Source organism: Niabella terrae, assembly GCF_054783135.1.
Genome location: NZ_BAAGRD010000011.1, coordinates 1 through 43174, shown reverse-complemented (window position 1 = coordinate 43174; position 43174 = coordinate 1). Strand labels below are relative to the sequence as shown.

42 protein-coding genes and 1 pseudogene are annotated in these 43174 nt (G+C 43.4%); 26 read left to right on the top strand and 17 right to left on the bottom strand.

Going from position 1 to position 43174, the window contains the following annotated elements:
• Positions 1 to 356 precede the first annotated feature (356 nt).
• Positions 357 to 2036, bottom strand: a complete 1680-nt coding sequence (locus ACYVI9_RS13095; RefSeq protein ID WP_460765079.1) for an alpha/beta hydrolase-fold protein — start codon at positions 2034 to 2036, stop codon at positions 357 to 359.
• A gap of 100 nt (positions 2037 to 2136) precedes the next feature.
• Positions 2137 to 2346 (bottom strand): annotated as a pseudogene (locus ACYVI9_RS13090) (tyrosine-type recombinase/integrase); the annotation flags it as partial.
• Positions 2347 to 2488: 142 nt separating this feature from the next.
• Between ACYVI9_RS13090 and ACYVI9_RS13085 the strand changes: the two are divergent.
• Together ACYVI9_RS13085 and ACYVI9_RS13080 are read left to right on the top strand one after the other, a co-directional pair.
• Positions 2489 to 2857, top strand: a complete 369-nt coding sequence (locus ACYVI9_RS13085; protein ID WP_460765077.1) for a BlaI/MecI/CopY family transcriptional regulator — start codon at positions 2489 to 2491, stop codon at positions 2855 to 2857.
• An 18-nt stretch (positions 2858 to 2875) separates the two neighbouring features.
• Entirely contained in the window at positions 2876 to 4693 is a 1818-nt protein-coding gene (locus tag ACYVI9_RS13080) for an energy transducer TonB (RefSeq protein WP_460765075.1), read from the top strand.
• A 178-nt stretch (positions 4694 to 4871) separates the two neighbouring features.
• Here ACYVI9_RS13080 and ACYVI9_RS13075 read toward each other — a convergent pair whose 3' ends face one another.
• On the bottom strand, positions 4872 to 5222 hold the full coding sequence (locus tag ACYVI9_RS13075) for a winged helix-turn-helix transcriptional regulator (RefSeq protein ID WP_460765073.1): 351 nt from the start codon (positions 5220 to 5222) through the stop codon (positions 4872 to 4874).
• 93 nt (positions 5223 to 5315) lie between these two features.
• Here ACYVI9_RS13075 and ACYVI9_RS13070 point away from each other — a divergent pair, with 93 nt between their 5' ends.
• The 4 genes from ACYVI9_RS13070 to ACYVI9_RS13055 all read left to right on the top strand — a co-directional run bounded on the left by ACYVI9_RS13070 (position 5316) and on the right by ACYVI9_RS13055 (position 9304).
• Positions 5316 to 5687 carry a DoxX family protein gene (locus ACYVI9_RS13070; protein WP_460765071.1) on the top strand — a complete coding sequence of 124 codons (372 nt, stop codon included), beginning with the start codon at positions 5316 to 5318 and terminating at the stop codon, positions 5685 to 5687.
• A gap of 680 nt (positions 5688 to 6367) precedes the next feature.
• Positions 6368 to 7678 carry a KamA family radical SAM protein gene (locus ACYVI9_RS13065; RefSeq protein ID WP_460765069.1) on the top strand — a complete coding sequence of 437 codons (1311 nt, stop codon included), beginning with the start codon at positions 6368 to 6370 and terminating at the stop codon, positions 7676 to 7678.
• A 605-nt stretch (positions 7679 to 8283) separates the two neighbouring features.
• Positions 8284 to 8757, top strand: coding sequence for an RNA polymerase sigma factor (locus ACYVI9_RS13060; protein ID WP_460765067.1), 474 nt, complete (start codon positions 8284 to 8286; stop codon positions 8755 to 8757).
• Positions 8758 to 8761: 4 nt separating this feature from the next.
• A complete protein-coding gene (locus ACYVI9_RS13055; protein WP_460765065.1) occupies positions 8762 to 9304 on the top strand; it encodes a hypothetical protein in 543 nt (180 codons plus the stop codon).
• Positions 9305 to 9418: 114 nt separating this feature from the next.
• Here ACYVI9_RS13055 and ACYVI9_RS13050 read toward each other — a convergent pair whose 3' ends face one another.
• The 4 genes from ACYVI9_RS13050 to ACYVI9_RS13035 all read right to left on the bottom strand — a co-directional run bounded on the left by ACYVI9_RS13050 (position 9419) and on the right by ACYVI9_RS13035 (position 12997).
• Positions 9419 to 9952 carry a hypothetical protein gene (locus tag ACYVI9_RS13050; RefSeq protein ID WP_460765063.1) on the bottom strand — a complete coding sequence of 178 codons (534 nt, stop codon included), beginning with the start codon at positions 9950 to 9952 and terminating at the stop codon, positions 9419 to 9421.
• Positions 9953 to 10060: 108 nt separating this feature from the next.
• Complete coding sequence (locus ACYVI9_RS13045; protein WP_460765061.1) at positions 10061 to 10756, bottom strand: hypothetical protein; 696 nt, start codon at positions 10754 to 10756, stop codon at positions 10061 to 10063.
• Positions 10757 to 10929: 173 nt separating this feature from the next.
• Positions 10930 to 12570, bottom strand: a complete 1641-nt coding sequence (locus ACYVI9_RS13040; protein ID WP_460765059.1) for a WG repeat-containing protein — start codon at positions 12568 to 12570, stop codon at positions 10930 to 10932.
• A gap of 100 nt (positions 12571 to 12670) precedes the next feature.
• A complete protein-coding gene (locus ACYVI9_RS13035) occupies positions 12671 to 12997 on the bottom strand; it encodes a DUF4870 domain-containing protein (protein ID WP_460765057.1) in 327 nt (108 codons plus the stop codon).
• 175 nt (positions 12998 to 13172) lie between these two features.
• Between ACYVI9_RS13035 and ACYVI9_RS13030 the strand changes: the two genes are divergently transcribed.
• The 10 genes from ACYVI9_RS13030 (at position 13173) to ACYVI9_RS12985 (ending at position 24346) form a co-directional block, all read left to right on the top strand.
• Positions 13173 to 15059: a hypothetical protein gene (locus ACYVI9_RS13030; protein ID WP_460765055.1), complete on the top strand. Its 1887-nt coding sequence runs from the start codon at positions 13173 to 13175 to the stop codon at positions 15057 to 15059.
• A gap of 499 nt (positions 15060 to 15558) precedes the next feature.
• Positions 15559 to 16137, top strand: a complete 579-nt coding sequence (locus tag ACYVI9_RS13025; protein WP_460765053.1) for an Hcp family type VI secretion system effector — start codon at positions 15559 to 15561, stop codon at positions 16135 to 16137.
• Positions 16134 to 16970 carry a hypothetical protein gene (locus ACYVI9_RS13020; RefSeq protein WP_460765051.1) on the top strand — a complete coding sequence of 279 codons (837 nt, stop codon included), beginning with the start codon at positions 16134 to 16136 and terminating at the stop codon, positions 16968 to 16970. The genes ACYVI9_RS13025 and ACYVI9_RS13020 overlap by 4 nt, the downstream gene beginning before the upstream one ends.
• 19 nt (positions 16971 to 16989) lie before the next feature.
• A complete protein-coding gene (locus ACYVI9_RS13015; protein WP_460765049.1) occupies positions 16990 to 17478 on the top strand; it encodes a hypothetical protein in 489 nt (162 codons plus the stop codon).
• A gap of 56 nt (positions 17479 to 17534) precedes the next feature.
• Complete coding sequence (locus ACYVI9_RS13010) at positions 17535 to 18311, top strand: hypothetical protein (RefSeq protein ID WP_460765047.1); 777 nt, start codon at positions 17535 to 17537, stop codon at positions 18309 to 18311.
• A 51-nt stretch (positions 18312 to 18362) separates the two neighbouring features.
• Complete coding sequence (locus ACYVI9_RS13005; RefSeq protein WP_460765045.1) at positions 18363 to 18878, top strand: hypothetical protein; 516 nt, start codon at positions 18363 to 18365, stop codon at positions 18876 to 18878.
• Positions 18879 to 18890: 12 nt separating this feature from the next.
• Positions 18891 to 19286 carry a hypothetical protein gene (locus ACYVI9_RS13000; RefSeq protein WP_460765043.1) on the top strand — a complete coding sequence of 132 codons (396 nt, stop codon included), beginning with the start codon at positions 18891 to 18893 and terminating at the stop codon, positions 19284 to 19286.
• Positions 19287 to 19452: 166 nt separating this feature from the next.
• Positions 19453 to 23007, top strand: coding sequence for a sensor histidine kinase (locus ACYVI9_RS12995; protein ID WP_460765041.1), 3555 nt, complete (start codon positions 19453 to 19455; stop codon positions 23005 to 23007).
• A 4-nt stretch (positions 23008 to 23011) separates the two neighbouring features.
• Positions 23012 to 23755: a LytR/AlgR family response regulator transcription factor gene (locus ACYVI9_RS12990; RefSeq protein ID WP_460765039.1), complete on the top strand. Its 744-nt coding sequence runs from the start codon at positions 23012 to 23014 to the stop codon at positions 23753 to 23755.
• Positions 23756 to 23992: 237 nt separating this feature from the next.
• Complete coding sequence (locus ACYVI9_RS12985; protein WP_460765037.1) at positions 23993 to 24346, top strand: PD-(D/E)XK nuclease family transposase; 354 nt, start codon at positions 23993 to 23995, stop codon at positions 24344 to 24346.
• Between the two features lie 14 nt (positions 24347 to 24360).
• Here the strand turns inward: ACYVI9_RS12985 and ACYVI9_RS12980 are convergent, their stop codons facing one another.
• Positions 24361 to 24558 carry a transposase gene (locus ACYVI9_RS12980; RefSeq protein WP_460765081.1) on the bottom strand — a complete coding sequence of 66 codons (198 nt, stop codon included), beginning with the start codon at positions 24556 to 24558 and terminating at the stop codon, positions 24361 to 24363.
• 307 nt (positions 24559 to 24865) lie between these two features.
• On the opposite strand from ACYVI9_RS12980, the gene tnpB reads away from it, so the two are divergent.
• From tnpB to ACYVI9_RS12965, 3 genes are all read left to right on the top strand, one after another.
• Complete coding sequence (tnpB, locus tag ACYVI9_RS12975) at positions 24866 to 26059, top strand: IS200/IS605 family element RNA-guided endonuclease TnpB (protein ID WP_460765035.1); 1194 nt, start codon at positions 24866 to 24868, stop codon at positions 26057 to 26059.
• Positions 26038 to 26703: a PD-(D/E)XK nuclease family transposase gene (locus tag ACYVI9_RS12970; protein ID WP_460765033.1), complete on the top strand. Its 666-nt coding sequence runs from the start codon at positions 26038 to 26040 to the stop codon at positions 26701 to 26703. Before tnpB ends, ACYVI9_RS12970 begins: the two co-directional genes overlap by 22 nt.
• Before the next feature lie 158 nt (positions 26704 to 26861).
• Entirely contained in the window at positions 26862 to 27113 is a 252-nt protein-coding gene (locus ACYVI9_RS12965) for a hypothetical protein (protein WP_460765031.1), read from the top strand.
• A gap of 139 nt (positions 27114 to 27252) precedes the next feature.
• Here ACYVI9_RS12965 and ACYVI9_RS12960 read toward each other — a convergent pair whose 3' ends face one another.
• The 6 genes from ACYVI9_RS12960 to sppA form a co-directional block, all read right to left on the bottom strand.
• Complete coding sequence (locus tag ACYVI9_RS12960; protein ID WP_460765029.1) at positions 27253 to 27456, bottom strand: hypothetical protein; 204 nt, start codon at positions 27454 to 27456, stop codon at positions 27253 to 27255.
• A gap of 102 nt (positions 27457 to 27558) precedes the next feature.
• Positions 27559 to 28050 carry a pantetheine-phosphate adenylyltransferase gene (gene coaD, locus ACYVI9_RS12955; RefSeq protein ID WP_460765027.1) on the bottom strand — a complete coding sequence of 164 codons (492 nt, stop codon included), beginning with the start codon at positions 28048 to 28050 and terminating at the stop codon, positions 27559 to 27561.
• A 53-nt stretch (positions 28051 to 28103) separates the two neighbouring features.
• A complete protein-coding gene (locus ACYVI9_RS12950; RefSeq protein ID WP_460765025.1) occupies positions 28104 to 29039 on the bottom strand; it encodes an aspartate carbamoyltransferase catalytic subunit in 936 nt (311 codons plus the stop codon).
• 245 nt (positions 29040 to 29284) lie between these two features.
• Positions 29285 to 29779: an SRPBCC family protein gene (locus ACYVI9_RS12945; protein ID WP_460765023.1), complete on the bottom strand. Its 495-nt coding sequence runs from the start codon at positions 29777 to 29779 to the stop codon at positions 29285 to 29287.
• A 56-nt stretch (positions 29780 to 29835) separates the two neighbouring features.
• The gene (locus ACYVI9_RS12940) at positions 29836 to 30969 is read right to left on the bottom strand and encodes an ABC transporter permease (RefSeq protein WP_460765021.1); all 1134 of its coding nucleotides are present in this window, start codon (positions 30967 to 30969) and stop codon (positions 29836 to 29838) included.
• Between the two features lie 160 nt (positions 30970 to 31129).
• On the bottom strand, positions 31130 to 32887 hold the full coding sequence (gene sppA, locus ACYVI9_RS12935) for a signal peptide peptidase SppA (protein ID WP_460765019.1): 1758 nt from the start codon (positions 32885 to 32887) through the stop codon (positions 31130 to 31132).
• Between the two features lie 175 nt (positions 32888 to 33062).
• Between sppA and folK the strand changes: the two genes are divergently transcribed.
• The 3 genes from folK (at position 33063) to ACYVI9_RS12920 (ending at position 36343) form a co-directional block, all read left to right on the top strand.
• Positions 33063 to 33578, top strand: coding sequence for a 2-amino-4-hydroxy-6-hydroxymethyldihydropteridine diphosphokinase (gene folK / locus ACYVI9_RS12930; protein ID WP_460765017.1), 516 nt, complete (start codon positions 33063 to 33065; stop codon positions 33576 to 33578).
• 36 nt (positions 33579 to 33614) lie between these two features.
• Positions 33615 to 35813 carry a DUF4954 family protein gene (locus ACYVI9_RS12925; RefSeq protein WP_460765016.1) on the top strand — a complete coding sequence of 733 codons (2199 nt, stop codon included), beginning with the start codon at positions 33615 to 33617 and terminating at the stop codon, positions 35811 to 35813.
• Positions 35814 to 35947: 134 nt separating this feature from the next.
• Complete coding sequence (locus ACYVI9_RS12920) at positions 35948 to 36343, top strand: hypothetical protein (RefSeq protein WP_460765014.1); 396 nt, start codon at positions 35948 to 35950, stop codon at positions 36341 to 36343.
• 333 nt (positions 36344 to 36676) lie between these two features.
• On the opposite strand, the gene ACYVI9_RS12915 is transcribed toward ACYVI9_RS12920, so the two are convergent.
• From ACYVI9_RS12915 to era, 3 genes are all read right to left on the bottom strand, one after another.
• The gene (locus ACYVI9_RS12915; RefSeq protein WP_460765012.1) at positions 36677 to 37054 is read right to left on the bottom strand and encodes a hypothetical protein; all 378 of its coding nucleotides are present in this window, start codon (positions 37052 to 37054) and stop codon (positions 36677 to 36679) included.
• 166 nt (positions 37055 to 37220) lie between these two features.
• Entirely contained in the window at positions 37221 to 38528 is a 1308-nt protein-coding gene (gene der / locus ACYVI9_RS12910) for a ribosome biogenesis GTPase Der (RefSeq protein WP_460765010.1), read from the bottom strand.
• Positions 38529 to 38612: 84 nt separating this feature from the next.
• The gene (gene era / locus ACYVI9_RS12905; protein ID WP_460765008.1) at positions 38613 to 39485 is read right to left on the bottom strand and encodes a GTPase Era; all 873 of its coding nucleotides are present in this window, start codon (positions 39483 to 39485) and stop codon (positions 38613 to 38615) included.
• A 196-nt stretch (positions 39486 to 39681) separates the two neighbouring features.
• On the opposite strand from era, the gene ACYVI9_RS12900 reads away from it, so the two are divergent.
• From ACYVI9_RS12900 to ACYVI9_RS12885, 4 genes are all read left to right on the top strand, one after another.
• Positions 39682 to 40383, top strand: coding sequence for an SMUG2 DNA glycosylase family protein (locus tag ACYVI9_RS12900; protein WP_460765006.1), 702 nt, complete (start codon positions 39682 to 39684; stop codon positions 40381 to 40383).
• 390 nt (positions 40384 to 40773) lie between these two features.
• Entirely contained in the window at positions 40774 to 41928 is a 1155-nt protein-coding gene (locus ACYVI9_RS12895) for a polysaccharide deacetylase family protein (protein ID WP_460765004.1), read from the top strand.
• Positions 41929 to 42036: 108 nt separating this feature from the next.
• Positions 42037 to 42411 carry a hypothetical protein gene (locus ACYVI9_RS12890; RefSeq protein WP_460765002.1) on the top strand — a complete coding sequence of 125 codons (375 nt, stop codon included), beginning with the start codon at positions 42037 to 42039 and terminating at the stop codon, positions 42409 to 42411.
• Positions 42412 to 42417: 6 nt separating this feature from the next.
• Positions 42418 to 42951, top strand: a complete 534-nt coding sequence (locus ACYVI9_RS12885; RefSeq protein WP_460765000.1) for a hypothetical protein — start codon at positions 42418 to 42420, stop codon at positions 42949 to 42951.
• Positions 42952 to 43174 lie beyond the last annotated feature (223 nt).

Here is a 43174-nt window from a genome sequence, read left to right as displayed (position 1 = left end):
CAGAACTGCGGCGAACGATTGCAGGACTTGATGTTTGCTCATTCATTGATATCCTTTTTTGAAAATGAATATCAAATCTAAAAGCATCAAATCAGAAAACAGTGGCCGTCCTCGTTAGAGGTTTACCATATTTTAAGTTCTTTGGGGTTGCTGTTGTAGATGGAATCAATATCCAATGACACATCGGGATAAAACAATCTCACCATACGGATTTTGATGTCGCTGTCTTGTAGAGCCGAGTTTGACCGTCAAAGCTGAAAGCTGGCGAAAAGAGAAAAAACCGACACAAGCATAAGGACTGCCCCCGTAATGATATACGACAAAATGAGAAACATCTTGTAATAAACTTCAGGTGATTATTTATATATAAATGGAATGGCATCCTCAAATGATGGAACAGCTGTACCTAAATGGTCTGTATTTCGGTATACTTTGGTTTTTAGAAGAAAAGGTTCCTGTTCTTTCAAAGTATTCGTCAGCATTCTGAAGAGGTGGTTCGTGTCAGTATCCAATTCACGCTCTCCCATAGTAATATAGAGTTTCTTTGTCTTAAATGCCGTTGGCGGAAAATGCTTTAATTTTTTCTCCAACTCTTCGACGATATAGTTTTTATGGTAACTTATTGAAGGGCTTGCGGATATATAATAATCGAATCCATGGCGCTCATTTCCATTTGAATTGCAATCACGTAAAAGCGAATACAAGGCGAAATAACCACCAAACGAATGCCCCATAATTGCCCGCAAAGTGGTATCTGTACGATAACAGCTATCTATATGTGGGATTAGTTCTTCCGTGATGAAAGAATAAAAAAGGTCTGCTCCGCCACTTGTGGCGAAACTGTCAATAGCCGGCGCCTTAGGGTAAGTATAATCACGGACACGAAGAGAATCCATGAGGTAAGCGTTTTCGTAGCCGACACCCACTACAATAGGGGTTGTCAGTTGGCTGTGCTTATCGCCGTATATGGTGACAGCATCTTTCACATGGTCAAAATAGGCATTCCCATCCAAAAGGAAAAGCACGGGATATCTTTTACTTGTATCATGGTCATAACCCTTTGGCAAATCCACAAATATGTGGAAACGGTCACCGACAGTCTCCGATGAATGCACAAATGCCGGTAATGATTCAACGTCCTCGTCAGGAAGCTCAGGCGCTTCATGATTGACTAATGCAGTCACATGCAGGCAATAATGATGGGGTGGTGTATTCCAGTCTCCTAAACTATTGCGTCTGTAGAAGCTTTTGGAAGAACCTCCCAACTTGACTTCATAGCTGATAGGTTTCTGACTATCCGTAGGTTCAGGTAGAAACTCAAGTGAGGCAATCACATCTCCCGACAGGTGGATACCCTCATTTGCCAAATCGAACCTAAGCCATCCTTTATTAATAGCCTGTCGCTGTATGATGCTTCTTTCCAATAAACGTTCCGTAGGTTCGCCGTCACTGTATCGATAGAAATTTATCCGAAACGTCGCACTGTCATCTCGGGAGGATTCCAGCACGTATAGATTCAAAGCTGTTAGCTTTACAGGGATGTCGCCGAGTTTGATTAATTGGCCGATTTCAAAACTATCATCTGGATTAAACATGCCGTCGGAAAAATGGAGCAAAAGCCCCCTACGTTTGATTCCGAACCAATGTTCTTTGGGGCGTTTTCCCAAAACGACTACTTCTTCCAAAGCCGTACTTTTTTGTTCAAGTTTAATGTTCAACGGGGTGTTTATTTTCAAGTCCTCGAGCGCAAGGTTATATTCAGAGTAGCCCACTAAAGAAAAAGTCAACGTATCCCTGCTATACGATTTCGGAATATCGAGTTCAAAAACACCAGACGGAGAAGTTACTGTTCCTACATTTTTCTTTTTAATCCCGATATTAACATAACTCAAAGGTGTTTTTTCTTCGGAATCCACGACTTGACCTGTAATGCGGAATTGCCCCAAAGCCATATCTGGGAAACTGAGAACAAAAATCGACAGGAGAATAAAGAAATTTTTCACGCTGTAAAAGTGTTCATTTATAACGAAAAACATTTGTTATTTAACAGCTTTTAACCATTGATTTAAAGAAAACAAAAAAAGCAGATGTACTGCTATAACAAATTATCTGAGGCTTTCAGGAAACGGCGGTCTTTCAGCTTCCCGATGCCATACGCTCCCGTAGGTTCTGCATATCCTCGCTCAATTTGTGTTCGACCACTTTGGCGTAAATCTGTGTGGTTCGGATGCTCGTTTGTCCGAGCATCTTGCTCACCGATTCGATAGGTACTCCGTTGCTCAATGTGACCGTCGTGGCAAACGTGTGCCGTGCGATATGGAACGTTAGGTCTGTGCTTATTTCGCATAGCTCTGCAGCACTAGCCTACCCCACCCAAGCAATTCGTTACCCACTGCCAGCATCCTTTAACGGTAAATTCTCTTATAACTAAAAAAATAGTTGTTAAACTAAATAATTAGTTATACCTTGCTTTTTAAATCAGCCATTCATGAAACAATTAACGAAAGCAGAGGAACAGATTATGCTGGTACTATGGGACTACGGGCCCCTGTTCTTAAGGGAAATCGTTGAAGCCATTGCGGAACCCCGACCTCACCAGAACACCGTTGCCACTATTCTCAAGATCCTGGTGGAAAAGCAATTTGTGGAGATCCGGGTATTCGGCCGTCAGCATCAGTATCACCCGGCCATAACCAAGGAAGCCTACTCGGGAAAAACCATCCGGCAGATGGTCAAGGGTTATTTTGAAGGCTCTTTCTCCAATGTGGTCTCTTTTATGGTCAAAGAAAACAACCTGAGCATTGCAGAGCTGGAGGAGTTGCTGGAAAAAGCCAGGAAGCAACAATCCAAAAGATAACACTTAAAATCAAACGCTATGCTTGAATATATGCTTCAAATGACCGCCTGTTCGGCCATACTGTACGGCTACTATCATTTTTTTCTGCGGAACGAAAAATTCCATGCCTACAACCGCTTTTATCTGCTGTCGGCTATGATTATTAGTATCTGCCTGCCCCTGGTAAAAATTCCGGTGCAATGGATCAGCCCGGTGGCGGAATATCCAATGGCCGTTTTCATGAGTACTGCAGAAGCGGTTACCGTAACAGCGGGCAACCAGCAGAGCAGCTACGGAGCCTGGTTACTTTTTGTCTACGGGCTGGTACTGATCCCGCTGCTGATCCGGATTCTATGGGCACTGGCCAGAATCTTCCGCCTGAAGAAAGACGCCCCTGTTGAGCACCTGGAGAATATTCGCCTGATTCAAACCACGGATCCTGATGCGCCTTTCTCCTTTTTCCGCTGGCTGTTCTGGAACCAACGCACAAGGACCGATTCCGCAGAAGGCAGACATATGCTGCGTCATGAATTGTATCATATCCGGCACCGACATAGCGCCGATCTGTTATTCACCGAGGTCCTGTTGGCTGTGTTCTGGTTCAACCCCCTTTTCTATCTCTACCGCCGGGAACTCAAAACCATCCAGGAATTTCTGGCAGACAAACACGCCACCGAAGACGGTGATATTGCCAGCTATGCCGAACTGCTGGTCCTGCAAACCCTGTCAGGTCCCGCCAATCGATTGATCAACCCCTTTTTTCATAACCAGTTAAAAAGAAGAATTACCATGCTATTATCATCAAAAAAATCCAGCTACCAGTGGGTAAGAAAGCTATTGGTACTTCCGGTGGCCGTCACCGTGCTGGCACTGTTCGGATTCCGGTATCAGCAGCAGATCCATCAAATCATTCCGGAAATTAAATCGGCCGTTACCAGTATCTATTCACCCAAAAACGAACCAACCGACAAACCCAATACACCGTCCTTATTAGAAAACCAGCAAAATCAGGACCTTAAAGATACCGTTCCCGGCAAACAGGCTTCCACGCCGGATAAAAATCTACAGGGACATACCTATAAACGACTGAAAGAGGTCACCGTGATCGGATTTGATGAGAGTGGCGCTACAGCATCTGCGTCTTCCCCCAAAATAGATGTGGAAGCTCAGTATCCCGGAGACTGGAGAAAATTTCTGGAAAGAAACCTCGATGGCCAGATAGCAGTAAAAAAAGGAGCTCCGAACGGCTCATACAAGGCAGAAATCCGGTTTATTGTAAACGAAGACGGCAGTCTCTCCGATTTTCAGCCCACCACCCATCAGGGCTATGGTATGGAAGCGGAAGTGATCCGGGTGCTGAAATTATCCGGGCGCTGGAAACGGGGTCTCAGCAATAAAAGCGGGAAAACCGTTGCGGTTAAATCCTATCGGGTTCAACCGGTAACTTTCCATGTAGGGACCAAGACAGCTGTTGCCCATAAAGCCACCCATAGTAATGAGCCGGAAATTTTTACCAAAACAGAATTCGATGCCCGTTATCCGGGCAACTGGAGAAGTTTTCTGGAAAAAAACCTGAATGGTCAGATCTCAGTTGATAACGGTGCCCCTCCCGGTAATTATACCGTTATCATCCAATTTATTGTTGATCTTGAAGGCAATCTTTCCGACATCAAAGCCCTAACCAATGTCGGATACGGTATGGAAGAAGAAGCCGTTCGGGTAATAAAAAAATCAGGTAAATGGAAGCCGGCTATTCAGAATGGCAGAGAAGTAAAGGCTTACCGCAAACAACCAATCACTTATCAGGTAACAGTGGACACTAAATCTGATAAGAAAGCTGGGGATCAGGCAAGTTGATGGATGCGAATCAGCCATCCGCAACTTATAAAATAATATTTTTATTCGGGGTGGCTGGTTCCTTTTTCAACCAATACATATACCCAGGGTTAATGAAGCAGAACCGCTAAAATAGCGTTAGCATCAATGCTGTAAAAACCAAAAATACCAAAAATTAGTAAGCTAAACTATAACTCGTTTAACTATGCTGTTCCCCCCATTCGTCCATTAACTCGAGGATTCTTTTTAACGATTTTCCCAGATCAGTCAATTTATATTCAACTTTTGGTGGGACCTGTTGATAGACGGTTCTGCTAATTAACTGATCCCCTTCCAACTCTTTTAGTTTAGAAATCAACATTCTTTCTGAAATCCCAACCAGCCGCTTTTTGAGTTCATTGTATCTCAGTTTTTGCTCATTCATAAGATAGGACAAAATATTAATCTTCCACCTTCCGCCGATTATAGACATTGTGTTTGCTATTCCACAATGTTCTTTCCAATAGTTTTCATTTATTGTGTTCGTGGAATTTTGCTTTCTTCTTTCCATACTTACTTTTTTGTTAGTACCATACAATAATGTATGTTCTGTCATGATAGCAAGTTATAAAATATATTTACAATAAATATAAATTCATAACAAATGACTACATTAAAAATCGCTATTCATTGGGCAGCGCTTCTTTATTACATTTATGTATTTGGATATGCCTCCTTATTTAAAGTATTTCAAAAGCAATCAATGATGCATAGTATGCTATCATTAGGATTTAACAAAACATGGACGATTATCATTGGTATAGGGGAACTGATAGGAATAATTTTGGTTGTAATAGGTATTTTCAAACCTCCGTGCAAAAATATAGGCATTTTACTGTTATTCCCATTTGCAGTTGGCGCTTTTACAGCACATATGGCTCATAATGAGTATCATCATTATTATAATGCACTTTTGATGTGCCTGCTTACAATCATTCTACTTGCAACAGACAAACAGTTCAAAATAGCAGTTTGAAAACAATCGAACAGAAATATCACCCACTATAAGGCGTTGCGAAAAGCATGACGAAACACTTAATATACCCCCTTTGTACATCCGGACTGCGTTGTTGCTGCTGGCAGCGGTTTCCCGTCTGACTGCATTAGTTGAATCTATTAGCGGAATACAAAGAACCTTTGTGATTCAATGTATGTGATCTGGCCAACATGATATCTTCATATACTTTTACTTTATAGCAGAGAACCAATCTTAACCATTCTTAATGGCCATTGCCAAAATTTAAAAAATTTCATACGCTGTTCAACTGTAAGATAGGTCCATTATAGCTTTTCAGCTTTGACAAATTCAGTGCCGGCAAATTGCAGCAACTATTCAGAAAATAATTATCGTGCTGATCAAAAAATGGATGGATCCGGGAATCGCTTTAAGCCCTGACTTACCCGTACATGAGTGTTAACAAGTACCTGATGGTTAGCTCAGAGGAAATTATCAGCCAGCAATAGAATATACGGGCAAAATGCTGTATTTTTACAATCTCACTTATCGGAGGCAAAATCAGGTAGTTGGCGCTAAACAAAACCTCCAGTTAATAATTTTAATCTCCTTGTTTACATAGACTGGGGTCCTTTTAAGTTCCGATCTGCACACCATCCTATCAGGTCATCAGGGAATGAAAATATTATTAAATACAATATATGATTGAAGTAGCCAGAAATAAAACGCAGCATACATATAAAGCCTATTCCCTGCATAATTTCAGACAGATCCCGCAATTAAGCGGTTTACCCGAAGCGCTATTGCAGGACATTGAAATCGTTGGGCATGTCCTGCCATTCAAAACAAATAATTATGTAGTAAATGAATTGATCAATTGGGAAAATGTGCCCAATGACCCCATTTTTATTCTCACATTTCCGCAAAAAGACATGCTTCTGGAACAGCATTACAAAAAAATGAAGTCCGTGCTTCAAAGTGGTGCAACAAAAGAAGACATAAAGAAAACGGCCAATGAGATCAGGGCGGTTTTAAATCCGCATCCTGCGGGACAATTGGAACATAATGTGCCGCTTTTGGATGGACAAAAACTCACCGGAATCCAACATAAATACAGGGAAACTGTGTTGTTCTTCCCCGGACAGGGACAAACCTGCCATGCTTATTGCAGCTTCTGTTTTCGGTGGCCACAGTTTGTGGGGATCGATGAATGGAAATTTGCCATGAAGGAAACGGAACTACTGATCCAGTACCTGAAAGAACATCCGGAAGTCACTGATCTGTTGTTTACCGGTGGAGATCCAATGATCATGAAAAACAAAATCTTCGCCACCTATATTGATGCCGTTTTGGAAGCCGACATTCCTAACTTAAAAACCATTCGTATTGGCACAAAAGCATTGGGCTACTGGCCATATAAGTTTCTAACTGATGATGACGCAACGGATACCCTGAAAACATTTGAACGTATTGTACAAAAGGGAATCAACCTCTCGATAATGGCGCATTTTAATCATTACCGGGAAATGGAAACAGAAGCTGTCAAAGCTGCCATTAAACGGGCTTTGAGTACAGGCGCACAAATACGCACCCAATCCCCGATCATGCGTCACATCAACGACAATGTAAATGTATGGAGTAAAATGTGGCGTAAGCAGGTAGACATGGGATGTATACCCTATTATATGTTCGTAGCTAGAGATACAGGAGCTCAGCATTATTTTTCGATTTCACTGGTTAAGGCATGGGAAATATTCCGAAAAGCTTATAGCCGTGTCAGCGGGGTCTGCAGAACCGTCCGCGGCCCCAGTATGAGTGCAGGACCGGGAAAGATACAAATGCTGGGTGTGTCTGATGCCGGCAATGAAAAAATAATGACCTTCCGGTTTCTACAGGGAAGAGACCCTGATTGGGCCGCCCGCCCCTTTTTTGCAAAATACAATCCTGATGCCGTTTGGTTGGACGAACTGGAACCCGCTTTCGAAACTGACAAATTTTTCTTTGAAAAGTAGCCGATCAACCGGTTTGTTGCTTGCATTTTGCAAAAACTCATTTTGTCATTATTTATTTAGTTGAGAATTTGGCTTGCGCTGGCAGCTCTACTGCTGCCGTCTCCCCCATTTAAATGTTGCAACGGCTACCGATTCGCTTTTCAGAACTATCGGAAGCCCTGAATCTCCTCAATCAGCAAAGCCTACCCGTTTGCACCCAACACATAATCCGGAAATTATTAATGCACTATCTACTGGCTAATGCAATATAAAAATCAGGGGATTATTTAATCTAAATATTTTAAAAATAATATAGCTAGGCTGTAAGTTTTTTCAGATTTCGACTACCTATAATAAAATAGTAGGAATATGAAAAAATACATAACAAAGATTTTCATGGATCTGTTGGTCCGCTCTCAACATAGCTCCGCTCAAATCTTTGATGATGAATTTGTATGCAAAACTTGAAAAAGTCCAGTACTCGAAATTTATAGTGCATCCTATTTTGAGTTTTCTGGTAAGAAAGTAAGTATAAAAATCAGTTTTCAAAAGAACTCCAATGGCCAAATAACTGGGCTCGTAGCTCAATGGAGAGGTCAAGTCCTTATATTTAATAAAAAATAAAAATGGATGAATCTCAATTTTTAAGTCTTATTAAAGAGCATCAAGGCATAATTTACAAAATATGTCAATTATACCGTGATCGGAAGGAGGATCGTGAAGATCTCTTTCAAGAGATTACATTCCAACTTTGGAAATCCCGCCAAAGTTTTAAGAACGACTCAAAAATAAGTACCTGGTTATATCGCATCGCGTTGAATACGGCAATTGCTGCTTTTCGAAAAAAGCGGCATCCTGTAGAATATAAATCCCAATTGCCGGATTTACCAGAAGAAACACCGAACGAAGATTTAGCTCTGCGACAAGAGCGTCTGTTTGAGGCATTAAAAAAACTTAGTGATAGTGATAAGGCCATTGTAACAATGTACCTTGAAGATTTAAGCTATCAGCAAATAGCTGAAATAGTGGGGATCAGTGAAAACTATGTAGGCGTTAAATTAAACAGAATAAAAACAAAAATTCAGAAAAAAATAATTTGACAAAATGGAATTAAACGAATTAAAATCAATCTGGGCGACTGTAAATACGCCAACGATATCAGCTTTCGAAATTCAAAATATGCTTTCAGAAAATAAACATCCCGTCCTGAAATCATTAAAAAAGCAATTTATAATTGAAATCCTTGGTTGGCTGATTTTTATCGCCTTCTATTATTCTATGCTTGACGGCGACAAAAAGCCATTCTGGGTCAATATCCTGCTTGTTTGCTCCATCCTATTGCCCTTGGTTCATAACCTATTAGGTTATCGCTTGTCAAAAAACCTGGTGTATGGTAGCAGCATCTATGAATCGCTCAAAAATTACCAGGCTAAATTTAAAACTTATGCCTTCGTCTCCATCATTTCAAGACAAGTCTATTTAATAGGACTTCTCTTATTCCTAACAAGCGGTATCCATTGGGAGTACGGAAAATTCCTGTCTGTGATTTTCATTGTCTCGTTTTTCCTACTTCAGTTATTTGTGATGCTTATGATTTGGAGAAAACGACTTAAAAGTCTTGAGAGAACGATAGCAACATTCCATTAATTTTAATGGCAGCAAGATCTGAAATTTACACATACATAGGGTTTACTGCAAATACCGATTTATATATGATAAGGAAACAAAATGAGATTGCCTTAATATTTAAATTTCATGTGTCTAGTGTTTGATGTGAATTTTATGTTTTTCAGCGTAAGGTAGTACGTAACTGTCCAATTTATCCAAGCGTATCTGCAATGCCGTATCATGTTTTTCAAATAAGGTAGCAACGGCCATTTCGATGGTATCAGCAGGTTGATTTTCGTCAATCATAGCTGCAACAGCGAGATAATCTTTTTCAACAACTGTCCTGGCATATCGATAGGCTTCCAGGGAAGCATCTATTATCGGCTTAGTTTCCGTATCAAAGGGGAGTTTTTCCACCTTCTTCAAAGACTCATTAAGTGGATCCAGCACCATTTGAGTGACGTACTCTACCGCCGTTCCCTTTGTTGGTGCTTCGTTCCTGATAATGGTAATATTTTCTTTTAACTTCACTGCCATCAGATTTTCGAAAAAACTGGGCGAGTAATGTGCTGTTATATTGTTGATATTTAACCAGGTTTGCGCAACCACTTTCCGGGGTGTGGGGCCGGAACAGGAACCAATGCCTATCACCAGAAGAACAAGAAAAATAAAATTGGTCACTTTCATATGCTAATATTTTAGTTATCAAACTGGCGCCCATCTTGGAGAAACCAGGGTTTGCCTCCGCACTTAATTTTTAAATTAATCCCGGCAGATTTACATTCTATTATTAATTTATTGCTTTTTTTCCTGAAAGGAAATCTCTGTCAACCCGTCTTCAGAAGTGAATGTTTTATTATAAGCACTCAGCTCTTTCGCCTGCACTTTGACGGTCTCTGGTTCAAAATCAGTACTGTTCATCTGTTCCAGGGGTTTGGCAGTTTTGCTCATTTCTGAACTTTTGGCTATCTGATAAGTATCTCCGTCAATTTTTACGACCTTAAAACAGCCAAAAGCTCCTTCCATTCCGATTGGATTTTGCCTTTCTTTGTATACTTCAATGCGCCCCAGATAAATATCACCGACTTTTACCATCGCCGCATCAGCCTGCCTTTGCTCAAACTGCTTTTTTCGCTGAGGTCCGCTAACCGTCCCGTCATAGACCAGGTACCCCAATAATGCGCATGCGCCCAAAAAGAAAATCCATCCAAAGACGGTGAGTTTAAAAACCCTTTTTTGCGGGGGAATTTGTGCCAGCTCACTTTGAGCGAAACCTTTCATCTCTTCCGTCCATTTGCGTTTAGGAACTACCTTTCGGTTATTCGCATCTAAAAATTGAGGAATCACCCTTTTATGCTTACTTACCCAAAATGCTGTTCTTCCTTCCACTTGAAAGAGATTCAGCACCATCGGCTTGTCCGGATTACTCGGGTTGATCAGATGGCGGGCATCCAATTGCTTAATACTGAGATTGGTTATTCTAATCCACATGGTTGATTACTTTTGAATTTTAAATTTGAGTGATTTGTCTGTTCTTGAACGGTACTTTTTCTCCTGTTATAAATCTACCGGGCCACGCGCTTCGTCAATTAATTTCCATTTTAGTGCCTCCTCCCCTGCGTTTTCATAAGTTGCTACGGCCTTGATCATCAGCACCCCCGTATTTATTCTATAACGTTTTTTCTGAACATCAACATGCCGGTTTGCGGATTAAAATACCGGTGGTAGACTTTGCTTGCTGTGAACTTATGTATTACCGAGTAGGCTTTCGCTTCTACTTTTATCAAAACAAATTCCCTGTTTTCAGCTCTTTTATTTTCGAAATCTTCCTTGTCTGGAGGCAGGTCATAGTACTCCGCCAGGTACAGGTTGGGGCTGTTTTCCAGGGCTTTGATATCTACAAACAATCCTTCAGGGATAATCGGCGCACCGGAGAAGTCGTAAAGGCCGAAGTATATTGCTGTTTTTTTGTTGTTTCCATTTTCCCTTTTTGTAATAATGTTATCATTGTCCCCGACCCGTATGGTTTGATACAGCGGCGGAAGAATTTCTTTACCCTGCCAATTGTCGAATCCATACTTATACCAGGTACGGTCCAAAACGGTATCCTGGTGGATCGTTCGAAATACAAGGCCTGAACGGACAACTTTCTCGGGCCATTTACGGGTAAGATCAATGAATTTTTCGCCTTTCATGGTGTACAATACCCCTGATTGTTCATTACCCGCCATTATACCAAAGAATAAAAAAACGGATCTGCTTTCATCCTTATATACAGCGGCAAAGTTTTCTTTCAAATATGACGGCATCCCTTCAGGGGGCCCGTCAATGGCGGCACCGAACCAACGAAGAATATCAAACTGAGGCTCCAAAATAATTTTGTCGCCTTTTTTTACGCCTAATTTTCCGTCCTGCCCTTGAATTTTTTCGTATCCCCTTTTGGTCAAAAATTGATTTAATTTGGCTTCGGAACGGATTAGATTGTCGGATCTTAGTTCAGATCCTGACACAACAGGCTGCTCCATTGCGGAATCGAGTATCTGCTGTATAATCCTTTTTTTGGTCTTAAGCGGTGCGTCCTGGTGAGATTCGAGCCAATGGTCGATAGTGTCCAGCTCATTACTGTTAAAAGCATCCTGAAACGAACTGGCGTATTTTGACCCGACGATATTAAATTGCCCATCGTAAATATCCTGACGGCCTTTTTCAGGCGAAAACCGGCTGGCATCTGCCGTAAACTGTTGGTAAAAACTACCCTGGGTACTGTCAATTTCACGATAAGTCGTGTAAAATGGGATGTTTTTGTAAAGTTGGGGGCTGCCCAAAATTAAAAATCCATCAAGCCGAATTAAGTGAGTGTATTGATGAGGCAGTATTTCATTACCATTCGCATCGATCATACCCGCAAAAAAACTACTGTCCCGGGAAATAAAATACAACATATCGTCCAGTTCATAGGGTATTAAATCGTAATACCGGGTCGGTATCACCAATCTGCCCTGCCGGTCTACTACCCCGTACCACTTACCAAGTTTTACAATGGCCCGGTTTCTTTTAAAGTCCCCGGCATAATCGAACTTAAAGGGGATCACCACTTCGTTATCGCGGCTAATATAGCCCCAGCTACCATTCTCGCTTACAGCAGCCAGGTCTTCAGCAAAAGATCTGGCATTATCATATTCAGCAGGTATGTTCGCCGCCAAGACCCTGGTGTTGATAAATCCGTAACTGATTCTGAAGTCTTTTTCAATCTTAGCCCCCCTGCCGATGGCATTTTGCGCCTTTGCGGCGGAAAAAAACATCATTACCAAAAATAATAGCAACAGCTTCATTCAAAAATCTTTATTTTTTGACAGAATCGAACCTGCCTGCTGAAAATCTTCCTATTGATTTTAGTGACATCCCTTAAAAATTGAATTTCTTTTCGAAGAATTTTCCGATCAGCGGCACTGGTTTCAGCACTTCGTTACTGGCCGCTATTATTCCGAAAATGAGCAGGAGCAACGGAACTATCCCTACCAAAATGACCATCCCTCCCAAAGAAGGTGCCATTAGGATGATCATGCTCAGCACAATATTCAGGACAAGGGCAAAAATGATTACCCCCAGGGCTTGCCCAAGATGGTAGGAGGCCAGTTCATTTTTGGGATTGCTTTTTTTATGCTGCAGGTAGGCAACAATCCAACCGATAAGGGTAATATACGAGACAATGGCAATGGATTTCGCATTCATAATGTTTGAATTTTAGTACGTGATAATTAATGGTTCGGAATAATAAACCAGATGGACAAAACTAGCTTTTTGCCGCTTCCCGGAAGCATTTCCGGCAACTATCAAGCGTCTACAAGTTTTAAAAAACGTCTACAAATCAACTACAAAACAGAACATATGCCCTAAATTCACCCCTATGAATACCAGATTTGTAGTCAGTTTTATATTTTCCTGCTTTATCCTGATTGAGGGACTACAGGCGCAATCAGTAATGATAGATTCCCTGGATGCCATTATCAACAACCCCGCTGCTGCAAACATCGAAAAGATAAAAGCCCTCTGTAAAAGGGCAAAAATTTCAGCGGTCAATAAAAGCTTTGACCAGGCATTGCAGTGGATAACCCTGTCTAAAAACTTGCACCAAAAAGAAGGTGACCACAGCCAGGGAGTATTGATTTATACTACTTTAGCTTCAATTTATACCCTGCAGGACAGTCTGAATCTTGCCTATCAGGCAGTAGACAGTGCCCAGTGGTTTGCGGCAGGATCAGAGGACAAACTGACCAAAGGAAGGGCATTGAACAGCAAAGGATGGCTGGAAATGATGGTGGAAAATACAGATAAGGCCTATGAATACTGGTTGCAAGCCCTGCAGCTGCTGGAAGGGTTACATGACAAGGAAGCAGCTACTTTAAGAAGTAGCATTTATCATCATCTGGCTGCAGCTGAAGGATATTGGAAAAATCAGGAGAAACAGTGGACATTTACAAAACGCTGTCTTGACGAAGCAGTTAAAAGTAAAGATGCTGACGCAATTTCAAATGCCTATCTGAGCATGGGGGTCAGTTTCCTGTATCGTTACCGAAAGGATACTTCTCAAAGGACTTTGTTGGATTCCTCAAAATATTACACCAAAAAAGTACTTGTTTTTTCAGAAGCTCATAAAAAACAACTTACCTTACCTGGAACAATCGGAATAGCTTCTTTAAACCTGGCAAATTTATATTATGAATTTTACCCCTTATCTTATAAAGATTCTGCCGAACAGTACCTCAGTCAGGCCTTGAAAGTGGGTAGAGAGACTAAAAACACCCAGATCATTGGCAATAGTTACGGGATTTTAAGCGGATATGCACTTAAGGAGAATAATTTTAAGGATGCGGAAATCTTATTGTCAAAGGCCTTGGCAGAGATCATTTCAAGCCCCACCAAAGACACCAGAACGCAATCGCGCCTCCTACATATGCAAGCCCAGGTGGCCGAAAAACAAAACAATACCCGCCAAGCCCTTGACTATTACAAACAATATATAGCGTTGGATAAAAAACTATTTGATGAGGAAAAATTTACCATAACCCAAAAATTGGAAGCCCGGTACCAGGCTAATAAAAAGGAGCTTGCACTTTCATCTGCCCGGCAAGAAACCGCATTCACAAAAAAACTGAACCGTTATTATTTGACGCTGCTCATTGTTGGCGGTTTAGCCCTGTACTTTCTGTTCCGTTCGTACCACTTTAAATTAAAAACCTCCCGACAGGAACAACTCTTGCTCGTTGGGCAAAAAAATGAAGCTAAACTTCATGCCGATCTGAAGCACAAAGAAAGCGCCCGCCTGCAGGCTGAGCGAAAACTGATGCAGGAGCGCCTGGACCGACTTGAAAAAGAACTATTGGCAGGTACCTTGCAGGTCGAGGAGAAAAACAAACTTCTGCAAAGCTTTAAGGATAAACTCGAAAACCTGGACAGCAATAACCCCTTATACCGACAGTTCAATCGCCTTTTCTACAGAAACCATGAGGTAGACCGGGACTACCAAGACATCAAGATCGAATTTGCCGAAATACGGCCCGAGTTCATTGCCGGACTTCAGCAAAGAGCAGAAAACAAGCTGACCCGCCTCGATCTGAAATACTGTTCCTATATTTTAATGGGACTTACCAGCAAAGAAATAGCCAATAAGCTGAACGTTGAACCCAAAAGCATCAGGATGGCACGCTACCGCATCAAACAAAAACTAAAACTGCAAAAAGACGATAATCTTGATCAATTTATCAGCGACCTGAGCACAAGATCAAATACCTGAGCATCACCTTCTAACCTGATGAGAAAAGACGCAACAACGATTTGGCAGTTACTATATATCAGGTATATCGATTCAGGATTTTGATCGCATCGGTTATGGGTGGGTTAAAAGGAAGGCATAATTGCGCCCGCTAAAGCTATTTACTATTTGCGGCAACCATCTGAACGCTTTAAAGACGGATCACCTACCCTATTAACTGCGCTCCCTATAAACCTTGCTATTAGTGAAATACCACCCTATGCGGTTATTTTGAACCCATCATGCTATCAGTTTAATTTTCTAACGGCTTTACCCCGCCTCCAACTCCAGGGTCATCAGGTTACCGCGCAATAACCCGTAAATACCGTTTACTAGGTTTTTGTCATATTCCGACCGCAGGGAGCCTATTTTTACTTGCAGGCACCAAAAAGAAAAAACCTGAAAAACAAGCACCGGCAGTGCCCCATAACCCTACCTGTCTGTAACATAATTATTTTATAACTGACTTAAAAATTACAATATGAAAAACACGCTTCTTCTCATCGCTGGAATTTCAGGGCTGCTATTCCTGTTTAATTCCTGTGAAAAGGACCAAACATCGGTTACGCCTGAAGATCGGAAAGGCCAGTGTGAATCAGCTATTGCGACCATTGGTCAGTTTTTGCAACTCAGTAGCCAGCCCCGCGAACTGAAGGCCGCTTATATGTACCTGAAGCTGGCAGATATACCGGGAGAATCAGCCGATAAAGACCATAAAGACTGGATTGATCTAATTTCAGTCTCCGTTAGTAATCAGGTCAATATCATGGGCCAGCCGGGTACAGCCACCCAGGGCGGCTCCTTGGTTCAGGACTTCAAATTTTCTAAACTACAGGATAAAGCCTCTACCGCCTTGAAAGATGCCCGGTCTTCCGGCAGGACAATACCGAAAGCCCTATTGTCCATTCGCAAGAATGCCGGTTCACAGCAGGCCTATCTGCAGGTAGAACTGCGGAATGTACAAATCACCTCCTATCAGATCGGCGGTTCCGGATCGGATGAATCCTCCATGGAAACAGCATCGCTCAATTTCGAAGAAATTAAAGTAATCAAACAATGAAAAATCGTCATGCAATACCCTTAATCCTGTATGCGGGGTTGATGATACTTTTAGATTCCGGATGCAGTAAGAATGCAAGCGTAAACTCAAACAACAAAGCCTTACCTGAAAATAAATTGCTCAGTAAAGTATTTGTAAATCAAAAACTGACCAGTGAAATTCAATATAGTGAGGCTAAAATAATAAAATCTATCAACCAATACGAGGAGGGTCAATTTGAAGGTTCCGAGACCTGGGAATATGATAGTGATGGTATGTTATCGCAAAAATGGTTCGTAGACGCCAATGGAGATTTTCAGGTGGTCTGGGCCTATGAATACAGCGATGACGGGAAATTGAGTCGATGGCTGGTGTATAAAAACCTGTTTGATGATCCGACCTACGGCTCCAGTTTCGAATATGATGCGGAGGGAAGACTTGCAGCCCGCTACTATTATTCTCCGGATGAACCTGATAAAATCCATTCTTATATAACCCAAGATTATGATTCTTATGGAAACCTGCTTGCCATTAAAGGATATATGATCCAGGAAGACGCCTCTGTATATCAATATTTAGAACAAAATTTCCAATACCAGGAACCTAAAAGAATCGCATCAATACGCAAAGCTCTCGGCGATTATTTATCCATGAATCTCATGCAGCTCAATTCGAGTACAACATACCATAATTACGATGCAAACGGCGCTCTTATTTCGGCTTATAAAACAAAGACCAAACTCGAATTCAGCGATGATGGCTTGCCGGCCACATCTAACATAGAGGTTGAACAAATTGTCCCGCAGGCCCCAACAAAAACAGCAACCGTATCCTACGAATACATCGAATTCTAATAAAAAAAAATCATGGACTATGAAAGAGTTAAAATTGATTTTTGCCCTGATTTTTCTGACCGTTTTGACCGCCTGCAGAAAGGAAGGAATCCAGGAAAATAACGACAGCCCTGAAATTATCTACTCAGACTGGATACCTGCCAACTGGAATCTTCAAAACGCTGCCTCAAGCAAGCAAATGGGCATTCAAGATGCGCGTATCACCGAAGCATTTTTAGAAAATGCAGTCATACTGTTTTATGTACGTACCACACCCAATTATTTAACGGACAATGTAAGTACCATACGTTCAATACCCTATACAAGCATCTCAGCGGTCTATTATTTTGAGGCCTCACCAGTTGCACCCCAGATAAGATTTCGTGCGTACGGAGAGCCGGGCAGTACTATTTCAGTAGCATGGATCCAGGATGTTCGTTACGTACTCATTCCTGACGGCGTCCCCTTACAAAGCTTGAACCTGGGCAACTACCAGGAATTACAGGAAAGGTTTGGTATAAAACCATAAAATGAGCATTTTCCATACCACCTATAAACCGTAAAACTATTTCAAATAAAAATCAAATGAATACAAAATTAAAATTTCTCTTCATCATATTACCCGGCGCTCTGTTGATTATGTCCTGTGATAAAAGCCAACTGCCGACACCCCAATCCAATTGCCAGATAATAGGACTAAAATCAGTAAAAGAGCATGGGCAACCAAGCATTACACGAATCCACTACAATGATGATGGCAGTTTAGATTCAGCAAACTTTACCTACGACTTTGCAGGTTATACCAGCCAAGCCAGCTGGAGTTATGAGCCCGGCAGGATTATTCAAATCTGGCAGAACGATAACAAAATTGTAAACAAAAAGCAGATTGCGCTTGATGCAAAGGGTAAGCCAATAAAAATGGTCATAGATTTCTACGATAACAACGGCGTGATTTACCATACAAATGAGGTCCTATTTGCGTATAACGGGCAAGGGCAACTTATAAAAAGCACGCTTAAAAATGGTGACAACCCGGAGACTGCGACCTTATATTCCTGGACGGGAACCAATATGACAAAAGCCGTCGGTGAAAACGATACCGAAACCTATACCTACTATACTGATCTGCCACCGCAGCAGTTAGATTACAGGAGCCTGGTAGAGACCCTGCACAATGGTGTAGAATTCTACAGCAATCAACACCTGCTTAAATCATGGACCAGTACTGCAAACGGCTTTGTGAGAACTTACGATTACCAGTTTGACCCGGATGGAAAGATGAACAAATACATTATGAAAGAGACAAAAAACGGCAATACTGAAAATACCGAAGTTTCTCTTGAATATTTATGTCAAAAATAAATGATACACCAACGCTTAATACCTTATTTAAAATACGACATAATTACCGAAATGTCCAGGATAGATCTGAAAAACAGATTGCAGGAAAATATGGCTCCCTTAGCGCACCGACGGAAACCAATCAGGGGTGAAATGCGAAAAAATTATGTCGGTAAAATATCGTTGGCGGGCGACAGGTTTGTGATGATGCGCTTACCCGCCTTCGGCAGTAACAATAGATCTACGAGATTAAAGACAATGATTCCGGTTATCAAGGGCCACATCAGAGAGCGACTGGGGACAACCCTGATACAGATTTGCATCAAACCTCCCGCGCTGGTGCTGGTATTGGCGGCCGTATTCTTCGGTCCTTTAGGAACTGGCTGTATCGCAATTGCAGTGCTAGTTATCACGCGCTACCGGCAAAACCCGGAACTGGATTTGCCTTCTGCCCTGATTTTACCCTTCCTGCTGTTTGTCATTGGATACGTGCTGCTTTTGGTGCGATTTCGGCAGGAATGCCAAACAGACCGCTCCTTTCTGGAAAAAATTTTGAATTCAGGTAATTTAACAAACGCTCATAACTAAAAACTTAAAATCATGAAAACACTTGCCGATTATGTGGTGATCCGCGATAGTCCGTTCGAAATCGGAACCGGCAATCCCGCCCAACCGCACATCTTTGAATTCGAATTACCCGGAGATTATGTTAAAGGCAGAAATATTGCTAAACCGGTGTTGCAGTTTATCATTCGCGGGTTCCTGGATGATGATTACAGCTTTCAGATCGGATTTAATGACTTGCAGGAGCTGCAGAGTAAATCCGAAGTCCGGTACACTTTCAAGGATGTATCCAAGTCCAGGCTATTTACGATGCATGAAGCAATTGATGGTATCAAACTGGTACCCGGGAAAAACCGGGTATATTTCCGTGCGGTCAGCGGTAAACTGGGCTTTTCCGATGTTATTCTTTGGTTTCAGAGAAAAATAGACTAAAGCAATCTGGGTTCGGGAGAGGTCGGGATCAGCGGAAATCATCCACTCTTCCCGGCCCTGCCTCCTATTTTAACCAGGAGGATACCCCAAAAAGGTGATGGCGTCCAGTCCGGTGATTGCTTATAAAAATCCGGACAATAATCTACTTTTACCTAAACCGGTGTTTTTGATTGTAAAGCGTAGGCATATATGGATCACCGGGCTATATTTAGCTGTGCTGGCTGCCGGACAAATGACCCGGGCGCAAGACCTTTCATTTTTGCATCTCAATAGAAATCAGGGGCTTACTAATAACCGCGCCAACAGCGTCTTAACCGATAATAATGGCGTCCTGTGGGTCGGCACCGTCCACGGACTGAACAGTTATGACGGTAACAGGGTAATAAACTACTACCGCCGGGATTACCCTGGTTTGGCTAGTGATGGGATTGTGAGGATGGTTTGCGACACAAAAAACAGGATATGGATACAATGTGGCACCGGCCGACTTAGCCTGCTGGATGCCAACAGACAATTTCACGAAATCATTATTTGGGAAAAAGGCAATAAAGTGCCGGTGGATTACCTCCTGCCCCTTAAAGAAAAAATAATGTTTCTGAGTAAGGGCCGCCTGTACCAGCTGTTTGAGACAGATTCACTGTGTTTTAGCCAGGTCCAGGCACCGGTGAATCCCCTGTTGCAGCATCTATTCAAAAGGATTAATCCCTGGGACAAAAACCGGTTGGTATTCAGTGGAGATAACCTCTTATTCTTATGGGACAGTAAAACCCTAAAAACCACTAAACCCATGTCCGTTCCATTGATCACTGCCGCCGTAAAATATGGTGAGGATACAGCACTCATTACCACCGCAGGAATAAATAGCCTTTGCCTGATCAACCTGCGCTCCGGCCAGCTCATTGAAGATTATTCCGGTGTGAAAGATCAATATGGAGAGCAGCTGCATAAATCTCCACGAAGTATTTATCATTTAACAGATTCAAAGTTTATACTCAGTTCTGCGACAGCTGGCGTCTATATATTTGACGCTGCAACTAAAACACTGAGACGTTACCGCCATAATCCCATTGATCCCCATACCATCGCCAGTAATTCAACCGCCTATATTTTTGCTGATTCCCGGGGATTCTTCTTTATCACCACCCATGTATCCGGCCTGGATTATTTCAGGATCAATTCGAATAAGGTTCATGTAAAACCGGCCTTTCAGGATAAAATAACCGGTCGGATCTATGATGGATACATTGCAGGTATCGCTGAAGATTCAAAAGGCAATTTTTGGATGGCCGGACCAAATATTCTAATCGCATGGAACCGGCACACTGATGAAACGACTTTCCATTATCCAAAAACCCAGGGTCAAATCCGAACCCTTTCCGTGGATCAGCAGGACAGAATCTGGCTTGGCAGTTCAAAGGGCGTGTCCGTTTATGATGCCGGCCTAAAGCTGGTAAAGCGACCCTCAGCAGCTGATGGGTTTGCCCTGAAGGACGATGTCATCAATAATATTTCAATTGCGCCAGATGGCAGGATTTGGTTATGTACTTCAAATGGGATCCGTTTTATGGATCCCCGGAGCTTTAAGGTAAGGTTTCCCGAAGCCGGCTCCATACTGAACACCGTAAATAGGAAAAACTGCACAACCCTGTTCTTTGGCGCCGATTCGGTGGTATGGATCGGCACCTGGGAAGGCGCTTATAAGCTGGACACTGCATTGGGAGCTGTTTCTGCTTACTCCGTCCAGAACGGACTGCTTCATAATCATATTATCGGGTTTGCGACCGACCATTTGAATAATTTTTACATTGCTACCCGTTTAGGCTTTCATATATTGGGGCCGGGAACCGGCCTTCTTGCACAAAAAAGCATCCACAATAACTGGCCCATTGATTGTTATTCGATGCTTAAGGATCAGCTGGGGAATATCTGGTTGGCCAATAGAGACTATCTGGCAACCTATCTACCCGCCTCCCAAAAATTCAAAGTATATGACAGCCGCTCGGGAATCAACAGTTCCGGATTTTATTTTTTCTCGGCCCTTACAGCCAGAGAGGGTACCCTGGTTTTTGGTTCAAATCAGGGAATCAGCTATTTTAAGCCGCAAAATATACGGATACCAGACCTGCCCCTGACGGTATTGATCCAGGGCATGGAAACCGCCGGCCGTTTTTTTCCCATTGCCCGGGGTAGGGAAACGGAGATCCCATTTCGGACCAACTCCGTGAACTTTTCTTTTTCAGCCGTTAATCTGTTAAAAAGCGATCCTGTCTACTACCAATACATGCTGGAGGGGGCAGATAGAAACTGGATAAAAACGACCTCGTCCCAGCAAGTGAACTATAACGGGCTGGCACCCGGCAAATACCGGTTCCGGGTTAAAGCCAGCAGTGATAACCAGCATTGGACTGAAGCTTCCCTACCGATGGCCTTTAGTATCAAAGCCCCCTGGTGGCAAAACCTCTGGTTTATTATGGCTTCCTCCTTATTAGGTTTGATTGTCGTCGGCATTTTTATCCGGCAACGGAACCGAAAAACCCATCGGCGGCAGGAGCAGTTGGAAACTGAAAGGGCGATCAACTACCTTTCCTCTTCTCTGCACGAACAAAAAACGGTAGATGATATACTTTGGGATGTGGCAAAAAACTGTATTGGTCGTCTGAATTTCGAAGACTGCGTTATTTATCTGACGGACGAAAGCAGAAATGTATTGGTGCAAAAAGCCGCCTGGGGGCCCAAATCCGAGGAGGGCAAAAGGATCATTGCGCCACTGGAAATTCCCGTAGGAGAAGGAATTGTTGGCAGCGTGGCCCAGCATGGTAAGCCCGAGATTATCGGCGACACGACTAGGGACAAACGCTATATTGTAGATGATGAAAGGCGCCTGTCGGAAATTGCCGTACCGATTATTTACAAGCAAAAAGTATTGGGTGTCATTGACAGCGAACATTCCAGAAAGAACTTCTTTACCGGAAGACAGCTTTCCATTCTTAGTACAGTCGCTTCGGTTTGCGCCCAAAAAATCACACGTCTGTGGGCGGAAGAAGCGTCACGTAAGGCTCAATTCGAAATTTTAAAGCAGGAAAGAAAAACAATTGAGGCCCAACTAAAGAGCCTGCGTCTTCAGATGAACCCGCACTTTCTTTTTAATTCTTTAAACGCAATACAGCAACTAATTTTGTCAGGAGAAGACACTGCGGCCACCAGATACCTGTCTAAATTTTCTCGGATGCTCAGACTGGTATTATTACATAGCGACAGAGAAACCGTTACCCTCAAAGAGGAGCTCGAGACCCTGGAATTGTATATAGCGCTCGAAGCACTGCGGTTTAAAGAGTCTTTCGGGTACAGGATTCAATGTGATAGCAACATTGATGCAGATGAAATTAACATCCCTGCAATGTTAATTCAGCCATTTGCAGAAAATGCAATCTGGCATGGGCTAATGCACAAAAAAGAAGACCGCCTGTTACAAATCTATATTTCGGAATACGGAGAAGACCGACTGTCCTGTTGCATTGAAGACAATGGCATTGGTCGAAACGCAGCCGGAAAACTAAATAATGTGCCACATGCAGGCAAGGGCATTTCGGTGGCGGAAGAACGGCTTAACACTTATAATGCCCATCAGGAGTTAAAGAGTAACGTAACCATCGAAGATCTGAAACATACAGATGGTACACCCTGCGGCACCAGGGTCACCCTGATTTTACCTTTATTGTAAAATTATGATCACCGCACTATTAATAGATGATGAAGAAAGGGCCACAGACTCCCTTCGGCTAATGATTGACAAATTTATTCCGGAAATAAACCAGGTCCGGGTATGCAATGATGCCGTAAAAGCAGTCACGCTTATCCATAAAATACATCCCGATCTCATTTTCCTTGATATACGAATGCCCTACCTTTCAGGTTTTGAGCTACTGGATCGTATTCCCAAAAAAAACTTCAAGGTAATATTTACCACAGCTTATGATGAATATGCAATTAAGTCTATCAAGTTCAGTGCATTTGATTATTTACTTAAACCTATCGATGCCGAAGAATTAATTCTCGCTGTTAAACGCTTTCTCCAAACCAAAGATGATAATTTCCAGCAACAGGAGCTTTTCAAAAATATTTCAGTTAATATGCAGTCTCCGAATCGTCAACAATACCGACTGGCACTGCCTTCAAGACAAGGGGTTCATTTTCTTTTTCCCTCAGAAATTATCCGCTGCGTAGCAGAAGGTAATTATACCCGGTTCTACACGATTCACAACAAACAGCATCTGATTTCCAGGACCCTGGGAGAATACGAGGAATTGCTTGGTCCGTATAATTTTATCCGCAGCCATAAATCTCATTTAGTCAACAAAAATTATATTGCTTTCATAGATCACGATGGCTTTCTCACTCTTACAGACCAGACAAAAATCGAACTGTCCCGAAGAAGAAAAGCAGCTGTAATTGAAGCTTTAAGAACCTGACCCGGCGCATTTCCAGCCTTCGCCGGTCTTCGACCAGCTATTGCATGTGAAAACCAGGTTGAATCTGCAATGAGAACTTACCAAATGAGACTATCAGATAATATCAGATAAATTGGAATTTTATCTGAACGCAGGTATTGCAATACACAGCGCCATATATTTAGAAAATATTAACATACCACTGAACTAAAATACTAATTTTATTAGTATTTTTACACTAACTTAATTAGTGTAACGATGAAACATCAACAGCTTGCCCCTCCCACAACTGGGAGGTATATGGATTTGCGGTCCGACTTTGCTTTTAAAAGAATCTTCTTAGCTGAACCCCGGAAAGAACTGCTGATTGCCTTTCTCAATGAGTTATTCAGAGGACGCAAAATTATTAAGGATCTGGTATACTTACCCCAGGAAAGCCATGGTCGGCTGCTCGAGGATCGGAAAGTCATTTTTGATCTGGTTTGTACCGGTAGTGATGGTGAAACATTTTTGATTGAAATGCAACGGACAGCCCAGAAAAATTTTGTTGACCGGGGATTGTTTTATAAAACGTGCCGCAAAACCCAAAAGTCTTTAGCTTTTGGGATGTAAGGCACAAAAAAAATTTAGCCTTGTGAAAGAATATATTGACGGACAGTTTCAGGAATTGCTTCTCCAATAGAGCAAACAAAGTAACCATCTGACCAGAAAGGAAGTTCTTTCCGTAAGTTCTTTGTTAATATGTTTTTGTGCTTTTGCCAAATTGCAATTGTGCTTTCCTGCTTTAACTTGCCCGCAATGGAAGTAACCGAAAGACGCGGAATGTATCAAATAAGAAAATGGATGTGGTCAATATCGCTTTCAAATACTTCAATTTCAAAATCAGATTTGGCAGTAATTGACTGCATAATAGACTTCCTGACATGATCCCAATCACCAATCAGCAGCTTTTAGGATACTTGCATAAAAATTAGGTGGTATTTTAAGCAATGCATTGAACAATTTGTGGAAGTATAACTGCTTCTAAGGTTTTTTAACCTTATTTTTGTGTACTAATATATATCTTTAATTATACTTATTGAAAATATAAGTAGTATATTCTATACATTATATATCTAAATTGATCCATAATTGAAATTAATACATAAGACATACCGTTTTGCATTGTTGCCGACAAAGGGACAGGAACTGCTTTTGAGTAAGCATTTCGGGTGTGTTCGCTTTGTATTCAATCACTTTTTGAACGAAAGAATTGAGCAGTATAAGGAGAATAAAAAATCAGATAATTATCAAAAACAGGCGGGCGCTTTGACTCAGTTAAAAAAGAAAGAAGCAACTGAATGGTTAAAGGAAGTAAACAGTCAAACATTACAAACCGCCCTGCGAAATTTAGACACCGCCTTTGTGAACTTTTTTAGAGGTAATGCTAAGTTTCCCCGATTTAAAAGTAAACGCAAAAAGAGCAGTTTCACAATTCCGCAATTTGTTGAAGTGAGTAATGGGAAATTGTTTTTCCCAAAATTTAAAGATGGCATTAAAATCATCGAACATCGTGAATTAAAGGGTGAAGTGAAGCATTGTACTGTATCAAAAACACCAACAGGTAAATACTTTGTATCCATACTTTGTGAAGTGCAGCATCAACCATTGAAGCCAACAAAAAAACAGGTGGGCATTGACTTAGGAATTAAAGATTTTGCTGTTACTTCCGATGGCATAAGGTTTAAAAACAACTATCATTTAAAGAGATATGAAAGTCAGTTAGCAAAAGCACAAAAACACCTTTCAAGAAAGGTAAAGGGCTCAAGTAGTCGAAACAGGCAAAGGCTTAAAGTTGCGGCAATACACGAAAAAGTTGCCAATACCAGGCTTGACCTGTTACATAAGGTATCTACACAGATAATCAATGCGTATGATATCATATGTCTGGAAGATTTGAACGTAAAAGGAATGATGGCAAACCATAAACTTGCAAAGCATATAGCAGATGCAAGTTGGGGATCATTCGTCAGGTTACTTGAATATAAAGCAAGTTGGAACGATAAGCGAATAATTAAAATCAACCGCTTCTATCCATCTTCAAAAACCTGTAACGAATGTGGCTATATCCATCAGACTCTACATCTTTCGGAAAGACAGTGGACTTGTCCAAATGGACATATTTTGGACAGGGACTTCAATGCAAGTAAAAATATCCTTGCAGAAGGAATAAGAATCATCGGGGCGGAACTCTCCGATTACACGGGCAGAGCCTTAAATAAGACTTCTGAAAAGGAGCACAGGGCGTTGAAGTCCGAAGCCCATTGGTCTTTAGCCAATGGGTAGTTCACTGCGCCCACCATTTTGTTGATCAGGGTCCTAAAGGAGAAAAACACTGGAGCTACCAATTAAAAGAAGTGTATTTTATTGGTGTAATGGATTTTAAACTCCCCAATAGCCGACCGGGCAAATATTTCCATCGGGCAGCTATAATGCATGAGGAAACCCATGAAATCCTTTGTAACAAACTGGGATTCATTTTTCTGGAACTTCCCAATTTCAACCTTGAGGAAAAAGACATCAAATCTGACCTGGAGCGTTGGTTCTATGTACTGCGGAATCTGGGTAAATTAGAAAAAATACCAGTAATTTTACATAAACGGATTTTTCAGAAACTATTCCATATAGCAGAATTATCTCAACTTAAAAAAGAGGAATATATGTTATACCAGAAAGACCTTAAGGATCAATGGGACGCCTATAATCAATTACAAACCGCAAGGGAAGAAGGATTTGAGGAAGGCGAAGCCAGAGGAGAAGCTAAAGGGCTGGCCAAAGGACTGGCCGAAGGGGAAGAAAAAAAGTCCCGGGAATTCATTGAAAACCTCATCCTGAAGTTAAACCTTGATAATCAAAAGACCGCCGATCTCGCAGGGGTATCCGTGGATTTTGTAAGGAAAGTTCGCGCCGGTTTAAAAAAGAAAAAATAATACAGAAACCCCTTGGATAGTTGACAATTTACTTATCCAGGAGGTGGACGATACTACAAATTTAAAATACAACAATGGCAGTTAATGATAAGCTGCCTTTTTGTATTTCAAAACTTATACAGACAATCCAGATTTATAAATAGCTATAATCTGTTACTATGATACCGGACAAACATATTAAGGATCAATGGGACGCCTACAATCAATTGCAAACCGCAAGGGAAGAAGGATTTGAGGAAGGCGAAGCCAGAGGACAAGCCAAAGGGGAAGAAAAAAAGTCCCGGGAATTCATTGAAAACCTCATCCTGAAGTTAAACCTTGATAATCAAAAGACCGCCGATCTCGCAGGAGTATCCGTGGATTTTGTAAGGAAAGTTCGCGCCGGTTTAAAAAAGAAAAAATCATTCTGAAACCCCATGGATGGTTGACAATTCACTTATCCAGAAGGCGGATGCTACTACAAATTTAAAATATAACAATCGCAGTCAATCATAAACTGCTTTTTTTACACAACTCAATTTAGGTAAACCGCCGAAGCGGAATTAGTGCTTAACCGTTGAAAAGATAGGGGCGTGACTTCTCCTTTAAAAAACACTCCAAACCAAAGAAATTATTTTCCCGGTTTTTGATTGGTTTTGATTCAGATATTGAAGTGGTTTGTTTAGGCAAAAGTAAGTGAAGGATCCCTGCTTTCTTTAAAAAAAGCGCTGGCAGCTGCTTTTGAAGCAGTAACTTCTTTCTTTTTTTCTTCAAGGGCTCGTTTCAATATGTTATAGCCCTTCCTGTTCAAATTAAAAAGGGAAATTATTAAAATATTATAGATTTATCCGATTGGAGATTTCCGGATATTTCAAATCATCGCTTTTCAAATTTTTCCATGCCCTTCATAGAATCATATACCACCGTCGACAAAAAGGGTCCGGCATCTCCCCCGTTCTTAATGATATCCCGGACGATGGTTGAGGCCACGGAAGTGTACTTGGGTTCGCCGGTAAGAAAGACTGTTTCAATATTTTTATCCATCGCCCTGTTGGCATCGGCAATGGTTTTTTCATATTCAAAATCACTGACATACCGTATGCCCCTCAGGATAAACCTGGCGCCTATCTTTTTACAGAAATCGATGGTTAATCCCTCATAGACCGCACCTTCGACCTGATCCCGATGGCCATAGATATCCTTGATCCATTTCAGGCGCTGCTCCGTGGAAAACATGGGTTGCTTATTGGTATTGACACCGATGCCGACGATGATCTTATCAAACAACGGTATGGCCCGGTTAATAATATCCTCATGCCCCAGGGTAATCGGGTCAAAAGTTCCGGGGAAAAGACAGATTCTGGACATGATTATTGATTTGGTAAGATATGATTCGGTAATTGATTTGAAGGATCACAGGATCAGGACTCCGCCTGCCCTTTATTCGCTAATAAATACAGCACCGCCATCCTGACGGCCACCCCGTTTTCCACTTGCTGCAGGATGATGGATTGGCCACTGTCGGCTACATCGCTATCCAGTTCCACGCCCCGGTTAATCGGACCGGGGTGCATGACAATAATATCCTTTTTCAGCCCCTCAAGCAATCGGCGGCTGATTCCATAACTCAGGTTGTATTCTCTTAAGGAGGAAAAAAGTACCTGATTCTGGCGTTCCAGCTGAATGCGCAGCACATTGGCCACATCACACCACTGGAGGGTTTCCTGCAGATTATAACTAACCTGAATATCGAAGGCTTCCCGCATGTATTTGGGAATTAAAGTGGGCGGGCCGCAAACGGTAACCTCCGCCCCCATTTTCTTCAGCAGGTAAATATTGCTCATCGCCACCCGGCTGTGCATGATATCGCCGATAATGGCCACTTTGGCGCCCTTCAGGCGGCCCAGTTTCTCCCGGATGGAAAATGCATCCAACAGCCCCTGGGTAGGATGTTCATTGATACCATCACCGGCATTGACGATGGCCGCGGGAATATGTTGGGACAGAAAGTGCGGTGCTCCACTGGCACTATGACGCATGACCACCATATCCACTTTCATCGACAGGATATTGTTGACAGTATCCAGCAGGGTCTCTCCCTTGGAAACGGAGGATCCGGATGCCGTAAAATTGATGGTATCTGCCGAGAGTCTTTTCTCCGCCAATTCAAAAGAAATCCGGGTTCTGGTAGAGTTCTCGTAAAAAAGATTGACGATTGTAATATCTCTGAGGGAGGGCACCTTTTTTACCGGACGCTGCAGAACTTCCTTGAATTGACTGGCCGTATCTAAATAAAGGGAAATATCCTCCTTGTTGAGGTCTTTAATGCCGAGCAAGTGTTGCGACGAAAGCTTCATTAAAAGTCAAAGTTAAGGGAATGCTGGTTTTCAAAAACAGAATTTTTAAAATGTCCCGGTCTTGAAATTTGGTCTTCCTCAATAGCAATCCCGTGAATTTCAACTTACGAATAACGATTCGGATACAAAATCATAAACAAAGATGGAGAGACTTGCAATAATGAGGGAATCTAAAAAGCAACTAAAAGCACCCTAAATAGAAAAATAACGACAAAAACAATAGAAGGCCCTGGAAGTTCCAAAGCTTACAAATTCGCTTTGAGGTTTTGCAAGCCCTTTTCCATCGTGGGTCCATAGGTTTTGTCCAGTACCATACTGGAGAGTTTATCCCAGGGATACCAGCCGATATCGAAATCCAGGTACTGTTGCAGGGTCAGTGTATCGGTATTGGGATAGTGAATCAGCTGCCAGGACGCGACCACAGGCTTTCCGGGAGAAGCCAGCTCAGCTTTTACCAGGCTGTCAGATGCCTGCAGGATCCGTAAGGTTACCCCCGCTGCCCGGGCACTGGTTACCACACTGCCCTGCTGACTGACAGCCTCCAGGTTTAGTGTGTCCAAACCAGGATACCAGTTGCTCCAGCGACAGAGATCGGCCACTTCCCGCAGGACGGTATCGCTGCCTGGCGCCAGATTGATGGCCCGTGAAATCCGCACTTCAGAGGGAATCAGCAGGGACACCCCGAAAATAGCCAGGAAGAAAAAAACAATGCTGATGATTAGCAGTTTCAGATAACGCATAAAAAATATTTTCAATAAGACCTACCAGGGATTCCAGGACGGGTTGCCCGGAACCGCTACTCCCATTTCATGATTTTAATGACGATGGCATAAACAATCAGGATCCATATGCCCAGGATGCCGATTTCCTTCCAGCAGTCCCAGATATGAAGGCCTTCAAACGAAATTTTACGCATGGCATCATTAAAGGGGGTCAGCGGCAGCAGCATACACAGCCGCTGCAACCACTGCGGAAATACATCAATCGGGAAAAAAGTGCCCGAGAGCAGCATTTGCGGAAAACCAAACAGGTTGATCAGCAGCGGAATGGAAGTATCACTCTTGGCGACGCTACTGAATATCAGCCCCACGCCCATCAGCAGAAACAACATGATCAGGGTCATCAGGATCATTTCTGCAAAAGTGATCCAGCCGTGTTGCAGCGTAAACTTGAGCAGAAAATGACCGAATAATATCAATACGACCACATTGATCAGCTGAAAAAATAACCGGCTGGCGCCAATCCCGATCAGTATATTTAATTTTTTTACCGGTGAAGCGTAAAAACGTTTGAGTACCAACTGTTCACGTAAATTAAAAAAGATAAAGGCAATACCAAAAAGGGTCGAAAACAGGATGGAGAAACCCAATTGACCGGGTAAAATAAAATCAATGGACCGGTATTTCTTACCGGGGATAATCTGCGGAATTACCGTGTATTCCCTTTGCATCTGCTGCAGGTCTTCCAGTTGTACTTTCAGGGCCTGGTAATCGATGGCCCGTTGCAACTTGTAAACGGTACTGCCGCTGGCTTCACTGGAAATCAGCTTAACGGTATATTGACCACTGCCTGCCGAATCCGCCCCCAGTCGCTGTATATCGATTACAGCAACCAGTTTGCCTTTCCGCAGGGCATCATTTTGTGCGGCGGTATCCGGATATTGGGTGACTTCCAGTAGCTCACTTTGCCGCAGGCTGTCATAGAGTGCACTGGTGGTATCACTGCCGGCGGCAAAAGCCACTTTGGACTTTCCGGGCCCCCGGTCACTGAAAGCACCGAAGATCAGAATAAATATAATCGGGAACAGGAAACTGAAGAAAATGGCCGTAGGTTGCTTAAAAATGGCTTTAAAACTGGCCTTGGTAATGGCCCATAACGCTTTGCGCTGATTATAGGCTGGTTGCGTTTGAGAGAACTGATTCTTTTCCACTATTGCTGTCTGATAATTTTCTGTTGAATAATAGTCCAATCCGCGTATGCCAACTGCTGCTTCACCCCGGGATGGCTTTTACAAGCAGCGATCCTTCGCAACCAGGCCGGCGACGCCCCTGTTAATAATACCGGGCCCCTGCAGATGGGGCTGCCGGATTTTACCGAATTACAAAATCAAAGGGCAGCCGGGTCTGCGGTACCTGACACATGGATTTTACTTTCCTGAGCTGCACAAATACCTTATAGTACTCTTCACCCAGCTCTTCCTTCATCCGGCTGCTGACGCCCGATGGAGCCGACAAACCAAAAAGCTGCTTAAACCAGTTGTCCGGCTCCGGAAATTCCCGGACCTGGTAACTGGTGAGTCCGGCCCTGGATGCGGCCGCTTCCACTGCCCGCTGCAAACCGCCATAGCCGTCCACCAGCCCCTGATCTACCGCGCGCAGTCCGCTCCATACCCGCCCCTGTGCGATGCTTTCCAGATCTGCCGTATCAATACCCCTGCCTTCGGAGACCCTGGACTTAAACAGGCTGTAAATGTCCTCAATACTATGCTGAATCAATTCTTTCTGTTTCTCAGCCAGTGGATAGGCCGGTGAACCGGTATTGGCCAGGGGGCCGGTTTGTACCCCATCGAAAGTCACCCCCAGCTTTTCTTTGAAAAAAGCGCTCATATCGGGGATGATGCCAAAGACACCGATGGATCCAGTGATCGTGGTGGGCGATGCAAAAATACTGTCGGCCGCGCAGGAGATATAGTAACCACCCGAAGCCGCCACATCCCCGAAACTCACAATTACCGGTTTGACCTCGCGGGCCAGGGACATTTCCCGCCAGATTTTCTCACTGGCCAGGGCACTACCACCCCCGGAATTTACCCGGAGCACGATCGCCTTAATTTTCTTATCCATCCGCGCCTTGCGCAGCAGGTCCAGGTATACATCGCCCGCGATTTCTCCGGCTTGCCCCTTGCCATCTACAATATCTCCCTGGGCGTAGATCAAAGCGATATCTTCACCTGAGCCGCCCAGGTCCGGGTGGGCATCGGCATATTGTTCAATACTGACAAAACTGATTTTCTGATCTTCCTTTAGTTCCAGCCGGTCCTTGATGGCATCCTGCAGCTCATCATTGTATTTCAATCCGTCTATCAGGTGATGCTCCAGGGCATCAGCCGGCGTTTCAATGCCGCCTTCCACCGCCAGCAAGCGTAGTTCCGCAGAATCCAGATCCCGGCTTTCGGCTGTCTGGATTAACAGTTGCGTATAGATATCACCCAGCCAGGCAGTCGTCTGCAATTTGTTTTCTTCACTCATTTGTTCCAGCCGCAGCGGTTCCGTCGCGCTTTTAAATTTACCTGCATAGAAAATCTGGGGTTTGATATTTAATTTATCAAGCGTGCCTTTCAGGAACATATAATCGACCGAATAGCCCAGCCAGTCAAAACTGCCCTCGGGATTGACAAAAACCTCGTCGGCTATATTCGCCACTCCATAAGCCTGCTGGCTCATCATATCGCCATGCGCCAGGATAAATTTTTTGGACTGCTTAAAGGTTGACAGGGCCTGGCGCAATTCATCACTGGAAGCAAAACCATTACCGTTGCCATTGGCCACCAGATAAATTCCTTTGATCCTATCATCGGTGGCTGCTTTATCGATCAGCCGCACCACATCATATAGACTGGGAACTGATTGCAACTTCCCTCCTTCCAGGACTTCCTGGATACGCGTTTCAGGGTTGTCCTCATAATGGGTGGAAAGATCGATTTGTAATACGGATTTCTCCGCGACAGGTGCTGTTGCTGACCGGGACATCAGGCTGCCGACAATACCGGCAAAAAAAACAAAGCCTAAAAATCCTGCTATAAACAAGGCCAGCAATACGGCTAAAAAAGTCTTTAAAAATGATTTCATTGAATTATCTTAATCAGTTTTCCAGTTGATTCGTGGTCTGATACCGGGAGAAGAAGCTTCTGATAACTGCCTAATTGAACAGCTTTTAACGGCCTTCCGCTTAATTTTTTTGTGCGGATTCTCCAAAAAAGCTCAAAATTAAAGATATTTGGCCTCCTTGAACTCAAAAATTAAGATGAATACAGTCTACCTGATGCTGGGTGGCAACCTGGGTAACAGGTTACAGAATATAAACCAGGCCCTGGAATATATTACCGAAAAAGTCGCGACGCCTTTCGCCAGTTCCTCAATTTACGAGACGGAACCCTGGGGTATGGCCAATCAACCCGCTTTCTACAATCAGGTAGTAGCTTTAAAGACGCTTTTGGAACCTGAAGACCTGCTGGCGATCCTGCTGGAGATCGAGGCCCGTATGGGCCGGGTGCGTCTGGTTAAATATGGTTCCCGGATTATCGATATCGATATCCTGCTCTATAATGACCTGGTCTGTCAGACCGATTCGCTGACCCTGCCACATCCCAGAATGCAGGAACGCCGGTTCGTTCTGGAGCCGTTGGCAGAGCTGGCGCCCGGTCTGGAACATCCCACACTGCACCGGAGTATCAGCGCATTATTGGCTGATTGTGCAGATCCGCTTACCGTGCGCCAGCTTCCGGGAACAGCAACGGATCTTGTGGCGAATGGCAGATAAGCTGTGGAAGGCTAATTATTAACCCTAAAACACATTATGAATCAGATAAAAAAGTACAGTGTAGATACCCTGGGCTATCAGTTTATTCCAGAAGCCTTTTTACCGGAAGGCAAGGATGAATACCACCTGCGTTTTCAACAAAATCCGGCAACGGATTACCGGCCGCTTTCCAAACAGGAAATCACCATACTGAAAGCCAACCGCAACCGCTCCTCCAACTGGGATAAAGTACTGGTGCGGGAAGGAATCGACATCCATCTGATCGAAGAATGTACTTTTTATGGCCTGGTGCGTATCGGCAGGCTCAGTCCCTTTTTTCTGGAATTCAGTGAAGTCCGTTTCCCCGTTGGGCTTTACCATTCCCAGATCGTAAGTTGCGATATTGGTGACAATGTATCGATCAGCAATGTCCGCTTTCTCAGCCACTATATAATCGAGGATGAAGTGATCATGGCCAATATCAATGAAATGTCCTGTACTTCCCACGCTAAATTTGGCAATGGCATCATCAAGGAAGGCGAAAAGGAAGAAGTCCGTATCTGGCTGGAGCTGTGCAATGAAAATGGTGGCCGTAAGGTCCTTCCCTATGACGGCATGCTGCCGGGCGACGCCTGGCTCTGGACCAAATTCCGGGGCGACCAGCAGCTGATGGCCGCTTTCAAAAAATTTACCCAGGAGCGCTTTGATACTTTAAGAGGCAGTTATGGTACCGTAGGCAAGCGCACCGTAATCAAGAATACCCATATCATTAAGGATGTCAAGATCGGCAGTGATGCCTATATAAAAGGAGCCAACAAGCTCAAAAACCTGACGATTAATTCCAATGAAAATGCCCGTTCGCAAATTGGCGAGGGTTGTGAGATGGTCAATGGCATCATGGGGATCGGCAGCCGGATATTTTACGGCGTAAAAGCCGTCCGCTTTATCGTGGCGCCTTTTTCCCAACTCAAATACGGCGCCCGTCTGATCAACTCTTATCTGGGAGAGAATGCAACCGTTTCCTGCTGTGAGGTACTGAACTCGCTGATCTTCCCGGCGCATGAACAACACCATAATAATTCTTTTCTATGTGCCTCTCTGTTGATGGGTCAGAGCAATATGGCGGCTGGCGCCACCATTGGTTCCAATCATAATTCCCGGGGGGCGGACGGCGAAATACAGGCGGGCAGAGGATTCTGGCCGGGACTCTGCGTCAGTCTCAAACATAATTCCAAATTCGCGTCTTTTATGATGATTGCCAAAGGCAATTATCCGGCCGAGCTGAATATCCCCCTGCCCTTTGCCCTGTTGAGTAATGAAGAACACCGCGACCGGCTTCTGGTAATGCCCGCTTACTGGCTGATGTATAATATGTATGCGATAGCCCGCAACGAAAGAAAATTCGCCAGCCGGGACAAACGAACCGAAAAGCTGCAGCGCCTGGAGTATAATTTCCTGGCTCCGGACAGCATCAATGAAATCTTCCAGGCCCTGGAATTGCTGGAACGCTTTACCGGAAAGGCCTTTTACCGGTTCCATGAAATGGTGGGCAGCGATGCGGAACATATTGCCCGTGGCAAATCCCTGTTGGAACATGATTCCCCGGTGATCGGCAAACTGGAAATCCTGGCTTCGGGTTTTGAAAACTCCAAAAGACCGGTAGAACTCATCAAGGTACTGGAAGCATATAATGTATATAAAAAGATGTTATGCTATTATGCGGGCGTTAGTATCATCCGGTATTGTTCCGATAATGGCTTACATCGGGTGAACGATCTGCTGGAAATAACTGGGGAACGCCCCCAACGCGACACCTGGGTCAATCTGGGCGGACAACTGATGCCCCAAACGGCACTGGACGGATGTTTCGATAAAATCCGGTCGGGAGAGATTGCCAGTTGGGAACAGTTACACGACTTTTACAGGGAACAATCTGAAGCGTATCCAATAGAGCAACTCCGGCATGCTATTGCCAGTTTACTGGATATTTATCCCATAGGGACAGCCTTGGATCAGGAATTTCTACACAGTTTATATAAGGAAACATTGGAAATAAAAGAATGGGTAACCAAGCGCGTGTTCAGTTCTAAAGCGAAGGATTATAGCAATGCCTTTAAAAATATGGTCTACGACAATGAAGCCGAAATGGAAGCGGTCCTGGGCGCATTTGATCAGAATAGCTTTATTACGGAACAAAATCAGGAACTGGTCGCATTCCGACAAACCGTGGAGTCCCTGATCCGCCAATCGAATTAATTACAGCGCCTCCGAAGTCTGCCAGCCGCCTATCTTATTCGTTATCCCGGGATACTACTGCCGAATGGGAGAGTTTACAATATCAAGTAGGAGCGATCGATGAAAGTGCGCCTTCAAGATCACAAATTGTGACCTTGAACCGAGGTCGCGGTCAGAATCTTAAATTTCTGTCATTTGCATTTACGGAACAGGGGGTTGCTATGCTTAATATGACAGGCATTGAATTGGCATTAAACATTCTTGCCGAAGCCTCTGCTACCGAAATCAGCAAAACAGAAAACCCCGAAGGATTTAACCAAAGCCAAAATGTAGCGTTGGAAGGAGCAAAAGTAGCCAAAGATGCCCGCAAAAATCTGGAGCAACGAACAGGTAAGTCTATTATCAGTCCGCTCAACGCGAAAGCACTGCCAAACAGAATGGAAAACAATGATACTCCGGCTAAAAACTACCCAAGAAGAAAAAAGAATAAAGTAGCGATAACCCAAATGAAATCCTTGCTTGAAAATAATGCGATTAAGAAGTTGAAGTAAACGCAGGAACATTTGGAGGATTTAAGTGGAATCGAATCCGAACAACAGCCATTATCGATTGGGAATAAGCGAAATTCATAAAGTTTTTTGATATTTAGGGCGTATCCTTACGGGTCGGACCTTCCGTTCCAATCTTTTGTTTCGCTATGCCACACAAAAGGATTTCCACTTCAATCCCTCACTCAAACCGAAATGCATAAAAATAACTTGATATGTCTCCAAGGCGTTGCCTTGTGCTAACATGTGAATAACCCATTGGCTAAAGACCAATGGGTTATTCACTGGATCCATCCCGATTGAACCAGGAAGCTCTGATTATGAGAATCAGAACAACTATTTTAATTCCTTTTTGGCGGCTTCTGCACCAGCTTTTGCGGCGTCCTCGACTTTCTTAGCACTTTCTTTAATTGCATCGACGCCTTCCTGCGCTTTCGTTTTGGCTGCAGCACCCAGTGCCTTGGAATGTTGTTTAATTTTGCTGGCAGCCGCATTCAGGTCAGCTTTCAGGGAATCACCTATACTGGTGAGAGTAGTGTCAATGCGGGAACTGTCCTTTTCCTCGGGATTCAGGTATTCATTGGTTTCCAAAGAATCCTGTTCGGCTTCCTTTGATGTGGATGCAGTGTCACAGGAAACCAGGAAAAGCATAGTGCCAGCTAATACTAAGGACCATTTTCTCCAATGCATTTCAATAAGCTTATTCCTTTTCATAATTTATCTAATTAAGTTTTAATATAATATACAATATTCGACTGGATAAAGTTCCCAAGGCTATTTGCTGGAAAGCTATCGTTACTATTTATACGAAAAACGCCTTCAGGTAACCCTGGAACCGGAATTTAATCGCGGAACTACAAACTTATAGCGAATACAGTGCCTATTTTTTTCGGAAAAATATCCGGACCGGAACCCCTTTGAAATCAAAATTTTTGCGCAATTGGTTCTCCAGATAGTTCTTATAGGGCAGTTTGATATCGTCCGGAAAATTACAGAAAAAAGCAAAGGAAGGCACCGTTGTGGGCAGTTGTGTTACGAATTTAATCTTGATAGCATGTCCCCTGACCACTGGTGCGTGATGGTTCTGCACCGCTTTGAGCATGACATCATTCAGGCGGGCAGTCGGCACTTTTCGGGTTCTGTTTTCATACACTTCCAGCGCCGATTCCATGGCTTTAAAAATCCGGGTCTTTTCCAGGGCCGAAATAAACAGCACTGGTACATCATTAAAGGGGGCGAGCCTTTTTTTGAGTTCATTCTCATAATCCCGGGCGGTATTGGTTTCCTTTTTCAACAGGTCCCATTTATTAACCAGTAACAGGATGCCCTTTCCCTTACGGGTAGCCAGGCTATAAATGTTCAGATCCTGGGCCGTCAGGCCCTTTTCAGCATCGATCAGCAGCAGGCAGACATCAGCTTCATCCACAGCCTTAATCGCCCGGATGACAGAATAAAATTCCAGGTCTTCATGTACCCGGGCCTTGCGCCGGATGCCGGCGGTATCAATCAGGATAAAGGATTTCTGGAACAGGTTATAATGGGTATGAATCGTATCACGCGTGGTTCCTGCAATATCGCTGACAATGGTGCGCTCCTGCCCCACCAATGCATTCAACAGGGAGGATTTACCTACATTGGGCTGGCCAATAATGGCAAACTTGGGCAGTGCTTCCGCCGCTTCTTCTTTCTTTTCCTCAGGAATTAATGCGGCCACCGCGTCCAGCAACTCTCCAGTGCCACTACCGCTGGCTGAAGCAATAAAAAACAGTTGCTCAAAGCCCATACTATAAAACTCGGTGGCGTCCAGCATCCGGTCATTATTATCCACCTTGTTAACAACCAGCAGTACGGGTTTAATACTTTTGCGCAACACTTGGGCCATTTCGTCATCTAGATGCGTAATGCCCGTACCGGCATCTACCATAAAAAGTATCGCATCAGCTTCCTGTACTGCAATCAATACCTGTTTGGCGATCTCCTTCTCAAAGACATCCTCACTTCCCTGTACAAATCCCCCTGTATCAATCACGTTAAATGCTTTGCCATTCCAGTCGCTGATACCATACTGGCGGTCACGGGTCACACCGCTCACATCATCCACAATGGCCTTTCGCTCTTCCAGCAAACGGTTAAAAAGTGTGCTCTTGCCTACATTTGGTCGTCCTACTATTGCTACCGTAAATCCCATTGTTTTGTTGTTGTATCTTCTATGTGATGCGCCAGAAGCTGCCGCACTATCCGAAAAATTAATTAATTCTATGTACCGGCCCTATTATTGCCCATAACCGTATTCCCTTAAATGCAGATCATTGTCCCTCCATTTGGGCTTTACTTTGACAAAAAGCTCCAGAAAGACTTTCTGCTGTAAAAAAGCTTCGATATCCTTGCGGGCCGCCATACCTATTTTTTTGATCATGGAACCTTTTTCACCAATTAAAATCATTTTTTGGGTCTCCCGGTGAACGATTATATCGGCTACGATCTTGATCAGCGTCTGCTTTTCCTTAAATTCCCGGATCAGTACCGCCGTATGATAAGGTATTTCATCCTGGGCCAGTTCATAGATCTTCTCGCGAATCAGCTCGCTGACAAAAAACTTCTCCGGCAAGTCGCTGATGCTATCGCCTTCAAAAAAAGGAGGTCCTTCGGGCAGCAGTTCCAATATCGCTCCGACCAGGGGCTCAGGAACCTGTCCGGATATGGCGGAAATTGCAATTACCTTACGGACGTAGGATTTCTGCTCAAAATAGCGGGTCGCTTCCTGGATCTTCTCCGGTCGGGCCTTGTCCATTTTGTTCAACACCAGCAGCGCCGGTACTTTCAGCTTCAGGGCGGCAAATATCTCGTCCGACGCTGCCCAGTCGCTGTTAATATCGACCAGCAGTACCGCAATATCCGCATCCTCGAGGGCGGATTTTACCGCCTGCATCATCTTCTCATGCAATTTATACTGCGGATTGATAATGCCGGGTGTATCGCTGAAAACAATCTGATACTCCGCTTCGGTGAGAATCGCCTTGATCCGGTGACGGGTTGTCTGGACCTTAGACGAAACGATCGCCAGCTTCTCGCCCATCAGTGCGTTCAAGAGCGTGCTTTTTCCGGCGTTAGGCCTCCCGAATATGTTGACAAATCCTGCTTTCAAAATAATAATCTCATTAAAATACCTGCCTGAGCACCCTCCTTCCAACCCAGGGCATCCGGCAGGTCGCAAAAATAGACTTAAAAGCCGGCAGCGGCAAGATTTCTAAAAAATAAACAGCAACACCGCTTTCAATACGATGCGTACCAATGCCAGGGCCAGCCAGGCGGATTTAAGACGAATTCAGTAGTTTCACCACATGAAGAAGCTCAGTTTCGGCCAGAAAGTGATTGCCTTTAATCGCAACCTGCAATGCCAGGGCAGTCTGCCTCCGGGATTCCGGGTACTCAATCCCTATTTGGAAAACCCCGAGACAATGGAAGTAATGGGCGCTTTTTACCAGAAATTCTATAATGACCACCGGCAACGGAAATTTATCATCGGCATCAACCCCAGTAGACACGGTGCCGGCGTCACCGGCGTACCTTTCACCGACACCAAAAGACTGGCTGGGGTATGCGGTATTCCCATGCAGTCCGCTTATACCCATGAAGTATCCTCCGTATTTATGTATGATATGATAACTGCCTGGGGCGGGCCAGAAAAATTTTACGGGCAATTCTATATCAACTCCCCCTTTCCGCTGGCCATTGTAAGGGCCGCCAAAAATGAAGGTTGGCTGAATGCCAACTACTATGATGACCCCCAGCTTTTTGAACAGGTCCAGCCGTTTATGATCCAATCGATGCAGCAGCATATTGCCCTGGGTCTTCAAACCGACGAAGTCTATATTCTGGGTAAAAAGAATGCGCAATTCATAGAACGGTTAAATTCCATCCAGCCGCTCTACAAAAAGGCCGTAGTGCTGGAACATCCCCGCTATATACAGCAGTATAAATCGAAAGACAAACAGCTATATATCGATAAATACCTGACAGCATTCAGCGGAAATCCAACCTGATACACCCGGAGCATTGTCCAATTGTCTGTAGTGAGTTTACCTAAATACTCTCATAATCAACTATAAAGACACCAAATACTAATGTAAAAATTACTAATTTTGCATCCTTCCCTTTGGGGAACCCACCGGAAGTCTCTGAAATTGTGACTACAGGGTACCGAAAACCTGTCACAGTGATGAACCCGGCAAAACTGAACATAAAACATAAACATTTCTGAATTTCGCAGGCAGGCTATCCTATAGAATACTGCGGCGAACTTGAGATATTTTTACTAAACATGAGCGAACCGGCGCTGACCTGTGAAGCAGCCGTTCGTACAAACGGGGTTGAGAAAATTGACGACCAACTCCCTATTTTATTTGTTGAGCAACCGAAAACTTTTAAACATTATGCTTAAGACAATGAGCAGCTGTATGCTGGTAGTTACCGCACTGGCCCTGGTTTCCTGTTTCAAAGACGCAAACCTCCCGCCTCAGGAAGGCGTCGTTCCCGAAGAACCCGAAATCGAAATCCCTAATAATGTAGTGCCAATGGATTATTCGGCGACTACATTTAAAATCGAGTTAACTTTTAAAGGTACACCGACCGCTATCAGGTTCGCAGATCTGAAATACAATAAGAAAGGGGCCCTTTCCATGGATTGGGACGATGGTTCCAATACCAGTATGGACGCCCTGACTGTTTTTAAGGCATTGGAGATCCCGGACGGTACTGGTAAGAAAATTCCCTGGAGGGCCGGTGTCGCTGTGATCGGAAAAAGCGCATATAATGATATTGAACTGGGCTTAAGATCAGATCTTTCCAATGTCAGCTATGAGCAAATGAAAACGCTGATTGCAAATGGCTGGGATATTCAGAACCACGGTCTTTATAGTGGATTCGGGGGCAATTTTGAAGTTAAAACACCAGCCGAAGAAGTCGAACAACTGGACAAACTTATTCTGGAACGTATCGGATATAAACTGGCCTGTACCGTAGTTCCCGGTCAGGAAGATGGCTATGTAGAAGCCGCTGCGCAGTTCGGTCATCTGGCAGCTTCCTCCCAACGTAATGATGTAGGTGGTATTTACGCACCAGTTCCTGAAGCTGAATGGAGACCGTTGACCGACATAAAAACCTGGGATCCAGGATTTATTTATCTCACGAGATCTTTCACCGATACCTGGGAACTAGCGGGTCTTCAGGATAAGCTCACCGAATTGGTAAGCACCAGCGATGCCAAAATCCATAAGCTGCTGCGAATCGGAACCCATGATTCAGCTCCTGAGGGATTTAAAGCATTTGTGACCAGGGCAGATGCTGCCATGGGTGGTAGTTTCCTGGTTTGTTCAATGCGGGAACTCATGGAATATGAAAAACTGAAAAAGGAGGCCAAGCTGTCCGTAAATGGGGGGACCGTAACTGTACAGGCACCGGCGGGTCTACGATGGGAAGATTTTACCCTGTTGGTGGAAGGCGCAGAAGTACTCAGCGTGAGTTGTGATCAGGCTGATGAAGTACGGTTTTCCGGGAATATGATTAATGTATACAAGGACCGGTTGTAAAAGTTCTCAAAACGCACTGATCGAAAGCCGAGTAGTTTTGATTTCTAGAAGCAATGCACGACTGATTATATCATTTGCATAGGATTAATAGGCTCATTTTCCAATTTAATGATGGCGGCGAACCTGCAAATCGGCTCTTTGGGGACTCGCCTTTCAGGAAAATTGTTAACTGAAAAAGTCAATTCAAGAAAACCTGAAATTTACTCAGCTATTGTGTATGGATTAAAAACTCAAGCAAATGCACTATCCTTCTATTTAACCGGGAATTTTGGCGTGTATAATCCTGAAGCTAACTTTGATTCGAGAAAATTTAGACGCCATGAAAGAGCTTTTGAAAGTGAGTGGACAGTTAGTAGTTTAAACATCGCTGCAGGGAAGTATGTTACAAATGATATTTATAAAAGAGTTAGTTTAACAACAAAAGGTGTTATTAGAGGGACTGCTCCACTTAAACTAACAAGTACAGACATACCTTTTAAATAAAAAGTAATGAACCGACTCCCATTCTTTATACTGCTAATATCACTAACGTTCTGGACTAGTTGTAATCAGCAAAAAGTCATTAACCTAAAAAGGGATGGTGATGAAAAAATGACTTATTATGCCAGTGAACTACATGGCTATTCTATGGAGATTTTAAAGTATATAGGAGGCCAATATACTCAATATGCTGTTCGGCCAAATGGGAATGGAGAAATTATGTGTATATATAAAACGTCTGTCACCAAAGGTGATGATGATGATGGACTTACAGCTGCCGGCCCTACATGGTATCTTGTTTCTGATACAACCGATACCATACACGGAGCAGAGTTCTTGGGTAGGGAAATTCTTGGATATTATGGTAGCAAAGCAATGAACTTTATACGGGATAATGATTTCAAAGGGAAGTCAATCTCTTATTTAGATGAAGAAAAGGTAATGTTTGCGGAGGTAGCTCAGTTGATGAAAGAAAAAAAGCAAACTATTATCCCTTTTGACAGTACACGTAATTTATTTTGGTTTAAATACGATTTGCAATAAGGGAGTATCCCGAAAAGTGTCAGTTAAAATCGAGGTAAAAATCCCGCCAAAATTGTCGGTCTAACGGATCAATCTCAAAAGTTGGGGAGGCGGGTCGATTTTTTTAGATTTGCGGTTATATGAACCCCGAAGAGATACTGAAGCAACTGCTACCTGAATTCTTAGTAGACTATTTTGACATTACGGGCACCCGTGAGCAGAATGAAGTACTACATATAGACTT

What these genes read in the sequence shown, in the direction of transcription:
- ACYVI9_RS12925 (WP_460765016.1), top strand. Translation starts at nt 33,615, where the DNA reads ATGAATCAGATAAAAAAGTACAGTGTAGATACCCTGGGCTATCAGTTT.
- ACYVI9_RS13035 (WP_460765057.1), bottom strand. Translation starts at nt 12,997, where the DNA reads ATGAATGCGAAATCCATTGCCATTGTCTCGTATATTACCCTTATCGGT.
- ACYVI9_RS12990 (WP_460765039.1), top strand. Translation starts at nt 23,012, where the DNA reads ATGATCACCGCACTATTAATAGATGATGAAGAAAGGGCCACAGACTCC.
- ACYVI9_RS12985 (WP_460765037.1), top strand. Translation starts at nt 23,993, where the DNA reads ATGAAACATCAACAGCTTGCCCCTCCCACAACTGGGAGGTATATGGAT.
- ACYVI9_RS12915 (WP_460765012.1), bottom strand. Translation starts at nt 37,054, where the DNA reads ATGAAAAGGAATAAGCTTATTGAAATGCATTGGAGAAAATGGTCCTTA.
- ACYVI9_RS13000 (WP_460765043.1), top strand. Translation starts at nt 18,891, where the DNA reads ATGAAAACACTTGCCGATTATGTGGTGATCCGCGATAGTCCGTTCGAA.
- ACYVI9_RS13020 (WP_460765051.1), top strand. Translation starts at nt 16,134, where the DNA reads ATGAAAAATCGTCATGCAATACCCTTAATCCTGTATGCGGGGTTGATG.
- ACYVI9_RS12895 (WP_460765004.1), top strand. Translation starts at nt 40,774, where the DNA reads ATGCTTAAGACAATGAGCAGCTGTATGCTGGTAGTTACCGCACTGGCC.
- ACYVI9_RS13005 (WP_460765045.1), top strand. Translation starts at nt 18,363, where the DNA reads ATGTCCAGGATAGATCTGAAAAACAGATTGCAGGAAAATATGGCTCCC.
- der (WP_460765010.1), bottom strand. Translation starts at nt 38,528, where the DNA reads ATGGGATTTACGGTAGCAATAGTAGGACGACCAAATGTAGGCAAGAGC.
- ACYVI9_RS12900 (WP_460765006.1), top strand. Translation starts at nt 39,682, where the DNA reads ATGAAGAAGCTCAGTTTCGGCCAGAAAGTGATTGCCTTTAATCGCAAC.
- ACYVI9_RS13040 (WP_460765059.1), bottom strand. Translation starts at nt 12,570, where the DNA reads ATGATGTTTTTTTCCGCCGCAAAGGCGCAAAATGCCATCGGCAGGGGG.
- ACYVI9_RS13045 (WP_460765061.1), bottom strand. Translation starts at nt 10,756, where the DNA reads ATGTGGATTAGAATAACCAATCTCAGTATTAAGCAATTGGATGCCCGC.
- ACYVI9_RS13060 (WP_460765067.1), top strand. Translation starts at nt 8,284, where the DNA reads ATGGATGAATCTCAATTTTTAAGTCTTATTAAAGAGCATCAAGGCATA.
- ACYVI9_RS13030 (WP_460765055.1), top strand. Translation starts at nt 13,173, where the DNA reads ATGAATACCAGATTTGTAGTCAGTTTTATATTTTCCTGCTTTATCCTG.
- ACYVI9_RS13050 (WP_460765063.1), bottom strand. Translation starts at nt 9,952, where the DNA reads ATGAAAGTGACCAATTTTATTTTTCTTGTTCTTCTGGTGATAGGCATT.
- ACYVI9_RS13010 (WP_460765047.1), top strand. Translation starts at nt 17,535, where the DNA reads ATGAATACAAAATTAAAATTTCTCTTCATCATATTACCCGGCGCTCTG.
- ACYVI9_RS13025 (WP_460765053.1), top strand. Translation starts at nt 15,559, where the DNA reads ATGAAAAACACGCTTCTTCTCATCGCTGGAATTTCAGGGCTGCTATTC.
- coaD (WP_460765027.1), bottom strand. Translation starts at nt 28,050, where the DNA reads ATGTCCAGAATCTGTCTTTTCCCCGGAACTTTTGACCCGATTACCCTG.
- ACYVI9_RS12965 (WP_460765031.1), top strand. Translation starts at nt 26,862, where the DNA reads ATGATACCGGACAAACATATTAAGGATCAATGGGACGCCTACAATCAA.
- ACYVI9_RS12885 (WP_460765000.1), top strand. Translation starts at nt 42,418, where the DNA reads ATGAACCGACTCCCATTCTTTATACTGCTAATATCACTAACGTTCTGG.
- ACYVI9_RS12945 (WP_460765023.1), bottom strand. Translation starts at nt 29,779, where the DNA reads ATGCGTTATCTGAAACTGCTAATCATCAGCATTGTTTTTTTCTTCCTG.
- ACYVI9_RS12890 (WP_460765002.1), top strand. Translation starts at nt 42,037, where the DNA reads ATGATGGCGGCGAACCTGCAAATCGGCTCTTTGGGGACTCGCCTTTCA.
- ACYVI9_RS13095 (WP_460765079.1), bottom strand. Translation starts at nt 2,036, where the DNA reads ATGTTTTTCGTTATAAATGAACACTTTTACAGCGTGAAAAATTTCTTT.
- ACYVI9_RS13055 (WP_460765065.1), top strand. Translation starts at nt 8,762, where the DNA reads ATGGAATTAAACGAATTAAAATCAATCTGGGCGACTGTAAATACGCCA.
- ACYVI9_RS13075 (WP_460765073.1), bottom strand. Translation starts at nt 5,222, where the DNA reads ATGGAAAGAAGAAAGCAAAATTCCACGAACACAATAAATGAAAACTAT.
- ACYVI9_RS13070 (WP_460765071.1), top strand. Translation starts at nt 5,316, where the DNA reads ATGACTACATTAAAAATCGCTATTCATTGGGCAGCGCTTCTTTATTAC.
- ACYVI9_RS13065 (WP_460765069.1), top strand. Translation starts at nt 6,368, where the DNA reads ATGATTGAAGTAGCCAGAAATAAAACGCAGCATACATATAAAGCCTAT.
- ACYVI9_RS12950 (WP_460765025.1), bottom strand. Translation starts at nt 29,039, where the DNA reads ATGAAGCTTTCGTCGCAACACTTGCTCGGCATTAAAGACCTCAACAAG.
- ACYVI9_RS13085 (WP_460765077.1), top strand. Translation starts at nt 2,489, where the DNA reads ATGAAACAATTAACGAAAGCAGAGGAACAGATTATGCTGGTACTATGG.
- folK (WP_460765017.1), top strand. Translation starts at nt 33,063, where the DNA reads ATGAATACAGTCTACCTGATGCTGGGTGGCAACCTGGGTAACAGGTTA.
- sppA (WP_460765019.1), bottom strand. Translation starts at nt 32,887, where the DNA reads ATGAAATCATTTTTAAAGACTTTTTTAGCCGTATTGCTGGCCTTGTTT.
- ACYVI9_RS13015 (WP_460765049.1), top strand. Translation starts at nt 16,990, where the DNA reads ATGAAAGAGTTAAAATTGATTTTTGCCCTGATTTTTCTGACCGTTTTG.
- ACYVI9_RS13080 (WP_460765075.1), top strand. Translation starts at nt 2,876, where the DNA reads ATGCTTGAATATATGCTTCAAATGACCGCCTGTTCGGCCATACTGTAC.